This window comes from Pseudomonas weihenstephanensis (assembly GCF_016812185.1).
In the GTDB taxonomy this organism is placed as follows: Bacteria; Pseudomonadota; Gammaproteobacteria; order Pseudomonadales; family Pseudomonadaceae; genus Aquipseudomonas; species Aquipseudomonas weihenstephanensis.
The window spans coordinates 402586-460256 of the sequence record NZ_JAAEBV010000001.1 but is presented as its reverse complement, the minus strand read 5'-3'; the positions used below and the strand labels follow the sequence as shown (position 1 = coordinate 460256).

At 55.1% G+C, this 57671-nt stretch carries 46 protein-coding genes, 1 other RNA gene and 3 pseudogenes (1 of these 50 running past the window's edge); 32 read left to right on the top strand and 18 right to left on the bottom strand.

What is annotated here, in order from left to right:
• From GYN01_RS02005 to GYN01_RS01925, 17 genes are all read left to right on the top strand, one after another.
• On the top strand, window positions 1-251 hold the final stretch of the coding sequence (locus GYN01_RS02005; protein ID WP_203306523.1) for a GNAT family N-acetyltransferase. The gene continues 295 nt to the left of window position 1, outside the view; 251 of the gene's 546 nt are visible here — the last part of the coding sequence; its start codon lies beyond the left edge, outside the window; its stop codon occupies window positions 249-251.
• Entirely contained in the window at window positions 248-1357 is a 1110-nt protein-coding gene (locus GYN01_RS02000) for a DegT/DnrJ/EryC1/StrS family aminotransferase (protein WP_203306522.1), read from the top strand. The genes GYN01_RS02005 and GYN01_RS02000 overlap by 4 nt, the downstream gene beginning before the upstream one ends.
• 4 nt (window positions 1358-1361) lie before the next feature.
• Window positions 1362-2645: an O-antigen translocase gene (locus tag GYN01_RS01995; RefSeq protein ID WP_203306521.1), complete on the top strand. Its 1284-nt coding sequence runs from the start codon at window positions 1362-1364 to the stop codon at window positions 2643-2645.
• Window positions 2642-3553, top strand: coding sequence for a glycosyltransferase (locus GYN01_RS01990; RefSeq protein WP_203306520.1), 912 nt, complete (start codon window positions 2642-2644; stop codon window positions 3551-3553). Before GYN01_RS01995 ends, GYN01_RS01990 begins: the two co-directional genes overlap by 4 nt.
• Window position 3554: 1 nt before the next feature.
• The gene (locus tag GYN01_RS01985) at window positions 3555-4895 is read left to right on the top strand and encodes a hypothetical protein (protein ID WP_203306519.1); all 1341 of its coding nucleotides are present in this window, start codon (window positions 3555-3557) and stop codon (window positions 4893-4895) included.
• Window positions 4892-5794, top strand: a complete 903-nt coding sequence (locus tag GYN01_RS01980; RefSeq protein ID WP_203306518.1) for a glycosyltransferase family 2 protein — start codon at window positions 4892-4894, stop codon at window positions 5792-5794. The genes GYN01_RS01985 and GYN01_RS01980 overlap by 4 nt, the downstream gene beginning before the upstream one ends.
• A gap of 130 nt (window positions 5795-5924) precedes the next feature.
• Window positions 5925-7859, top strand: coding sequence for an asparagine synthase (glutamine-hydrolyzing) (gene asnB / locus GYN01_RS01975; RefSeq protein ID WP_048399102.1), 1935 nt, complete (start codon window positions 5925-5927; stop codon window positions 7857-7859).
• A 52-nt stretch (window positions 7860-7911) separates the two neighbouring features.
• Window positions 7912-8718, top strand: a complete 807-nt coding sequence (locus GYN01_RS01970; RefSeq protein ID WP_053221294.1) for a glycosyltransferase — start codon at window positions 7912-7914, stop codon at window positions 8716-8718.
• 12 nt (window positions 8719-8730) lie between these two features.
• Entirely contained in the window at window positions 8731-9699 is a 969-nt protein-coding gene (locus GYN01_RS01965; protein ID WP_048399105.1) for an SDR family NAD(P)-dependent oxidoreductase, read from the top strand.
• 23 nt (window positions 9700-9722) lie between these two features.
• Window positions 9723-11054, top strand: coding sequence for a UDP-glucose dehydrogenase family protein (locus tag GYN01_RS01960; RefSeq protein WP_048365601.1), 1332 nt, complete (start codon window positions 9723-9725; stop codon window positions 11052-11054).
• Between the two features lie 172 nt (window positions 11055-11226).
• Window positions 11227-12249: an MraY family glycosyltransferase gene (locus GYN01_RS01955; protein WP_048365717.1), complete on the top strand. Its 1023-nt coding sequence runs from the start codon at window positions 11227-11229 to the stop codon at window positions 12247-12249.
• 93 nt (window positions 12250-12342) lie between these two features.
• The gene (locus GYN01_RS01950) at window positions 12343-14337 is read left to right on the top strand and encodes a polysaccharide biosynthesis protein (RefSeq protein WP_048365602.1); all 1995 of its coding nucleotides are present in this window, start codon (window positions 12343-12345) and stop codon (window positions 14335-14337) included.
• Window positions 14338-14372: 35 nt separating this feature from the next.
• Window positions 14373-15338 carry a glycosyltransferase family 2 protein gene (locus tag GYN01_RS01945; protein WP_048365603.1) on the top strand — a complete coding sequence of 322 codons (966 nt, stop codon included), beginning with the start codon at window positions 14373-14375 and terminating at the stop codon, window positions 15336-15338.
• Window positions 15339-15359: 21 nt separating this feature from the next.
• The gene (locus GYN01_RS01940; protein ID WP_048365604.1) at window positions 15360-15728 is read left to right on the top strand and encodes a GtrA family protein; all 369 of its coding nucleotides are present in this window, start codon (window positions 15360-15362) and stop codon (window positions 15726-15728) included.
• A 1-nt stretch (window position 15729) separates the two neighbouring features.
• Window positions 15730-17202 carry a hypothetical protein gene (locus GYN01_RS01935; protein ID WP_125828515.1) on the top strand — a complete coding sequence of 491 codons (1473 nt, stop codon included), beginning with the start codon at window positions 15730-15732 and terminating at the stop codon, window positions 17200-17202.
• A gap of 133 nt (window positions 17203-17335) precedes the next feature.
• Window positions 17336-18457, top strand: coding sequence for an acyltransferase family protein (locus tag GYN01_RS01930; protein WP_048399115.1), 1122 nt, complete (start codon window positions 17336-17338; stop codon window positions 18455-18457).
• 240 nt (window positions 18458-18697) lie between these two features.
• Window positions 18698-19030, top strand: a complete 333-nt coding sequence (locus GYN01_RS01925; RefSeq protein WP_048365607.1) for a ComEA family DNA-binding protein — start codon at window positions 18698-18700, stop codon at window positions 19028-19030.
• Window positions 19031-19088: 58 nt separating this feature from the next.
• Here GYN01_RS01925 and GYN01_RS01920 read toward each other — a convergent pair whose 3' ends face one another.
• A complete protein-coding gene (locus tag GYN01_RS01920; RefSeq protein ID WP_203306517.1) occupies window positions 19089-19652 on the bottom strand; it encodes a TetR/AcrR family transcriptional regulator in 564 nt (187 codons plus the stop codon).
• A gap of 127 nt (window positions 19653-19779) precedes the next feature.
• Window positions 19780-19947 (bottom strand): DUF2897 family protein, encoded by a 168-nt coding sequence (locus GYN01_RS01915; RefSeq protein WP_082149311.1) that lies wholly within the window; start codon window positions 19945-19947, stop codon window positions 19780-19782.
• Between the two features lie 231 nt (window positions 19948-20178).
• Between GYN01_RS01915 and pyrF the strand changes: the two genes are divergently transcribed.
• Window positions 20179-20877 carry an orotidine-5'-phosphate decarboxylase gene (gene pyrF / locus GYN01_RS01910; protein WP_162207811.1) on the top strand — a complete coding sequence of 233 codons (699 nt, stop codon included), beginning with the start codon at window positions 20179-20181 and terminating at the stop codon, window positions 20875-20877.
• A 123-nt stretch (window positions 20878-21000) separates the two neighbouring features.
• Here the strand turns inward: pyrF and GYN01_RS01905 are convergent, their stop codons facing one another.
• The gene (locus GYN01_RS01905) at window positions 21001-22005 is read right to left on the bottom strand and encodes an NADP-dependent oxidoreductase (RefSeq protein WP_203306516.1); all 1005 of its coding nucleotides are present in this window, start codon (window positions 22003-22005) and stop codon (window positions 21001-21003) included.
• A 183-nt stretch (window positions 22006-22188) separates the two neighbouring features.
• On the opposite strand from GYN01_RS01905, the gene GYN01_RS01900 reads away from it, so the two are divergent.
• Window positions 22189-22950, top strand: a complete 762-nt coding sequence (locus GYN01_RS01900; RefSeq protein WP_048365611.1) for an SDR family oxidoreductase — start codon at window positions 22189-22191, stop codon at window positions 22948-22950.
• 46 nt (window positions 22951-22996) lie between these two features.
• On the opposite strand, the gene GYN01_RS01895 is transcribed toward GYN01_RS01900, so the two are convergent.
• The gene (locus GYN01_RS01895) at window positions 22997-24187 is read right to left on the bottom strand and encodes a benzoate/H(+) symporter BenE family transporter (RefSeq protein ID WP_048365612.1); all 1191 of its coding nucleotides are present in this window, start codon (window positions 24185-24187) and stop codon (window positions 22997-22999) included.
• A gap of 230 nt (window positions 24188-24417) precedes the next feature.
• Between GYN01_RS01895 and GYN01_RS01890 the strand changes: the two genes are divergently transcribed.
• Window positions 24418-25185, top strand: a complete 768-nt coding sequence (locus GYN01_RS01890) for a GntR family transcriptional regulator (RefSeq protein WP_048365613.1) — start codon at window positions 24418-24420, stop codon at window positions 25183-25185.
• Window positions 25186-25292: 107 nt separating this feature from the next.
• Here GYN01_RS01890 and guaD read toward each other — a convergent pair whose 3' ends face one another.
• From guaD to xdhA, 4 genes are read right to left on the bottom strand one after another with little or no spacing between them, the layout of a single operon-like run.
• A complete protein-coding gene (gene guaD / locus GYN01_RS01885; RefSeq protein ID WP_048365614.1) occupies window positions 25293-26591 on the bottom strand; it encodes a guanine deaminase in 1299 nt (432 codons plus the stop codon).
• An 8-nt stretch (window positions 26592-26599) separates the two neighbouring features.
• A complete protein-coding gene (xdhC, locus tag GYN01_RS01880) occupies window positions 26600-27442 on the bottom strand; it encodes a xanthine dehydrogenase accessory protein XdhC (RefSeq protein WP_203306515.1) in 843 nt (280 codons plus the stop codon).
• Window positions 27435-29828 carry a xanthine dehydrogenase molybdopterin binding subunit gene (gene xdhB, locus GYN01_RS01875; RefSeq protein WP_203306514.1) on the bottom strand — a complete coding sequence of 798 codons (2394 nt, stop codon included), beginning with the start codon at window positions 29826-29828 and terminating at the stop codon, window positions 27435-27437. The genes xdhC and xdhB overlap by 8 nt, the downstream gene beginning before the upstream one ends.
• Window positions 29821-31275 (bottom strand): xanthine dehydrogenase small subunit, encoded by a 1455-nt coding sequence (gene xdhA, locus GYN01_RS01870; RefSeq protein ID WP_203306513.1) that lies wholly within the window; start codon window positions 31273-31275, stop codon window positions 29821-29823. Before xdhA ends, xdhB begins: the two co-directional genes overlap by 8 nt.
• 234 nt (window positions 31276-31509) lie before the next feature.
• Between xdhA and GYN01_RS01865 the strand changes: the two genes are divergently transcribed.
• From GYN01_RS01865 to GYN01_RS01835, 8 genes and pseudogenes are all read left to right on the top strand, one after another.
• Entirely contained in the window at window positions 31510-32169 is a 660-nt protein-coding gene (locus GYN01_RS01865) for a GntR family transcriptional regulator (protein WP_048365618.1), read from the top strand.
• Between the two features lie 2 nt (window positions 32170-32171).
• The gene (smc, locus tag GYN01_RS01860) at window positions 32172-35660 is read left to right on the top strand and encodes a chromosome segregation protein SMC (RefSeq protein WP_203306512.1); all 3489 of its coding nucleotides are present in this window, start codon (window positions 32172-32174) and stop codon (window positions 35658-35660) included.
• Window positions 35661-35918: 258 nt separating this feature from the next.
• Complete coding sequence (zipA, locus tag GYN01_RS01855; RefSeq protein WP_048365620.1) at window positions 35919-36806, top strand: cell division protein ZipA; 888 nt, start codon at window positions 35919-35921, stop codon at window positions 36804-36806.
• Window positions 36807-36903: 97 nt separating this feature from the next.
• A complete protein-coding gene (gene ligA, locus GYN01_RS01850) occupies window positions 36904-39261 on the top strand; it encodes an NAD-dependent DNA ligase LigA (RefSeq protein WP_203306511.1) in 2358 nt (785 codons plus the stop codon).
• A 194-nt stretch (window positions 39262-39455) separates the two neighbouring features.
• Window positions 39456-39552: signal recognition particle sRNA small type (ffs, locus tag GYN01_RS01845), an RNA gene on the top strand.
• Between the two features lie 715 nt (window positions 39553-40267).
• A pseudogene (locus GYN01_RS22625) lies at window positions 40268-40630 on the top strand (PAS domain-containing protein); the annotation flags it as partial.
• 792 nt (window positions 40631-41422) lie between these two features.
• A pseudogene (locus tag GYN01_RS22620) lies at window positions 41423-41914 on the top strand (methyl-accepting chemotaxis protein); the annotation flags it as partial.
• Between the two features lie 22 nt (window positions 41915-41936).
• Window positions 41937-43634 carry a putative bifunctional diguanylate cyclase/phosphodiesterase gene (locus GYN01_RS01835; RefSeq protein ID WP_203306509.1) on the top strand — a complete coding sequence of 566 codons (1698 nt, stop codon included), beginning with the start codon at window positions 41937-41939 and terminating at the stop codon, window positions 43632-43634.
• Window positions 43635-43638: 4 nt separating this feature from the next.
• Here the strand turns inward: GYN01_RS01835 and GYN01_RS01830 are convergent, their stop codons facing one another.
• Window positions 43639-44382: a substrate-binding periplasmic protein gene (locus GYN01_RS01830; RefSeq protein ID WP_203306508.1), complete on the bottom strand. Its 744-nt coding sequence runs from the start codon at window positions 44380-44382 to the stop codon at window positions 43639-43641.
• A 143-nt stretch (window positions 44383-44525) separates the two neighbouring features.
• Here GYN01_RS01830 and dnaX point away from each other — a divergent pair, with 143 nt between their 5' ends.
• The 3 genes from dnaX (at window position 44526) to recR (ending at window position 47847) form a co-directional block, all read left to right on the top strand.
• Window positions 44526-46577: a DNA polymerase III subunit gamma/tau gene (dnaX, locus tag GYN01_RS01825; protein ID WP_203306507.1), complete on the top strand. Its 2052-nt coding sequence runs from the start codon at window positions 44526-44528 to the stop codon at window positions 46575-46577.
• Between the two features lie 76 nt (window positions 46578-46653).
• On the top strand, window positions 46654-46992 hold the full coding sequence (locus GYN01_RS01820) for a YbaB/EbfC family nucleoid-associated protein (RefSeq protein WP_048365718.1): 339 nt from the start codon (window positions 46654-46656) through the stop codon (window positions 46990-46992).
• A gap of 252 nt (window positions 46993-47244) precedes the next feature.
• A complete protein-coding gene (gene recR / locus GYN01_RS01815; protein ID WP_048365626.1) occupies window positions 47245-47847 on the top strand; it encodes a recombination mediator RecR in 603 nt (200 codons plus the stop codon).
• A 171-nt stretch (window positions 47848-48018) separates the two neighbouring features.
• On the opposite strand, the gene GYN01_RS01810 is transcribed toward recR, so the two are convergent.
• Complete coding sequence (locus GYN01_RS01810; protein WP_048365627.1) at window positions 48019-48564, bottom strand: adenine phosphoribosyltransferase; 546 nt, start codon at window positions 48562-48564, stop codon at window positions 48019-48021.
• 56 nt (window positions 48565-48620) lie between these two features.
• Window positions 48621-49355: a Crp/Fnr family transcriptional regulator FnrA gene (gene fnrA / locus GYN01_RS01805; protein ID WP_048365628.1), complete on the bottom strand. Its 735-nt coding sequence runs from the start codon at window positions 49353-49355 to the stop codon at window positions 48621-48623.
• Window positions 49356-49505: 150 nt separating this feature from the next.
• Here fnrA and GYN01_RS01800 point away from each other — a divergent pair, with 150 nt between their 5' ends.
• Window positions 49506-49985, top strand: coding sequence for a vacuolar protein sorting family 37 protein (locus GYN01_RS01800; protein WP_238936070.1), 480 nt, complete (start codon window positions 49506-49508; stop codon window positions 49983-49985).
• A gap of 5 nt (window positions 49986-49990) precedes the next feature.
• Here the strand turns inward: GYN01_RS01800 and hemN are convergent, their stop codons facing one another.
• From hemN to GYN01_RS22225, 7 genes and pseudogenes are all read right to left on the bottom strand, one after another.
• Window positions 49991-51373: an oxygen-independent coproporphyrinogen III oxidase gene (gene hemN / locus GYN01_RS01795; protein WP_203306506.1), complete on the bottom strand. Its 1383-nt coding sequence runs from the start codon at window positions 51371-51373 to the stop codon at window positions 49991-49993.
• A 217-nt stretch (window positions 51374-51590) separates the two neighbouring features.
• The gene (locus GYN01_RS01790) at window positions 51591-52274 is read right to left on the bottom strand and encodes a sulfite exporter TauE/SafE family protein (protein WP_048365630.1); all 684 of its coding nucleotides are present in this window, start codon (window positions 52272-52274) and stop codon (window positions 51591-51593) included.
• On the bottom strand, window positions 52267-52497 hold the full coding sequence (gene ccoS / locus GYN01_RS01785; protein ID WP_203306505.1) for a cbb3-type cytochrome oxidase assembly protein CcoS: 231 nt from the start codon (window positions 52495-52497) through the stop codon (window positions 52267-52269). Before ccoS ends, GYN01_RS01790 begins: the two co-directional genes overlap by 8 nt.
• A 20-nt stretch (window positions 52498-52517) precedes the next feature.
• Window positions 52518-54968 (bottom strand): heavy metal translocating P-type ATPase, encoded by a 2451-nt coding sequence (locus GYN01_RS01780; RefSeq protein WP_203306504.1) that lies wholly within the window; start codon window positions 54966-54968, stop codon window positions 52518-52520.
• A gap of 105 nt (window positions 54969-55073) precedes the next feature.
• Window positions 55074-55613, bottom strand: a complete 540-nt coding sequence (locus GYN01_RS01775; protein ID WP_048365633.1) for a FixH family protein — start codon at window positions 55611-55613, stop codon at window positions 55074-55076.
• Between the two features lie 12 nt (window positions 55614-55625).
• A complete protein-coding gene (ccoG, locus tag GYN01_RS01770; protein ID WP_048365634.1) occupies window positions 55626-57041 on the bottom strand; it encodes a cytochrome c oxidase accessory protein CcoG in 1416 nt (471 codons plus the stop codon).
• Window positions 57042-57259: 218 nt separating this feature from the next.
• Window positions 57260-57476, bottom strand: a pseudogene (locus GYN01_RS22225) (PIN domain-containing protein); the annotation flags it as partial.
• Window positions 57477-57671 lie beyond the last annotated feature (195 nt).

Below are 57671 nucleotides of genomic sequence, written 5' to 3'. Positions count from 1 at the left end.
AAGACAAAACACCCAAGGCCGCAATTGAAAGTGCAATGCTGGTGTACGCCGTAGGCTTCGAGGAGCTGGGATTCAAATCGTGCCATTTCGAAGTGAGAAAGGAGAATGGCGGCGTTATTAAGTTTCACGAGCGTCTGGGGGCACAGAAAGTCAGTGAAGATGCCGACAATGACTATTTTGTAATGACGCCAGCGGTGTATAAACCGTTTCTCGAAAAAAACAGTCACTTCATCAGCGTGGTAAAAAAATGATCCCGTTCCTGGATTTGAAAAGTATTAATGCTCAGTACGCTGATGAACTGAAAGCGGCCTGTTCCCGTGTAGTAGATTCGGGTTGGTACATTCAGGGCAATGAGTTAAAAGCCTTCGAGTCGGCTTTCGCGCAATACTGTGGCACCGAGTACAGTCTCGGGGTGGCCAATGGTCTGGATGCGCTGACATTAGTGCTGTCCGCCTGGAAAGTACTGGGCAAAATTCAGGATGGGGATGAAGTGATCGTCCCGGCCAATACCTACATTGCTAGTATCTTGGCGATTTCGGCAAATGGCCTCGTTCCAGTGCTCGTTGAGCCGGATCTAGAAACGTATAACCTGGATGTTACGTTGATTGAAAAAGCCATCACGCCAAGAACGCGGGCTATCTTGCCTGTGCATCTATATGGCCGTTTGGTGGACATGCCTGCTCTCATGACGGTTGCCAAGCGTCACGATCTATTGGTGCTAGAAGACTGTGCCCAATCTCATGGCGCTCACATAGACGGCACAAAAGCAGGCAACTGGGGCGATGCTGCAGGTTTTAGTTTCTATCCGGGTAAAAACTTGGGCGCATTGGGCGATGCTGGCGCGATTACCACGAATGATCCGATCTTGGCAGAAACAGTACTGGCACTCAGAAACTACGGCTCTCATGAAAAGTACCGCAATCTTTATCAGGGCGTGAACAGTCGCCTGGATGAGATTCAGGCGGCTGTCTTGAGTGTGAAATTAAACTACCTGGATAAAGAAACTCAGCGCCGGTGCGAGATTGCCGAACGGTACGTAGCTGAAATCAAAAACCCGCTGCTCGTTCTGCCGCAGGTACCGGAGCAGGGTCAGCATGCCTGGCACCTTTTTGTCATCCGCAGTGCGCACCGTTCTGAGTTCCAGCAGTACTTGCAGACGCAAGGTGTGCAGACACTGATTCATTACCCGATCCCACCGCACAAACAGCAAGCTTATAAAGAGCTGAGCGAATTATCGCTTCCTGTCTCAGAGTTGATTCACGATCAAGTCATTAGCCTGCCAATGGGACCGACATTGACCGACGAACAAGTCACGGCTGTGATCAGCGCGTGCAACAGCTTTGCGGTGCGCGATTAGTACTATGAATCTTATTAGAACCGGCTTGTTGAATGGCATCGCAGTACTGATAAAAATGCTGACCCTGCTGGGGATTAATAAAGTCCTGGCGCTGTATGTAGGGCCATCAGGCTATGCAGCGTTAGGGCAGTTTCAAAATGCTGTACAAATGATTACTACCTTTTCCAGTGGGGCGATTAACACTGGGGTCACAAAATACACAGCGCAGTACCATGCAGACGAAGAAAAGCAACGCAGAGTCTGGCAGGCTTCAGGCACAATCGCCTTAGTGGGTAGCGTGTTGACAGCGTTGGTGATTGTTTATTTCAGTCACGAACTGGCAGCGTTCTTTCTTAAGGACAGGGCGCTCAATGGTGTGTTCATCTGGTTTGCTGCGACCTTGGCTTTCTTCACGTTGAACACATTGTTGTTGGCGATTCTGAACGGCAAAAAAGAAATTGTTCTTTATGTGACCGCCAATATCGCCGGGAGTATCTTTGCGCTATTGGTCACCGGAGGCCTCACGATTTACTTTGGTTTGTACGGTGCTCTAGTTGCATTGGCGGTGTACCAGTCGCTGAGCTTCTTTATTACGTTGTATCTGTGCACCACGCGTCCGTGGTTCAAAGTTAGATACTTGTTTGGCCGTGTGGATAAAGAAACGGCCCTGAACTTGAGCAAGTTTACGGCCATGGCTCTCACGTCGGCGGCATGCATGCCGGTCTGCCAAATTCTCATTCGTGATTACTTGGGGGAGACCATCAGCTGGGAGGCGGCTGGCTACTGGGAGGCCATGTGGCGACTCAGTGCCGCCTACCTGATGCTGATGACCACCACGCTGAGTGTTTATTATTTACCGCGTTTATCAGAACTCGTCGGACTGTCTGATATTAAGAAAGAGATCTTGAACGGTTATAAAATAATTGTGCCGTTCACCGTCGTTGCAGCCTTGATTATTTACCTATTGAAAGACTTCATTATTCAAGTGCTATTTTCCAGCGAGTTTGCACCCATGCGCGAGCTTTTTGGCTGGCAGGTAGTGGGCGACATCATGAAGATATGCAGTTGGTTGTTTGCCTATGTGATGCTGGGTAAAGCCATGTTTAAGCTGTTTATGGTGACGGAGATTGTCTTTTCATTGTTGCTATATGTACTAACTATTGTGTTATGCAATAAATTCGGCCTTGAGGGCACGGCAATGGCATATGCCTTAAATTATGCGCTTTACTGGATTACAGTGGCTGTATTTGTCTCTCGCACCCTAAAAAAACAAGGGAAAGAAAGAGTCGCGCTGAAGGAGGTTTTGTGATTACTGTAGTCATACCAACGTACAATCATGAGTCGTATATTGTTTCTTGTCTTGAAGCTGTGGTTCGAATTAATCTCACCGGGAAACGAATTATCGTCATCGACGATGGGTCGCTCGACAACACACTTCAAGAGGTTAATAGTTTTATAGCTAAGTTTCCCGAGCACGCAATTGAAGTGATCTCCAAAGAAAACTCAGGTTTGGTCTCGTCTCTGAATATGGGGTTGGAAAAATCGGAGAGTGAGTTTATTTATATGGTTGCCTCGGATGATATTCCGGTTCCTGCAGGGGTTGAGCATTGTGTGCGCGCTTTGTTGGAAGATAAAAATCTAGCATTTTGTATCGGTGGGGGTAAGAATTTTTTTGAGGGAGAAAGTAAGGCTGATCAGCGAACTCCGATATATAAAAAGGAACATTTCCGTTTCTTTTCATTGACTAGCACCGTTAGGGGTGAAGAAATATTTTATAATTACCCTTCTCCAATTTTGCTTCAGTCTTCGGTGTTTAGGGTTGATGCTCTACGTAAGATAGGGGGTTGGGATCCAACGCTTATATGGGATGACTACCCGACATTTGTAAAGCTGTTGAAACAGTTTCCTCAAAGGGATAAAGATTTTCGATTTGATCCTCATGTGGACGTCGTCCTGTATCGACAACATGAATTGAATAGCTATCGAAATGTTACTAAGCAATTCAATTTGGTAAGTCAAACCTTGAAAGAGCTGTGTCCGTCTAAGTTGTTGAATAGATCTTTAGGTCGTGCGTTGGGATTTTATATGTTGGTTGGCCTTAGGGCTAAAGACGCTGGTGGTGTACTTACATTGTTCAGACAATGTAGTTGGAGTGTTCGCATATTTTCAATGTGGTATGCAGCAAAATTTGTCCTGGCCAAACTGCTGAGATTTTAATATGGGCTCAGGTGATTTTTTTGAAGTGTTTTTTAGTCATCTCGATTTGTTCTTGATCTTGATGTTCGTTTTTTCCAGTACATTGTACTTCTGTGTCAGGGGGGTTGCGCCTGCAGCGTATTTGGATCCGATACATTTTTATTACACTTTTACTTTTGGTACTTCGTACGGAATAATTGTTGGGCTCTATAGTTTGGGCTATATAAGTGGCTACATTTTTTCTGTTGTCATGTCGTATGGCGTTTTATTTGTGATGTTGCTGCGATTGTTCGTGTATTTAAATCGACATAAAAAATTCTCAATTTTCAGGGTTTTTCTTGTACCGCGAGGAGAAGGCTCGTTTCAATTTTTTATTGTGTTGCTTGTCTATGTGTTCTTGCTTGTTTTTTTATGGACTCAGGTAGGGCTCGGTGTTTCAGCTGAGACAAACCGTTTTGAACAAAATAGAGGATTTGGCGCCTTTGTGCGAGTAGCCGATGGCATAAGAATATTCGTGCTTGCCTACTTAACGCTTGTGGTGTATCGGCGGTGGTTGGGAGAGCGGAAAATAAGTCTGAAGTCCATGGGGTTAATATTTTTTATTCTGGTTTTGATTGTTGTAAGCTCCGCAATAAATGGTGCGAAATTTGCAATGCTTGAAGGCTTGTATAGTTGTTTTGTAGCGATGGCAATTTTCTACAAAAAACCAAAATTTAATATAATTTACGCAGCCTGTATTTTTCTTCTGGCCTTAGTGTTTGCAATGTTTGTCTTGTCATCTAACCTTGAAAAGAAAGGCTTAGATGTTGACGCTGCTCCAAGTTATATGCCAGGTGGCGATGTGTTAACTGAAAGGTTAGTGCTCAGGATTTTGTCTAATGCTGATAAGTATTACTTGACGCTGCCGGGGGGTGTGCTTGATAAGCTGCAGACGGATGATTTGTGGGTCAGATTTGTTGCTCCTATGGTGGGTACAACGCGGTTGAGTTCTATGCTTGGCTACAATGTGAATAATTATAATGTAGGGCGGCAAGCACTTCTATATTATGACCCTAACTACGAAATCGCTGGGGGGCCTACGAGTCACTTTGATTTGTTTGTATATAAGTATTTTGGAAATTATTTTGGTTGGATGTGGGTTACCTTTTCGGCATTTATGTTTGCGGTATTTATTGTTTTGAGTCGGCAAGGCTGTGGCGATATTTACTTTTGTGCAATCGTGACAACTTTATGGCTCCGGTCTCTACCCATGCTGCTCGAACCCACTGTAGGGTTTGCTTATGTGCTTGATATATTTATTATTTTTACACTGATCAAATTATTTTGTAGTGTGTTGCCAAGAAAAGCGGATGCGAAAACATGACAGTGCTGGATGCTACTATAAAAGGTCTGACTGCTAAAACAGCACTCATAGTGACAGTGTATAACCCTGATGTTAATGAGCTTGAACGTAATTTGCGTAGTTATATAAATCAGGTTCATCATGTCATCGTCTGTGATAACTCAGATAGTGCTGGAATCAGCCTCGATATACAGTCCTTGCTGGGTTCTTTTCCAAATGCACAATTACTTTGCTTCAATGAAAACCTGGGTATTGCCGAAGCACAAAATAGAGGTATAAGGCTTGCTGCCGCTCAAGGTGCTACTTATTTCATCGAAATGGATCAAGACTCCAGTTTGCCTGGGGATTATGTCGAGCGCATTATCCGGTCTTATCAGTACCTGATAGAAGCAGGCCATTCAGTCGGTGGTGTGGGTCCCGTCGCCGTGAGTGCGAAGGACGGCGCCTATTACCATGGCGTTAAAGAGCCGCAAGGGTTGATGAAGGTCGAAAAGACCTTGAGCTCAGGTTTTTTCTTTTCGCTTGAGGCATTTAAAGCGGTTGGCGACAAAGACAGTGACCTTTTTATTGATTACGTTGACTGGGATTGGTGTTGGAGAAGCAATGTAAAAGGGCTGGGTATTTTTGTAGACACCGAGTTGGCCATGCAGCACATGCTGGGTGAGGGCCATAGAAAAATCCTGTTTTTTTCGGTGGGCATGCCAGCCCCCATACGGCACTACTACCAGTACCGCAACGGGTTGTATATGTTGACAAGACGTCATGTTCCGTTGCGATGGAAGTTTGAGCGTGCTGTCATATTGATATTGAAGTTACCTGTTTATATGTTTTTTTCAGAGCGTGGCAAAGCCCGAAGGGCTTACATAGTTAAAGCGTTTAGAGATGTGATGTCAGGAAAAAAAGGACGGCTTGTCGACTGACCGTAAAGTGTCAGGTTTCATAGATGAAAAATAATTCATAATTGTTGATGGGGTGAAGTGATTTCGCTCAATCAAGACCGTGTATTTTAGCCTGCAGTAAAATCAAATTGAATTATCAGGGGTGTAAGCAGTGTGTGGATTCGCAGGCTTTTTAAAGAAAACTGCTTTATTGAATGATCCGACCAACACCTTACGCAACATGGGTCTGGCGATCGTAAATCGTGGACCAGACTCCCGTGGCGAATGGTTTTGCGCTGAGCAAGGTATTGGGTTGTCCCATCGAAGGCTCGCCATTGTGGATATGACGGCGTCTGGTCATCAGCCAATGGTTTCCAGCAGTGGTCGTTATGTCATGGCTTTCAATGGTGAGATTTATAACCACCTGGAGCTAAGAAAAGTATTGGAGGAGGCCAATCCTTCGCTGACATGGAATGGAACCTCAGACACAGAAACAATGCTGGCCAGTTTTGAGCATTACGGTCTCTCGGCTGCGCTTGATACCTTGGTGGGCATGTTTGCAGCCGCGGTGTGGGACACGCAGGCGCAGGCGCTCTATTTGTGTCGAGACCGGTTAGGTGAAAAGCCTCTTTATTACGGATGGCAAGACGATACATTTTTATTCGGTTCTGAGCTTAAGGCACTCAAGGCGCACCCCGCCTTCAAGGCTGATATCTACCGACCCGGTATATCGCTTCTTCTGCGCTATGGCTATATTCCGGCCCCGTACTCAATTTATGAAAACATTTTCAAACTTGAGGCGGGCGAATATGCGTGTGTATCAAGCCGTCAACCTGAGGTGCAAGTAACAAAGTATTGGGATGTGGCGGACGTTATAAAGTCTTCCGTGAACGATCCTTTCAAGGGTGATGCACCTGAAGCAACCGCGCATTTGGAAGCGTTGTTAGATACCACCATATCCCAGCAAATGCTTGCCGACGTTCCATTGGGTTCTTTTTTATCGGGTGGTATTGACTCTTCTTTGATTGTTTCTCTGATGCAGAAACAATCGAGTCGTCCCGTGAAGACATTTTCTATCGGTTTTGATGATAAGTCTTATGATGAGGCTGGCTACGCCAAGGCTGTAGCGGCTCATCTGAAGACCGAACATCATGAGTTGTATGTGTCTTCAGCTGATGCTTTGGATGTGATCCCTAAGTTACCGCACATCTATGATGAACCCTTCTCTGATTCTTCACAGATTCCGACTTATCTTGTTTCTGCACTCGCACGCGAGCAGGTGACTGTCTCGCTTTCAGGTGATGGCGGAGATGAATTGTTTTGTGGTTACAATCGCTACAAAATGACGGCCAAATTTTGGTCGGCACTCAAGAAAGTGCCACGGCCGATACGGTCGCTGTCCAGTGCCATGTTGACTTCGATCTCTCCAGCTACCCTTGATCTGTTAGCCAGTAAGGTACCCAAGCTATCGGGCTACGGCAGTGTCGGAGATAAAGTTCACAAAGCCGCCCGTGTAATGTCATCTCGCAGTGCACAAGATATCTATGTGGGGCTAGTTTCAAAACACCCCAACCCGCAAACGTTGGTGATAAATGGTGTCGAGCCCGACACATGTTTGATCGGTAACACGCCTGATTTCACTGCGCTCGATGATATTCAGCAGATGATGGCCCTGGATACCCTGTCGTATTTGCCTGAAGGGGTACTGACCAAGCTGGACAGGGCCTCGATGGCTGTGTCACTCGAAGGTCGGGCGCCCTTTTTGGATCACAGAGTCTTTGAATTTGCCTGGCAATTGCCTTTGTCTATGAAAATGCAAGGCAATGACTCGAAGTGGATACTGCGACAGATTTTATATAAATATGTGCCACAAGCGCTGATTGATCGTCCAAAGATGGGGTTCGGCGTACCGCTTAGGGATTGGTTGTGCGGGCCTTTGCGTGAGTGGGCTGAAACACTTCTCGATGAGCAACGGCTTGTTCAGGAAGGGTATTTCAATGTACCGGCGGTGCGTGCCCTATGGGCGCAGCATGCAGGTGGACGTTATGACCGATCTGGAATATTGTGGGCCATTTTGATGTTTCAAGCATGGCTGCAAGAACAATAGATCCGGTCACGTCGAGACAGTGTTATGCGCGAATTCCATTGAGGTCCATATTTTGAACACTACGTTTTCTGTTCTGATGTCCATCTATAAAGATGAGACGCCTTCGAACCTACGCCAATGCTTGGAAAGTCTGGAGGCTCAGACATTAAAAGCGACGGATGTTGTGTTGGTTGAGGACGGTGTGATTGATGCGGTGCTCCTGAGCACGATTGAAGAATTCAGGCACTCACTGAATATCAAGAGCGTCAGACTGGCACAGAATATTGGCTTGGCTGCGGCTCTCAATAAGGGGCTTGAGTCTTGTGACCACGCGTACGTCGCGCGGATGGACACGGATGATGTGTGCTTGCCTTCGCGCTTTGAAAAACAGATTGGTTTTTTAATGACGCACCCTGAAGTTGCGGTCGTAGGGGCGTTGGTCGAGGAATATGACGTCACTATGAGTGTAGCGAGCGGCATCCGTCACACACCCTCGCAACACGCAGACATTATGGCTTTTGCCAAGCGCCGTAGCCCGCTGAGCCACCCGACTGTGGTGTTCAGGAAAGAAGCAGTTTTGGCCGTGGGCGGCTATCCATTGTTCCGAAAAGCTCAAGATTATGCGTTGTGGTCGCTTATGTTACAGCGCGGGTACACGCTGCATAACGTGCCGGAAGTCCTGCTCAATATGCGCGCAGGGGCCGGTATGATGGAGCGCCGTAAAGCCGATCATTTGAAATATGAGCTGGCCATTTTGAAATACCAGAAAAGCATCGGCTTTTTAACCCCGAGTGAGTACCTCTTCAATGTGTGCGCGCGGTCGATCACTCGTCTGTCGCCTTCATTTGTAAGAACATTGATTTATAAATTCGCGCGTTGAGTGACAGACACCATGAAGATTTTAGTAACCGGGGCCGCTGGTTTTATTGGTCATGCATTAGTTAAACGCCTGGCCAATTGCGCGGCCTCCATTGTGGGCATTGATAATCTCAATGACTATTACGATGTTGAGCTTAAGCACAGTCGACTGAAAGAGTTGGAAACGGTCACCAACTTTCAGTTTATTAAGGGCGACATCAGTGATGCGACTCAGCTGAATGAGATTTTTCAATCGCATCGGTTTGATGTGGTTGTCAATCTCGCTGCCCAGGCGGGCGTTCGCTATTCGATTGAGAATCCGTCAGCCTATATTCAGGCTAACGTCGTGGGATTCTTTAATATCTTAGAAGCGTGTCGGCATTTTGCTGTTAAGCATCTTCTGTATGCGTCTTCCAGCTCTGTCTACGGGCTTAACAAAAAGACGCCATTCAGCGTTGACGATTCGGTGGATAACCCAATCAGTTTGTATGCCGCGACGAAAAAGTCGAATGAGCTCATGGCCCATACGTATGCACACCTTTATAAGTTCAAGACCACCGGCCTGCGATTTTTTACCGTCTACGGTCCTTGGGGTCGCCCGGACATGGCGATGTTCAAATTCACCAAGTCCATTTTCGAAGGCAAACCCATTGACATCTACAACAATGGCGATCTTTCACGGGACTTTACGTACATCGATGACATCGTCGAGGCTGTCTCTGCGCTGGTTCAGCGTTCACCGCGTGCTGAAGAACCGCTTTACCACGTCTACAACATTGGCCATGGCAGCCCTGTCAAGTTGATGGACTTCGTGCGAGCCGTGGAAAAAGCAGCCGATAAAAAAGCCATTTACAACTATCTGCCCATGCAGGCTGGCGATGTATCCCAAACCTGGGCTGATACGCAAGCGTTGTACGAGGCTACCGGTTGTCGCCCCACGGTGAAAATTGAAGAGGGCTGCGAACGCTTCGTTTCGTGGTTCAAAAATTATTACAATGTTTAATATTTGAAAATGCAGGTGATACTTTGAAAGTTACTATTTTCGGCACGGGGTATGTAGGTTTGGTCACCGGTACCTGCTTGGCAGATATTGGGCACCATGTGACATGCGTCGATATTGATGAAGTAAAAATCAATAACCTGAAGAAGGGGATTATCCCCATCTATGAGCCTGGTTTGGAGGCGATGGTTGTTCAGAATTACACAGCGGGTCGCCTCAACTTCACGACCGATGCGCGCGAAGCCATTGAATTCGCCGAAATTCAAATTATTGCTGTCGGCACTCCTCCGGACGAAGACGGTTCGGCAGATTTGAAATACGTTCTCGCGGTGGCCAAATCCATTGGTCAGCATATGAACGAACACAAAATCGTTGTTGATAAGTCCACGGTCCCGGTGGGGACCGCTGATAAGGTCAAGGCTGAGATTCTGAATCAGCTGGCTGCGCGTGACCTGTCGTTGACGGTCGATGTCTGTTCCAACCCTGAGTTTCTGAAAGAGGGTGCAGCCATTGAAGACTTTACCAAGGGCGCGCGAATCGTCATTGGTACGGACTCTGACTACGTAAAAACCCGTATGCGCGAATGCTACGCCCCCTACAGTCGTAACCACGACAAGCTGATTTTCATGGATATTCGTTCTGCTGAGCTGACCAAGTACGCAGCCAACGCCATGCTGGCAACTAAGATCAGCTTCATGAACGAAGTGGCTAACCTGGCTGAAAAGCTGGGTGCGGACATCGAAAGCGTTCGTATAGGCATTGGCTCCGACCCGCGCATTGGTTATCAGTTCATCTACCCGGGCTGTGGTTATGGCGGTTCTTGCTTCCCGAAAGATGTGCAAGCCCTTGCGCGAACGGCATTAGAAGTCGGTTATGTGCCGGAGTTGATTCAGTCCGTAGAGAAAGTTAATAACCGTCAGAAAAAAGTACTGTTCCAGAAACTGTCTGATGCTTTTGGCGGTCGTTTGGAAGGTAAAACCATTGCGGTGTGGGGCCTGTCTTTTAAACCTAATACTGACGACATGCGCGATGCGCCAAGCCGTACGCTGATGGAAGCCATCTGGGCGGCTGGCGGTAAGGTTAAGGCGTATGATCCTAAAGCCATGGAAGAATGCCACCGTATCTACAAGGATCAAGCTGGCCTGACGCTGTGTGCGACCAGTGATGAAGCGTTGGCCTCCAGTGATGCGTTGGTTATTTGCACTGAATGGAAAGCTTTCAGAGCCGTAGACCCTGCCTGGCTGGCGTCTAACCTGGCAGAGCGCATTGTGATCGACGGCCGTAATTTGTTTGAACCCGAAGCCATGTCCAAAGCGGGCATTGCTTACTCTTCCATTGGCCGCAATAGCACCGTTTAATGTGCGCGATCTGAGTGCAGCTCTGCAGGCGCTTTGATTTGCGGCCCCTGTGATGGATGGCAACGGTGTGTTGAGTCGCTCTGAGGGCGACTTGACACACAGTTGCAATCTGGACGCTTGGCTGGTTCGCACACCCGCAGGGCTTGAATCGCAGGCCTGTCTAGAGGTTTTGATGGATATTTCTTTATTTTTTATCGCCGTTGTATTGGGTTCTGCATTGATGACGTGGGTGCTGCGTCAATATGCGCTGCGCCGTAACATCATCGATATTCCCAATGCGCGAAGCTCACATGTGATTCCTACCCCGCGAGGGGGAGGTGTTGCCATTGTGGTCATTTATTTATTGGCTATTGTTTTGCTCTATGTCGCCGGTGCTATTGATCAAGCCGCGGCAGTGTCCATTCTTGGGGCCGGAGCGTTAGTCGCAGTGATTGGCTTCATGGACGATCATGGTCATATTGCCGCGCGTTGGCGTCTGCTGGGGCACTTCAGTGCTGCATTGTGGGCGCTCTTTTGGGTCGGGGGGCTGCCTTCTTTAGAGGTGTTTGGCTGGACCATACACTTAAGTTGGGCGGGGTATGTGCTCGGGGCTTTGTATTTAGTCTGGATGCTCAATCTTTATAACTTCATGGACGGTATCGACGGCCTTGCCAGTATTGAGGCCATTTGTGCGTGCTTGGGTGCTGCTCTTATTTACTGGCTGGCAGGGAGTGCGGGTTATCTACTTGTAGCGCCTCTCTTGCTGGCGGCGGCCGTGGCGGGCTTTCTTTTGTGGAACTTCCCCCCTGCGCGCATTTTCATGGGCGATGCAGGCAGTGGTTTCCTCGGTTTGATTCTCGGTGTGTTGTCGCTTCAGGCTGCCTGGGCGCAGTCTCAACTGCTTTGGGTATGGCTCATTTTGCTCGGCGTATTCATTGTTGATGCAACGTTCACGCTCTTCAGGCGCCTGCTGCGTGGAGAGAAAGTCTATGAGGCGCATAGAACGCATGGTTACCAATATGCGTCGCGCTCAGCGGGTCGTCACTTGCCGGTCACCCTTACCGTTGCGGCCATCAATATTGTTTGGCTTTTCCCGATTGCCTTGGGGGTGGGTGTCTATGGTTGGAATGGTGCGCTGTGTCTCGTGGTGGCTTATGTCCCGTTGATCGCTCTGGCTTATAAACTCAAGGCCGGCACTGCTGAACCTGTGGCTTGAAAGCGGTACGTACAAGGAAATTGCGGTATTGACGCAATGAGTTAACAGTTACTCTTATCGCAATCAAGAGTTACAGAGGTGTTAGAAGGCGTTATGGATAGAATCAGATCGTATTTGCTCAACCTCTCACGCTGGCACAAACGCGTTTTGCAGGTATTCACAGATGTTTTATTAGTCTGGCTCGCGCTGTGGCTTGCTTTTGTCGTGCGCCTTGGCGTTGACGAGATGATCAATCCGATCATGATGCACACGTGGCTTTTTGTCTGTGCGCCGGTGATTGCGATACCTCTGTTTGTTCGTTTTGGCATGTACCGCGCGGTAATGCGTTACTTCGGAAATGATGCGTTGATCGCCATTATCAAAGCCGTCAGCCTTTCATCGCTGATTTTGGCCGTGGTCGTGTATTGGTACAGCAACCATCAAAATGTCGTGCCGCGTTCGATCATCTTCAACTACTGGTGGCTGAGCCTGATCATGTTGGGCGGGCTGCGCCTGGGTATGCGTCAATACTTTCTCGGGGACTGGTTCGCAGCGGCACAACATGTGCCTTTTACCAATCGCGATGACGGATTGCCCAGGGTTGTGATTTATGGTGCAGGCGCGGCTGGCAATCAATTGGTTGCGGCATTGCGGATGGGGCGAGTCATGCGCCCTGTGGCTTTTATTGATGATGATGAAAGCATCGCAGACCGAGTGATCTCTGGTTTGCAGGTTTACCGGGCTAAAAACATACAGCAAATGATCGACCGAACGGGGGCTCAGGAGTTGCTGCTGGCCATACCGTCTTCTTCGCGCGGGCGTCGTCGAGAAATCCTGGGGTTGCTGGAAGGCTTTCCTCTGCACGTGAGAAGTGTTCCGGGTTTCATGGACCTGGCCAGTGGCCGGGTCAAAGTAGACGACATCCAGGAGGTCGACATTGCTGACTTGCTGGGTCGTGATGCTGTGCCTGCCCAAGGTGAGCTTCTTGAGCATTGCATCAAGGGGCAAAGTGTTCTGGTGACCGGTGCCGGCGGCTCGATTGGCTCTGAACTGTGTCGCCAGATTCTTGCACTGCGCCCAACCACGTTGCTGTTGTTTGAGCACAGTGAATTCAACCTTTACAGCATTCTTTCGGAACTTGAACAGCGTGTAACCCGCGAGTCCTTGTCGGTGAGGGTCTTGCCTATTTTGGGGTCTGTGCGCAATCCGCAAAAATTGCTGGATGTGATGCAAACCTGGCGAGTTGATACGGTGTATCACGCCGCCGCCTACAAGCATGTACCGATGGTTGAGCACAACATTGCAGAAGGCGTGCTGAATAATGTCATCGGTACGCTCAATACCGCTCAGGCGGCGTTGCAGGCAGGCGTTGCGAACTTCGTGTTGATCTCGACCGACAAGGCTGTACGGCCCACCAATGTTATGGGTAGCACCAAACGTCTGGCAGAAATGACGTTGCAGGCGCTCAGTCGCGAATTGGCCCCTGTACTGTTCGGCGATAAAGCGAATGTGTCTCGGGTTAATAAAACCCGCTTTACCATGGTGCGCTTCGGCAATGTATTAGGGTCTTCGGGCTCAGTTATTCCGCTGTTTCACAAGCAGATCAAAGCGGGCGGCCCCTTAACCGTGACGCATCCGAAAATCACGCGCTACTTCATGACGATCCCGGAAGCGGCGCAACTGGTTATTCAAGCAGGTTCAATGGGCCTGGGTGGTGATGTGTTTGTGTTGGACATGGGGGAGCCGGTGCGCATCGTTGAACTGGCTGAGAAGATGATCCATCTTTCCGGTCTTAGCGTACGTTCCGACAAGAATCTGCACGGTGATATCGAGATTGAATTCACGGGTCTGCGTCCTGGTGAAAAACTCTACGAAGAATTATTGATTGGTGACAACGTTGTGGCCACCCAACATCCGATGATCATGAGTGCCACCGAAGATCTCCTTTCGTGGGACGAGCTTAAGCAGCGTTTGTCGCAGTTACTGCAAGCTGTTGAGCAGGATGATTATTCGCGCGTGAGACAACTGTTGCGCGACACCGTGAGTGGTTATGCACCGGACGGTGAAATTGTGGACTGGATCTATCAGCAGCGCCGTTTAGAACCCTGATCGGTGTGAGCTATGTATGACGCAAGGAATTTGAAGTGCTGACATTGGTAATCCCTGTCTATTGCAACGAAAGCAATTTACCCAGTTTGCTACCTGCCATCTCCTCGATGAGTGAGCAACTCAATGATGCGCTGGAGGTTGTTTTCGTTGTAGATGGCAGCCCTGATCGTTGTTATGAAATATTGCGCGACACGCTTTCTACGCAACGTTTCAGTTCGCAACTGATTTTATTGTCGAAAAACTTCGGATCGTTCATGGCCATCCGAACCGGCTTGCAATACGGCACGGGTAATCGATTTGCAGTGATGGCCGCGGACCTCCAGGAACCACCGGAACTGGTGATAGAAATGAATCGCCTGTTACTCAATGATCAAGCTGACGTGGTGGTGGGGGTGCGCGAAAACAGGAATGATCCGTGGCTGAGCAAGTTATCGTCTTCACTGTTTTGGGGGGCTTACCGACGCTTTGTTGTCCCGGAAATCCCACCCGGCGGGGTTGATATGTTCGCCTGCAACAAAGCGTTTCGTGACACGCTTTTGACGCTGGATGAGCGACACAGTTCATTGATTGCCCAGATTTTTTGGTTGGGGTTTCGCCGAGAACAAGTCACCTACACACGACAGACACGTGAGCATGGCAAGTCAGCATGGACATTACGCAAGAAAGTTAATTATTTGATGGACAGCGTATTCTCGTTCACCGACTTGCCGATTCGTTGGTTGACGAGAGCAGGCGCTGTGGGTGCAGGAGTGGCAGCGCTGTTTGGGCTGTTGACGCTAATTGCCAAACTGCATGGCGCAATTGAAGTGCCCGGCTATGCAATGATCATGATCACGCTGACGTTTTTGGGATGCCTCAACCTGTTGGGGATGGGGATTGTGGGTTCGTACGCCTGGCGAACTTATGAAAATACCAAGAATCGTCCACTTGCAATTCCGATGTGCAGTTCTGTCTACGCCGGTGCAAAAGCGGGTGCAGCCGTTTCGGTAATAGAAACATAAGTGTTTAAGGCGAAGCGTTGAATGTTCAAGCATAGATTTGTCCGTTTCCTGGTGTCGGGCGGCATGGGGACATTGCTCTCATACGGTATTTACCTTGCGTTATTGCAGGCGCTTGATTTCAGGCTGAGTTATACCGTCTCTTATGTATTTGGCATCATTTTCGCCTACGTCATGGGGCGTTTTTTTGTGTTTAAGGCAACCCAAGGGGCAGCATCAATCCTGCTGTTCCCACTGGTGTATGCCGCGCAGTATGTGTTGGGCGTGTGTGTGGTGTGGGGCAGTGTCGACTACCTCGGCATGCCTCAATGGATAGCGCCGTTAATTGCGGTTGCCGTGACTATTCCCTGTACCTATTTTCTGTCGAAGTATTTATTCGTTGGACGGTTTTGACGTGAGTAAAGAAAGCCTTTTTGCACATCGCTACACCACTCAATCTATGATTGTGCTGTGCTCTATTCTGCTGTTTGTTGTGGTGTATTGGGTGTGCGGTACTATTGCAGTCAATGCAGGGACGGGATGGGATGGTTCGATCTATTTGAACTATATTGAGCGGCTTGCACGAGGTGAGGCCATTCATGGCGATCCGTATCGTTTAATGCGGATGCCAGGCTTTGGTCCTTTGATTGGCGGTGCCGCACTCGGGTTGTCGCCAACGTACTTCTTGACCTTTCAAATGTTATTGAATGGGCTCGTTGTTTCCATGGGGCTGGCTTTGTTTTATTCAGCCTTAATGAACATAGGGTGCGAACGAAAGTCGGCGTTAATGTCGACAGGTTTGCTGATGTTGACCTGGCCCGTATTGGTCATGCCGGTGTATTACCCAATTCTCAGTGATCACGCGGCTATTGCGTTGAGTTGTACAGCGCTTTGGCTGTGGTCAAAGTCTCTTCGGGTGTGGCTGTCAGGTCTGTGTGTGCTGAGTGTCTGGGTACTGCCCGGGTTGTTTTTATTGCCTCTTGTATTGCTGTGCTTCCCTTTTAAACAGCACGCCAGCAAGGATGAAGGTTGTCAGTCAGCCAAGGTGTTGTCAGTTCGTATATTTGCCGTCTCCGGGGTCATTGCTGCTGCGTTGCTGTTAAAACATTTACTGCGCTTTTCGGTTGAGAAAATTGCTGTTCATGCCGTAGATAAAAATGGTCAAACAGCGCTGACTGAATGGCTACCACTGACGTATGTCGCCGCTATTTTATGCGTTTTGTATGTCGCCTGGATCTACTCAAGGCTGATCGTCGACCGCTCTGTCTGGTCGGCATTGAACATAAAGTGGTTGTGCGTGAGTCTTGTGGTGCTTGCCAGTACCTTTGTGTGGGTGTACTTAAGTTTTGATTGGTCTGTAGGTTTCGCAGGCCCGCCGTTGACCAAGTTCATGACATTGCAATCACTTGCGGCGCCGTTTAAACCGCTGGTTGCGCACTTTTATGCGTTCGGCCCGGTGATTGTGTTGTCCCTGTGGAGCCTTTATCGCTGGAGTATCAAGCGCGAGCGTAATGTGCCCCGGGCACTGATTGTCGTACTGGCTGCTTATTTACCCTTTCTGTTGTTCGGCTCGGAAAGCAGGCAATGGATAGGGGTGCTGCCAGTCAGTGCAGCTATCTTCGCCATGTCAGGGTTTTCGTTTGGCCTGCGGATATGGAGTGTTATTTATGCGGCTTTGCTCATCACGCCATTAATGTTTCTTCAGTCAAACAATGCTCAGGCTCTTGCACAAGGGCTGAGTTATCAAAGTGGTGAGTGGCAATATTATTTCGGCCGACAAGGGCCCTGGATGTCGGCGAGCCTGTATTTGTCTGTAGCGGCACTGCTTCTAGTATTTGTCCTCGTGGCGATGTTGATCCAACGCTTTAGCAAGCAGGGCGTGAAGTAACGTGTGAAACGCTAAATTAAAATAATGAAATGGCTGGGCAGTAGGGGCAGGGAATGACAGGTGTTTGCATTGAAGATGGGCGAGAGCGAGCGGTTGGCGAGTCCGAAGAAATTAACTGTGTGCGGAATAAAAAGTGATAAATAATATTCAGTTTTTACGGTTTGTGGCAGCGTCGCTGGTAATATTTGCTCACGCACCTCTCAATGCCTTTGGTGTGTCATCACATGCCATTCATTTGGGTGGCTTTGGTGTGGATATATTTTTCATTATCAGTGGATTCATTATTCCTTACATCTTGTTTGGTGCTTCTCATAACGTAAGTCAACTCCCGAAAATGGGAGGTTTCAGTTTCTTTATTCGTCGAATAGTCCGTATCTGGCCCTTGTATTTCGTGGCGACCGTCTTTGTTATTTTGACTGCTCTTATCGTGCGCTATTCAGGGTTGACCCCAAACTTTGAAGTGAACAATGTCTATGGATTGGCCAAGTTGGACTGGACGCTGTTGTTTGAGTCTTTAACCTTCACTCATGCCGTTGTAGCGCCCACGCTGAATGTCGGTTGGACACTGCAACTTGAATTTTTGTTTTACACCGCCGTGGCCATTATGCTCCTGCTCGGTGCTAAAAGCTTTTTTCATGTGGCCATCTCCTATGCACTGTTATTGCTGGGTTCTGCACTGTTGCTTGGCTCTGCGGGGGCCACGTTTGCAAGCTATTTTCCGCCGTTAAAGTTATTGGCTACCCCCATGATGATCGAGTTTTTGTTCGGACTTATCCTTTATGGGTGCTACCTCAATGGCTATTTTTTGAATAAGTGGTTGTCGGCAGCATTGATGCTGTTGATCGTTCCTGTGTTTTACTACACAGAGCTTCATGCGCTGATGTCCAGTGTCGGGGGCGCCTATAACCGGGTGTTGGTCTGGGGTACGTTTGCATTTTTAATCGTTTGGGCAGCGATAAGCTTGGAGCCCTACTACTCAATGCCAAAGGTTTTCAGTGTGCTGGGTGATGCGTCGTACAGCCTCTATTTAACTCATTGGCTAGTCCTTCCCTGGATCACCTTTGTGATTGATCGATACACGTTGTATCCGAAAATTGGCTTGTTAGGCTTGCTGGTTATATGCTTTTTCGTCTGTCAGTTTGTGGCGTTGCTCACTCACTTCTTTGTTGAAAAACCACTCAATGAAAAAGTGCGCAAGGTTGTATTCCCGAAGGGTATAAATCGTACAGCTGTTCAGCCGGACACTGTTGTTTGAATGAGGGATATCATTGTTAACCGCGTGTGAGAACCAGGGTAAACATGAGCCTGTTTCGTGTCTCTAATCGCAGTTTACCGGCATGTTTTGCACCTGCTTTCATCGGTTGCGTAGTGCGCTCGTCAGGCTGAATACACATGCTGCAATTGCTTGATTTTTGACTCTTTCTCGACATCGTCTAGGTTTGGCATACAGCTCAGGAAAGCTGTTTCCATTTAACGATGTCTTGGAGTGTCACTCATGCGTATTGCACTGGTTCCTTTGTTCGTCATGGCCATGTTGTCGGGTATTTCGGGGTTGGCGGGTGCCAATACGCCTGCCACACCGCCCGCCACAGTCGTTACACCCGCTCAAGTGGCACCTGATGTTCAAGTGATGACCATTAATTTGAATACGGCAGACGAAGCGACCTTGCAGCGTGAGCTGTCGGGTGTTGGCGCCGCTAAAGCCAGAGCCATCGTGGCCTACCGGGAAGCACATGGTGATTTTGCTTCTGCGGACGAGTTGCTGGAGGTCAAGGGAATAGGCAAGGCGATCTACGAGAAGAACCGTGACAAGGTTGCGGTTAACTAAGCCCTATCGATGTATGACAGAAGGCCAGCCTGTGACTGGCCTTTTTGCTTTCTGTTGTTTAAGCCGGGTGAACAGGACCCTTCAACGCTTTACGCGTTACATCCAGAATCTTCTCTTTCAAGTCCTCGTTCTCGGCGCCCCGGGAGAGAACCAGCGCACCCACTAATGTGGCAAACAGCACAATGCTTTGATCTTCGGCGTCAGGGCCGGTCAATACATGCTGGATTTGCTTGAGCCGGGCATTGATGACGTAGTCGGTGGTCGCGCTAGGGTTGCCGTTCTGGGCCATTTCAATGGACATGGTTGGCAGCGGGCAGCCCTCGTGGGGGGAGGTGAGGTGCCATTCGGAGAGGTAAGTGTCGATAAAGGTATGCAGCGGGTCCGTGGTGTTGAACAGCTCGTTACAGCGTCCATCCACCTCGGAGGCAGCGTGCTGGAGGGCTTTTTCAACTAACTCGTCTTTGGAGGAGAAGTGCGCATAAAAGCCGCCATGAGTCAGACCCAATGCTTTCATAAGAGGCTGTAACCCCGTTGCGCCGATGCCGTCTCGTCGAAAACGTATAGAGGCTTCTTCGATAATGCGCTGATGGGTGTGGGCCTTATGGTCTTGGGAATACCTCATGGCGTGCGTCCTTGATTTCAATCGGCCATCATATGCCTGTGTTTCCGCAGGTTGTATGGGCGATTTTATGTAAAGACGTGTAGGTATTTGGCTATGAACACGTTCAAAGCTGTCGTTCACTCAGCGTTTAATTGTCTTTTGATTCCTTGGCGTCCATCTCTGCATTGCGCTCGGCAACGCGTTTACGCTGTTCATCAGTGAGTTCGACTTTGTTGGCGGTGTCACGCAGGGTCATCAGCCCGCCTACGATGGCACCAATAGCAACGATCAGAATTAACCAGGCATACCAGGGCATAAATCTCTCCTTGAGTGGGCGCGCTGCCGAGCAAGAGGTTGCTCATTGACTCGCCATTTATAGATGTGAGTGCAGGCAGGCGCCAGTGGTTCAATTGTAGGCCGCTTATCTCGCCATGCTCTTTAATTGTTGGGCGATGACTAAAATCGCGAATTTACGATCATCGGGTGCCGGTAAGCGGCTGGTTCCGCTACAATGCGCGCCGATTTCGACCTGCCTGAGAACCCGCTAATGTCCGACTGCCAGACTCCTATTATCGTCGCCCTGGATTTCCCAACGCGTGACGCCGCATTGAAACTGGCTGATCAGTTGGACCCCAAGCTGTGCCGCGTCAAAGTGGGCAAAGAATTGTTCACCAGTTGTGCCTCTGAAATTGTCGGAACATTGCGCGACAAGGGCTTCGAGGTATTTCTGGACCTCAAATTCCATGACATCCCTAATACCACTGCGATGGCGGTTAAAGCTGCTGCTGAAATGGGCGTGTGGATGGTCAACGTGCATTGCTCGGGTGGCATGCGCATGATGGCCGCTTGCCGTGAGGTGCTGGACAAGCGTTCAGGTCCTCAGCCGTTGCTGATTGGGGTCACAGTGTTGACTAGCATGGAGCGTGAAGACCTCGCGGGCATCGGCCTGGATATCGAGCCGCAAGAGCAAGTGCTGCGTCTGGCAGCTCTGGCACAAAAAGCCGGTATGGACGGTCTGGTGTGCTCGGCGCTCGAAGCGCAAGCGCTGAAGGCGGCTCACCCGTCATTGCAGTTGGTGACGCCAGGTATTCGGCCGGCGGGCAGTGCGCTGGACGACCAGCGCCGCATCTTGACGCCACGTCAGGCGCTGGATGCCGGTTCTGACTATTTGGTGATCGGCCGTCCGATCAGCCAGGCCGCAGATCCGGCCAAGGCATTGGCGGCGGTGGTCGCCGAGTTGGCGTAAACCCGCTTTGGCGCAGCGGTGTAGTCGGGTGTGACAACTATACCGCTGTACTCGGGTTGAGCCGTGCTGAACACTGGATCGCAGCCTCGTACCTCGTCAACTCTCAGAGCACGAGGTTGCGTGTTAGACCTTCAATATGAGCTTGCCGAAGTTTTCGCCGTTAAACAGCTTCATCAGCATTTCAGGGAAGGTTTGCAGTCCCTCGACGATGTCTTCTCTGCTTTTGAGTTGGCCTTTGGCTAACCATCCCGCCATTTCTTGCCCGGCTGCACCATAGCGATCGGCATAGTCCATCACCACAAAGCCCTCCATGCGTGCGCGATTGACCAACAGCGACAAGTAGTTGGAAGGCCCTTTTACGGCTTCCTTGTTGTTGTATTGGCTGATGGCACCACAGATGATGACGCGAGCCTTGAAGCTCAAACGGCTGAGTACGGCATCCAGAATGTCGCCGCCTACGTTGTCGAAATACACATCGACGCCTTTAGGGCATTCACGTTTCAGACCTGCGAGCACGTCTTCGTTTTTGTAGTCGATAATCCCGTCAAACCCCAACTCGTCAATCAAGTAGCTGCATTTCTCTTTGCCGCCAGCGATGCCTACTACACGGCAGCCTTTGAGTTTGGCGATTTGCCCGGCAATGCTGCCCACGGCACCCGCAGCGCCAGAGATCACCACCGTGTCGCCTTCTTTGGGGGTGCCGACTTCCAGCAGTGCAAAGTAGGCGGTCATGCCGGTCATGCCCAGCGCGGACAAATACACGGGCAGTGGCACCAGAGTCGGGTCGATTTTGTAGAAGCCTCGTGGTGCGCCCAGAAAATAATCCTGCACGCCCAGCGCGCCATTGACGTAGTCACCTACGCTGAAATCGGGGTGTGAGGAGGCAATCACCTTGCCCACGCCCAACGCACGCATGACCTCGCCCAAACCGACGGGAGGAATGTACGACTTGCCTTCGTTCATCCAGCCGCGCATGGCGGGGTCAAGGGACAAATACTCGTTTTTGACCAGGATCTGGCCTTCGCCGGGCTGGCCCACGGGGATTTCTTGATAGGTAAACGTGTCGCGAGTGGCTGCACCGACGGGGCGTTTAGCAAGCAGGAATTGGCGATTGGTCAGGTCAGTCATGGCAAGGGGTCTTCATAAAGGCAAAGGTTGTTGATAGACGTTCTTGGCTTTGACCGCAAGTAAATGCGTGATGACGAATGTTTTTTTATCAGTTCGGGTGATGGTGCTGGGCAGGGTTTTATCACTGCGATAAATACTTCTTGGGCTGTCGATGCGCAGCGCACTTCGATAAGGATAAAAATAATGAGCATGACATTTGCGGGCCGCGTTGCGGTCGTGACGGGTGCAGGGGCGGGCATCGGTAAAGCGACAGCCCTGGCGTTTGCCGCTGAAGGATTATGTGTAGTGGCCGCCGATGTAGACGTTCATGGTGGGCAAGAGACGGTCAGGCAGATCCAGGCCGCTGGCGGCATCGCCTTGTTTGTGCGCTGTAATGTGACCCTTGAAGCGGATGTCAAACAGTTGATGGATCAAACCGTTAACACCTACGGGCGTTTGGATTATGCGTTCAATAATGCGGGGATCGAAATTGAGCAGGGCCGTTTGGCTGACGGCACGCAGGACGAGTTCGACGCGATCATGGGGGTTAATGTCAAAGGCGTGTGGCTGTGCATGAAGTACCAGTTGCCCTTGATGGTGGCGCAGGGCGGTGGCGTCATTGTCAACACCGCGTCAGTGGCCGGTTTGGGCGCGGCACCGAAAATGAGTATTTATTCGGCATCCAAACATGCGGTGATAGGCCTGACCAAGTCGGCGGCGATTGAGTACGCGAAAAAAAGCATCCGGGTGAATGCCATCTGCCCTGGGGTGATCGATACCGACATGTTTCGCCGTGCCTGCGAAGCAGATCCGCGCAAGGCGCAGTATGCCGCGGCTGTGCATCCGATGGGGCGCATTGGCACTGCCGAGGAAGTGGCCAGTGCCGTGTTGTATCTGTGCTCTGACGGTGCGGCCTTTACCACGGGCCATGCGTTGGCGGTGGATGGCGGAGCACTGGCGATCTGATAACCCGGTGCAGGCTCAAGCACGCTTGCGCCTGCACGCGTGTGGCTTATCGGGTTTTCCAGCTCAGAATCATCAGCGTCAAAACCCCTGCGACAATCCCCCAAAACGCGGATCCCACCGAGAACAGGGTCATGCCCGAGGCTGTGACCATAAATGTGACCAGTGCGGCTTCACGCTCTTTGGATTCGTTCATGGCGATGGTCAGGCCGTTCATGATTGAACCGAACAATGCCAGAGCGGCAATCGACAGCACCAACTCTTTTGGAAACGCCGCAAACAGCCCGGCCAGCGTTGCGCCGAAAATGCCGGCAATGCCGTAGAAGATTCCGCACCACACGGCGGCGGTATAGCGCTTTTTGGGGTCTTCGTGGGCGTGCGGACCGGTGCAGATGGCGGCGCTGATGGCTGCGAGGTTGATGCCATGTGAGCCGAAGGGCGCCAACAGTAATGAAGCGATACCGGTCGTGGTAATCAGCGGCGACGCGGGCACGGTGTAGCCGTCTGCGCGCAGTACGGCAACGCCGGGCATGTTTTGCGAGGTCATGGCCACAACAAATAGCGGGATGCCGATACTGATCGTCGCAGCCAGTGAAAAGGACGGCGTGGTCCACTCGGGGATCGCCACTTCGAGGGCGAAATCCTTGAAGTCCAACAGCCCCAGTAACCCGCAGATCAACGTGCCCACCAGTAATGCCCCAAGAACGGCATAGCGGGGGGACAGGCGCTTGACGATCAGGTAGGTGATAAACATCCCCAGCACCAGTGCGGTCTGGTGCTGGGCCGCGACGAATATTTCGCTGCAAATTTTAAACAGGATGCCCGCCAGCAGCGCCGAGGCGAGTGATGCAGGAATGCGTTTGACCAGGCGGTCGAAGCTGCCAGTCACGCCACAAATAATCACCAGCACGGCACAGGTCATATAGCCACCGATCGCGTCGGGGTAGCTGACGCCGCCCAAACTGGTAATCAGTAACGCAGCACCTGGCGTCGACCAGGCGATGGTGATCGGGGTGCGATAACGCAGGGACAAACCAATGCTGCAAATGGCCATGCCGATGGATAACGCCCAGATCCAGGACGAGATTTGCCCGCTGGTCAGGCCCGCCGCCTGGCCTGCCTGAAACATCAGCACCAGGGTACTGGTGTAGCCGGTCATCATCGCAATAAAGCCTGCGACCACGGCCGAAGGGGAGCTGTCTGCCAATGGCCGTAAGCGCGTATGAGTGGCATCCGTCATGAAGCTGTATTCCTTGTTCTTTAAATAAGGGTGGTGCAGGGCGCCAGCCTAAACGCAAACGTTACCTGTCATTGCAATACAGCCGTGGCAGCAAAGAGCCGTACAGTCGTACTGGCAATCTGGGTTGTGTACAATGCGCGCTGTTTTTAAGTATTAATTCATTACCAGCGGCGCCCGTTTACGTACTAACGTAAAACCTCATCCGCCGCCGCTATCCCACACGAGACCTCATGAACGAACAGTTGCAGCCCCTCAAGAAACCCACCCGGGCAGGTAAGGCCGGTCGCACCGGAACTCAGGACGATATCGTTTACGCGCATATTTTTGAGGCCATTCTCGAACAGCGATTGGCGCCGGGCACCAAGCTGAGCGAAGAAGCGCTGGGTGAGATTTTTGGAGTGAGCCGCACCATTATTCGTCGCGCGCTGTCGCGTTTGGCCCATGAAGGGGTGGTGTTACTGCGCCCCAATCGCGGTGCGGTGGTGGCCAGCCCGAGCATTGAAGAAGCGCGTCAGGTGTTTTTTGCGCGGCGTCTGGTTGAAAAGGCCATTACCGAATTGGCCGTTGTACATGCCACTGCCGAGGACCTCGCCGATTTGCGCAAAATGGTGCAAGACGAGCGTGACAGTTTCTCGCGGGGTGATCGCGGTGCAGGTATTCGCTTGTCTGGCGAGTTTCACCTCAAGTTGGCAGAAGCGGCGAAGAACACTCCGCTGATCAGCTTTCAGCGCAGCCTGGTGTCGCAAACCTCGTTGATCATTGCCCAGTATGAAAGCGGCAACCGCTCGCATTGTTCTTACGATGAGCACATGCAGTTGATTGATGCCATCGAGGCGCGCAATGCCGAGCTGGCGGTGAGCCTGATGATGCACCACATGGATCACATCGACAGCAAGCTCAACCTTGACGAAGAGAGCGCCTCGGACGACTTGCACGCGGTCTTCTCGCATTTGCTGCAAACCAAGGGCAAGCCCTCACGGCCGTCGGCGAAGCTTTGAGTGGCAGTCGCTGCTTTGGGCAGCGACTGCATTCAAGCATCGAGCACCTAAACCGGCATGAGCTGACGAGTGTCACCCGACTGCGATCTGGTTCGTGCGCGCTTCGATCAGCGCTGGTGCACCAGGTTGCCCGCCGCAAAGGTCTGTTGCACGGTGCGGTCATCGCCCAGCGTCATCAGGACGAACAGCGTTTCAGCGATGTTTTTTGATTGCTTGAGGCGATAACTCAGCAGCGGAGTCGCGTGGTAGTCCAGCACCAAAAAGTCTGCATCAGTGCCCGGTTGCAGGGTGCCAATGCGGTCTTCCAGGCGCAGCGCGCGCGCGCCGCCCAATGTCGCCAAATACAACGACTTGAACGGGTTAAGGCGCAGCCCTTGCAGCTGCATGACTTTGTAGGCTTCGTTCAGGGTGTTGAGCAGCGAGAAACTGGTGCCCGCGCCTACGTCGGTGCCCAGGCCGACGTTAAGTTTGTGTTTTTCGGCCATTGGCAGGTTGAACAGGCCGCTGCCCAAAAACAGGTTTGAGGTGGGGCAAAACGCAACTGCCGAACCGGTTTCGGCCAGCCGCGCGCATTCCTCGTCACACAAATGCACGCCGTGGGCAAACACAGAGCGCTCACCCAGCAGTTGGTAGTGGTCGTACACGTCCAGATAACCTTTACGTTCAGGGAACAGCGATTTAACCCATTCGATTTCCTGAAGGTTCTCGCTGATGTGAGTGTGCAGGTACACGTCCGGGTATTCACCGAGCAGTTTGCCTGCCAAGGTCAGTTGTTGCGGGGTGCTGGTCGGGGCGAAGCGCGGGGTTACGGCGTAATGCAGGCGGCCCTTGCCGTGCCAGCGTTCGATCAGCTCCTTGCTCTGGGCGTAGCCGGTTTCTGCGGTGTCTGTCAGATAGTCCGGCGCATTGCGGTCCATCATCACTTTGCCTGCGATCAGGCGCAGGTCCAGACGCTGCGCGGCTTCAAACAGTGCGTCAACGGATTGCGGGTGCACGCTGCCAAATACCAGTGCGGTGGTGGTGCCATTACGCAACAGTTCTTTGAGGAACACATCGGCCACTTCTTGCGCGTGGGCTTTGTCTGCGAACTGGCTTTCGCACGGAAAGGTGTAGGTGTTGAGCCAGTCGAGCAACTGTTCGCCGTAAGAACCAATCATGCCGGTTTGCGGGAAGTGGATGTGGGTGTCGATAAAACCGGGGGTGATCAGGGCGTCGGTGTATTCAGTGACGGCCACGTCAGCTGGCAAGGTGGCCAATAACTCGCGGGCGTTGCCGACGGCTTTAATCTGGCCGTCGTCAACGATCAGCAAGCCGTCCTCAAAATATTCATAGGACGCTTCGACGCCGACCTCGGCCGGGTCGGCGATGCTGTGCAAGATGGCGGCGCGGTAGGCTTTACAAGTCATCATGTTTCTCAGTTCGTGGCTTGGCTGCGTCGCGAAGACGGCAGCAATTTTTTAATGGGTTCGACGCTGGCACTCGGTTGGCCGAAGTGGGCGTTGTAGGTGGCGATAATTTCGCCGGCGATGGAAATGGCGATTTCAATCGGCAACTTGCCTTTGACTTCGCTCAAGCCCATCGGGCAGCGCATACGCTGCAAATGAGGGGCGCTGATGCCTCTGTCGCGCAGGCGGTGCTCGAACTTCATGCGTTTGGTTTTGGAACCAATCAAGCCGAAGTAGGTAAAGTCATTGCGTTTGAGCAGGGCTGCGCTGAGTTCCAGATCCAGGGCGTGATTATGCGTCATGACGATGCAGTAGCAACCCGCTGGCAGATCATTGACCTCATCCACCGGTTCGTCAGTGACGATTTTTTGCACCCCCACCGGGATGCAGGCGGGGAACTCCTGCTCGCGCGAGTCAATCCAGCGTACCCGGCACGGCAAGCTGGCGAGCAGTGGCACCAGCGCCCGGGCCACATGGCCTGCACCAAACACAGCGATCTGCGCCTGCACCTGGCCCATGGGCTCGAATAACAACACCGCCACGCCGCCGCAACATTGTCCCAGGCTGGCGCCGAGGCTGAAGCGTTGCAGGTGCGTGTCGGGCTGGCCGTTGTTCAGCCGCTCGCGGGCAATTTGCATCGCCTTGTATTCCAGATGGCCACCGCCGATGGTGTCGAAGGTTTGCGTGGCGCTGATGACCATTTTCGAACCGGCATTGCGCGGGGTCGATCCTTGTTCTTCGATGATAGTGACGAGCATGCACGGTTCGCCGCGCAGCTGTAAGTCGGCCAGGGCACTGATCCAGTTATGCATGCTGTTCATCCTGCGCCGCGGGGGCTTGTTGGGCGTGCTTGCGCATTTGCTCGCAGCCCCATAGCACACGCTCCGGCGTGGCCGGTGCGTCGATGTCGGGTTGCACGCGGTAGTTGGCCAGGCTGGCCACTGCGTCCTTGATGGCGCACCAGGCGGCAATACCGAGCATGAACGGTGGCTCGCCCACGGCTTTGGAGTGGAACACCGTGTCTTCCGGGTTTTTGCGGTTCTCGACCAGTGTCACGCGCAAGTCCAAGGGCATGTCCGCTACGGCTGGGATCTTGTAGCTGGCGGGGCCGTTGGTCATCAACTTGCCTTTGGCATTCCACACCAGCTCTTCCATGGTCAACCAGCCCGCGCCCTGAATGTAGCCGCCTTCGACCTGACCGATGTCGATGGCCGGGTTCAATGAGGCGCCAACGTCATGCAGGATGTCGGTGCGCAACATTTTGTATTCGCCGGTCAGCGTGTCGACGATCACTTCTGCACAGGCCGCGCCAAACGCGAAGTAATAAAACGGGCGCCCACGTGCCTGGCTGCGGTCGTAAAAGATTTTTGGAGTTTTGTAGTAGCCGGTGCTCGACAGCGACACCTGGCCGAAATAGGCCTGTTGGATCAGCGTCTCAAAACTCAGCAGCAGTTCGCCGACACGCACCTGGCCGTTATGGAAAATCACCTCATGCTCACTGACCGCGTACGTGGCGGCAGCGAAGGCGATTAAACGCTGCTTGATGATTTCAGCCGCATTCTGCGCGGCTTTGCCATTCAGATCAGTGCCGCTGGAGGCTGCGGTGGGCGAGGTGTTGGGTACTTTGTCCGTGTTGGTCGCGGTGATCTGTACGCGGCTGATGTCCACTTGAAACACTTCGGCAACCACTTGCGCGACCTTGGTGTTGAGGCCTTGGCCCATTTCGGTGCCGCCGTGATTCAAGTGAATGCTGCCGTCGGTGTAGACATGGATCAACGCACCCGCCTGATTGAGAAAGCTGGCGGTGAACGAAATGCCGAATTTGACCGGTGTCAGCGCCAGACCCTTTTTCAGGTACGGGCTGCTGGCATTGAACGCCTTGATCGCTTCACGCCGTTGCGCGTACTGACTGCTGGCTTCCAGGTCGGCGGTCATTTCATCCAGCAGGTTGTGCTCAACAGTCTGGTAGTAGTGGGTTTCGTTGCGTTCGGTCTTGCCGTAGTAGTTGATTTTGCGCACGGCCAGCGGATCAAGCCCAAGATGGCGGGCGATATGGTCCATGACCTGCTCGATGGCCACCATGCCTTGCGGGCCGCCAAAGCCGCGATACGCGGTGTTGGAGGCGGTGTTGGTCTTGCAGCGATGGCCATTGATCGTGGCGTCGCCCAGGTAATAGGCGTTGTCGGCGTGGAACATTGCGCGGTCGACAATGGAGGCGGATAAATCGGGTGAATAGCCGCAATTGCCTGCCAGCTCCAATTGAATGCCTTGCAAGCGTCCGCGTGCGTCAAAGCCGACATCGTATTCGACGTAAAAAGGGTGGCGCTTGCCGGTCATCTGCATGTCTTCGACGCGGGGCAGGCGCATTTTCGTCGGTTGGCCGGTGATGCGCGCGACCACGGCGCACAGGCACGCAGGGCTGGCGGCTTGCGTCTCTTTGCCGCCGAAACCACCGCCCATGCGGCGCATGTCGACGACGATTTTGTTCATCGACACGTCGAGGACTTCAGCGACCAGCTTCTGGATTTCGGTGGGGTTTTGCGTGGAGCAATACACGATCATGCCGCCGTCTTCGGTGGGCATGACCGATGAAATCTGGGTTTCGAGGTAGAAGTGTTCTTGCCCGCCAATGTGCAGGGTGCCTTGCAGGCGGTGCTCGGCATGCGCCAGTGCGTTCGCCGAGTCGCCTCGCCGGTGGGTGTGGCTGTCGAGCACAAAGTGTTTTTTGCGCAAGGCCTCGACCACGTCCAATACGGGCTCCAGGTCTTCGTATTCGATGATGGCGGCCATAGCGGCGGTGCGGGCGGTGTCGAGATCACACGCCGCTACGGCCAGTATCGGTTGCCCGACGAACTCCACCGTGTCGATGGCTAAAAGCGGGTCGCCGGGCAGTAGCGGGCCGATGTCTTTAAGGCCGGGGATGTCGTGGTGGGTGATCACCAGGCGCACGCCGTCGATGGCGTAGCACGGCGAGGTGTCGACACGGATGATTTTGGCGTGGGCGCGGTCTGAAAGACGGGCATACACATGCAGTTGATTGGGGAATTCCAGACGGTCATCAATGTACTGCGCTTCGCCGCACACATGCTTTTGGGCACTGTCGTGCTTGACGCTGCGTCCGACACCGGTTTGCAGGTCTTGCTCGAACAGGGACAGCAATTGGGCTTGGGACGGCTCGATCTTGTGATGGTTAGACATAAGCCGTCACCCGCGTTTGAAGGTCTGGGGTTTGCAGTTCGATGAAGTATTTGCGCAGCAGGTTTTGCGCGCTCAGCAGCCGGTATTCCTTGCTGGCGCGAAAGTCCGACAGCGGGGCGAAGTCTTCGGCCAATGCGAGGCAAGCGCGCTCAAGGTTGTCGTTGTTCCAGTGAGCGCCATTGAGCACGGCTTCACAGGCCGTGGCGCGCTTTGGCGTCGCGGCCATGCCGCCGAAGGCGATCCGCGCTTCGCTGACCACGCCCTGACGGATGCGCAGGTTGAACGCGGCACAGACGGCGCTGATGTCGTCATCCAGTCGCTTGGAGACTTTATAGGCGCGAAAGGTGGCATCGACGGAAGCGCGTGGAATGATGATTTTTTCGATGAATTCGCCTTCTTGGCGCGCCGTCACGCGGTAATCAATGAAGTAGTCCTCAAGCGCCAGGGTGCGGCTTGCTTCGCCTTTGCGCAGGACCAGGCGGGCGCCCAGTGCAATCAGCAGCGGAGGGGTGTCGCCAATCGGGGACGCGTTGCCAATGTTGCCGCCCAAGGTGCCCTGATTGCGGATCTGCAGCGAGGCGAAGCGTTGCAGCAATTGGCCAAAGTCCGGGTATTCACTGTTGAGCGTGGTGTAGGCGTCGGTCAGTGAAACGGCGGCGCCGATTTCGATTCGGTCTTCGATGTACTCAATGCGCTTCATTTCGGCCACGTTGCCGACGTAAATCATCACCGCCAGTGGACGGTGGAACTGGGTGACTTCCAGGGCCAGGTCTGTGCCGCCTGCCAACAAGCGCGCTTGCGGGCAAGCGTCATACAGGTCGGCCAGGTCGTTGAGCGTCAAGGGCAGCAGGCAGCGTTTGTCGCCGCTGTTGAGTTCGTCTGTGCGGCTGGGGGTGATGGCTTTGAGGGCGGCGATGGTATCGCGCTCGCGTGCATCAAATTGGTCGCTGCTGCGCACCGAACAGGCGCGTTCGGCGGCGGCCAGAATCGGCCGATAACCGGTGCAGCGGCACAGGTTGCCAGCCAGCGCTTCGTGGGCTTGATGAGTGTCGGGTTCGGTGCTGTTTTTTTGCAGCGCGAACAGCGACATCACAAATCCTGGCGTGCAAAACCCGCATTGCGAGCCGTGGCACTCAACCATGGCACGTTGCACGCTGTGCAGTTCGCCTTGATGCTTGAGGTCTTCGACGCTGATCAGTTGCTTGCCATGCAGGGTCGACACGAACGTCAGGCAAGCGTTGATGCTGCGATAACGCAAGCGCTCAGTGCCGTGTGGATCGGTGTGCAATTGGCCGATTACCACGGTGCAGGCACCGCAGTCGCCGCTGGCGCAGCCTTCCTTGGTTCCGGGTTTATGCAGGTGCTCACGCAGGTAATTGAGCACGGTCAGGTTGGGGTCCAGCGCGTGCTCGGTACGCAGCGTCTGGTTAATCAGGAACTGGATCACGGAAGGCCTCGCAAAATCATTATTGTTATCGAGCGGGATGGGCTGAATTTAGTCATAACTGACTCGCGGGTCAAGAAAATGAGTGCGGGACACCAAAACGATAGTTTTGGGAGGGTAATGACCCCGTTATTTGCTTAAATCGTGCCAAATTCTGCGTCCCGGGCACTCCGCTAGTACGTAGCAAGTGCGCTACACTGCGCCGCTTGCACTGATCAAAGATTTTGAAGGTAAAACATGACGTTCAAGGCGCCGGATAGCCTCGCCGAGCAAATCGCTCATCACCTCGCCGAACGGATCATTCGTGGCGAGTTAAAGCCTGGGGAACGCATTCAGGAACAGAAGGTGACGCTGGCGCTCAATGTCAGCCGCGGTTCTGTGCGTGAGGCGTTGTTGATCCTGGAGCGTCGGCACTTGATCGCCATCCTGCCGCGACGCGGGGCGCATGTCACCGAACTGACTGCGCACAAGGTGCAGAGCCTGTGCACGTTGATGAGTGAGTTGTACATCCTGCTGGGTAATGCAGTGGCGCAGCGTTGGGCCGTTCAGGCTGACTTGGGCCCGTTCCTGCAAATTCAGCAGCGCTTGAGCGCCAGCCTTGAGCGCCAGGACATCAGCGCGTTTGTCGAAGACAGCTTCAATGTGATGCGCGCGGCGTATCCCTTCGCCAACAATCCGTACTTGCAGGAAACCGTAGAAAATCTGCACCCGGCCATGAGCCGTGCCTATTACCTGGCACTGGAGCAGCGCAAGGCCGCGATGAATGAATTCCTCACCTTGTTCGCCCAGTTGCTCGACGCGGTGGTCGCTCGTGACCTGCCGCGCATTCGTGTGGTGCTGAGCAGTTATGCCCAGCGCAGTTGTGATCTGGTGTTGTCTGCCTTGACGGTTGCCTGAGCGTGCGTCTCAAGTGCATCAAACTGGCGGGTTTCAAGTCTTTCGTCGATCCGACCACCGTTAACTTCCCCAGCAATATGGCGGCGGTGGTGGGGCCTAACGGTTGCGGCAAGTCCAACATCATCGACGCCGTACGCTGGGTAATGGGCGAAAGCTCAGCCAAAAACCTGCGTGGCGAGTCGATGACCGACGTCATCTTCAATGGCTCAACGACCCGCAAGCCCGTGAGTCAGGCCAGCATCGAGCTGGTGTTTGATAACTCGGACGGCACCTTGCTGGGCGAATACGCGGCTTACGCCGAGATTTCCATTCGCCGCAAAGTGACCCGCGACAGCCAGACCACCTACTACCTCAATGGCACCAAGTGCCGGCGTCGCGACATCACCGATATCTTCCTCGGCACGGGCCTTGGGCCGCGCAGCTACTCGATCATCGAGCAAGGCATGATCTCGAAACTGATCGAGTCCAAGCCCGAAGACCTGCGTAATTTCATCGAAGAGGCGGCAGGCATCTCCAAGTACAAGGAGCGCCGACGCGAGACCGAAAACCGTATTCGTCGCACCCATGAAAACCTCGCGCGTCTCACCGATCTGCGGGATGAGCTGGGGCGTCAGCTTGAGCGCTTGCATCGCCAGGCCCAGTCCGCCGAGAAGTATCAGGAATATAAAGCCGAAGAGCGTCAGCTCAAGGCGCAACTGTCAGCCCTGCGCTGGCAGGCATTGAACGAGCAAGTTGGCCAGCGCGAAGCGATTATCGGCAATCAGGAAGTCAGCTTCGAAGCCCTGGTGGCTGAGCAGCGCAACGCGGACGCCAGTATCGAGCGCCTGCGTGACGGGCACCATGATCTGTCAGAGCGCTTCAACTTGGTGCAGGGGCGCTTCTATTCTGTGGGCGGTGACATTGCCCGGGTTGAGCAAAGCATTCAACACGGCCAGCAGCGTTTGCGCCAGTTGCAGGACGACTTGCGTGAGGCTGAGCGTTCGCGGCTCGAAACCGAATCGCATTTGGGTCACGACCGCACGCTGCTGGCCACGCTGGGTGAAGAGCTGGCGATGCTTGAGCCCGAGCAGGAACTGACCAGCGCTGCCGCCGAAGAGGCCGGTGCTGCGCTCGAAGAGTCCGAAGTCACCATGCAAGCCTGGCAAGAGCAGTGGGATGCTTTCAACCTGCGCAGTGCCGAGCCGCAGCGCCAGTCCCAAGTGCTGCAAGCGCGCATTGCGCAACTGGAAACCAGCATGGAGCGGGTGGCTGAACGTCAGCGTCGTTTGGGGGAAGAGCGCGCCTTGCTCGCGGCTGACCCGGAAGACGCTGCCATTCTGGAGCTGAGCGAGTGTCTGGCCACCAGCGAATTGACTCACGAAACGTTGCAGGCCACTGAGGATCAGGTGGTTGAGCGTCTGGAACAGGTGCGTCACGACCTGCAACAAGCCACACACAATCAGCAACAGGCTCAGGGCGAATTGCAGCGGCTCAATGGCCGTTTGGCATCGCTTGAGGCCTTGCAGCAAGCCGCACTGGACCCGGGCACGGGCACCGCACAATGGCTGCGCGAGCACCAGCTCAGTCAGCAGCCGCGTCTGGCAGAAGGCTTGAGCGTTGAGGCGGGCTGGGAGCTGGCTGTCGAAACCGTGCTGGGTGCTGATCTGCAAGCGGTGTTGGTCGATGACTTTGCGCGGTTCGATCTGGCAGGGTTCGCACAAGGCGACTTGCGTTTGTTCAGTGCAGGCACACCCTCACAGGGCATGGCGGGCAGTTTGCTCGACAAGGTTGAGTCAACGTTCGACCTCACGCCTTGGCTGGGGCAGGTCAAGCCGGTCGAGACCCTTGAGCAGGCGCTGGCACTGCGCACCCAACTGGCAGACGGGCAAAGCCTGATCAGCCGAGACGGCTATTGGGTGGGGCGCAATTTTCTGCGTGTTCGCCGCGCCAGCGAAGCTGAGAGCGGCGTGCTGGCCCGTGGCCAGGAAATCCAGCGCCTTGAGCTTGAGCGCGATGAGCGCGAAGCCACGTTGGCAACCCTCGAAGCGCACTTGCAGCAGTTGCGTGAGCAACAGCTGACGCAGGAAGAGGCGCGTGAGCAGGTGCGCCGTCGCTTGCAGGACGAGGCGCGGCAGCAGGGTGAGATCAAAGCCAAACTCTCAGCCAGCAAAGCCAAGGTCGAGCAACTGACCCTGCGCCGTCGGCGTCTGGATGAAGAGCTGACTGAACTGGGTGAGCAGCGCACCGTTGAGCATGAGCAGGTCGGTGAGGCGCGTCTGCACTTGCAGGATGCGCTGAATGCTATGGCGACAGACACTGAACAGCGCGAGCTGTTGCTGGCGCAACGTGACAGCCTGCGCGAGCGTCTTGACCGTGTGCGTCAGGATGCACGCCAGCACAAGGATCACGCGCATCAATTGGCGGTGCGCTTGGGGTCGCTCAAGGCTCAGTACGATTCCACGCGCCAGGCCCTTGAGCGCCTGGAGTTGCAGTCCGAACGCCTGAACGAAAAACGTGAACAACTGAACCTCAATCTGGAAGAGGGCGAAGCGCCGCTTGAAGAGCTGCGTCTCAAGCTCGAAGAACTGCTCGACAAGCGTTTGAGTGTGGATGAAGAGCTCAAAGTCGCCCAAACCGCGCTTGAAGATGCCGATCGTGAGTTGCGCGATGCCGAGAAGCGCCGCAATCAGGCCGAGCAACAGTCGCAACTGATCCGCGGCCAGCTTGAGCAACAACGCATGGAATGGCAGGCACTGACGGTGCGGCGTACCGCGTTGCAAGATCAGTTGCTGGCTGACGGTTATGACTTGCACGGCGTGTTAGCCACGTTAAGCAACGAGCTCAATGAGCAGCAGGCGCAAGAAGAGTTGGAGCGCATTGCGGCGCGAATCCAGCGCTTGGGTGCGATCAACCTTGCAGCCATCGACGAGTACCAGCAGCAGTCCGAGCGAAAGCGTTATCTGGATGCTCAGGATGCGGACTTGGTCGAAGCGCTTGAAACCCTGGAAAACGTCATTCGCAAGATCGACAAAGAAACCCGCAGCCGCTTCAAAGACACCTTTGATCAGATAAATGGCGGATTGCAGGCCCTTTTCCCAAAAGTTTTCGGCGGAGGCAGCGCTTATTTGGAACTGACGGGCGAAGATTTACTCGATACAGGGGTGACGATCATGGCGCGCCCGCCAGGCAAAAAGAACAGCACCATCCATTTGCTGTCGGGTGGCGAGAAGGCATTGACCGCGCTGGCGCTGGTTTTTGCCATCTTTAAATTGAATCCGGCCCCGTTTTGCATGCTCGATGAAGTGGATGCACCGCTGGATGATGCGAACGTCGGGCGCTATGCCCGTCTGGTGAAAGAGATGTCCCAGACGGTGCAATTCATCTACATCACCCACAACAAAATCGCCATGGAAATGGCCGATCAGTTGATGGGCGTGACGATGCATGAGCCTGGCTGTTCACGTCTGGTCGCGGTTGATGTCGAGGAGGCAATGGCAATGGTCGAAGCTTGAGCTATAAGCAAGTAGGGTCAAAAATTTCTGCTGGTAGGAATTTTCCTTTGCGCTTGAGTGATTTGTCTCGTGCGCATGTGGCTTTGTTGGCATAGCTCAATGCGACAGACGGTGTAAAGTTATCTTTGGTCGTGCTAATTTAGCGTCTAATTTTTTTGTACGTGGGTAAAACGCCATTCAGAACATAGAGTTGGCGCCACGTTTTAAAGGGCTTTAGGCTCTTCTTCATAGAATCATTTTTTAGGGGCAAGGGATTACATGGAAATCGGTCTGCGCGAGTGGCTGATCGTCATCGGCATAGTGGTCATCGCCGGTATTCTTTTTGATGGCTGGCGCCGGATGCGCGGCGGCAAGGGCAAGCTTAAGTTTCGCCTTGACCGCAGCTTTTCCAATGTGCCGGACGAGGAGGAGACCAGCGCCGAGTTGCTGGGCCCTTCACGTGTTCTGGACACCCCGAACCATAAAGAGCCGCAACTCGATGAGCATGACCTGCCGTCCGTGAGCATGCCGGCGCGTGAGAAGGGTGCTAAGCGCGGCAAGCGGGGTGGCGAGCCAAGCCAGGGTGACTTGAACCTGAACCTCGATCTTGAGGATGACGGCCCGAGCCTGAGTGCCCGTGATGACTTCGCGCCTGAAGCCAAGCCTGCCCGTGGTCGTGCAACTTCCAGCCCCTCCATGTCGGCGGTGGTTGAAGACAAAGAGCCGCAACCCGCAGCCGAAGAAGTGCTGGTCATCAGCGTCATCAGTCGTGATCCGGCGGGCTTCAAAGGCCCGGCGCTGTTGCAGAACATTCTTGAAAGCGGTCTGCGTTTTGGTGAGATGGATATTTTCCACCGCCACGAAAGCATGGCCGGTAACGGCGAAGTGCTGTTCTCGATGGCTAACGCCGTCAAGCCGGGCGTGTTTGATCTGGACGACATTGATCTGTTCAGTACCCCGGCCGTCAGTTTCTTCCTCGGCTTGCCAGGCCCGCGTCATCCCAAGCAGGCGTTTGATGTGATGGTCGCTGCTGCACGCAAACTGTCGCAGGAGCTTAATGGCGAGCTTAAAGATGATCAGCGCAGCGTGTTGACCGCGCAGACCATCGAACACTACCGTCAGCGCATCGTTGAGTTTGAGCGTCGCGCACTGACCCAAAAGCGCTAAACCTTGTGGGAGTCAGCTTCTTTGCTCCCGCTCAAACGCGAATGAATCAACTCAAGAGCAGCCACGGCTGCTCTTTTGCATTGTGAGAGAACACCCCATGACTGCCGCCCATACTCGAATCCTGGCGCTGCGCGCTGAACTGGACCAGCACAACTATCGCTATCACGTCCTCGACGAGCCAAGCATCCCGGACGCTGAATACGATCGCCTGTTTCGCGAGCTCAAGGCGCTGGAAGCTGAGCATCCGCAGTGGATCACCCCTGATTCACCGACCCAGCGGGTCGGCAGTGCGGCGTTGTCGGCCTTTACGCAAGTGCGACATGAAGTGCCGATGTTGAGTTTGGGTAACGCCTTCGATGAATCGGACATGCGCGAGTTTGACCGGCGCGTGCAAGAAGGGCTGGATTTGCCAGCAGCTGATTTGCTGGGTGGCGGCGCCGAGGTTGAATACAGCTGTGAGCCCAAACTGGACGGCCTGGCGGTGAGCCTGCTTTACCAGGGCGGGCATCTGGTACGCGGTGCCACGCGCGGTGATGGCACCACGGGCGAAGACATCAGCGTCAATGTGCGCACCGTGCGCAATATCCCGCTCAAGCTGCACGGCAGCGGCTGGCCCGCAGTGCTGGAAGTGCGTGGCGAAGTGTTCATGTCCAAGGCCGGGTTCGACCGTTTGAATGAAGCCCAACTGCAAGTGGGTGGCAAGACGTTCGCCAACCCGCGTAATGCGGCGGCGGGCAGCTTGCGTCAACTGGACTCCAGGATCACCGCCAGCCGCCCACTTGAATTCTGCTGTTATGGGTTGGGGCAAGTCTCGCAAGAGTTTGCAGATACCCACATCGGTAACCTTAAACAACTACAGCAATGGGGCATGCCCATTAGCCATGAGCTGAAACTGGCCAAGGGCATTGGCGAGTGTCTGGATTACTACCGCGACATTGGCGAACGTCGTGCGGCGCTGCCTTACGAGATCGACGGGGTGGTGTTCAAAGTCAACAGTTTGGCCTCGCAGCGCGAATTGGGTTTTCGGGCGCGTGAGCCGCGGTGGGCGATTGCGCACAAATTCCCGGCAATGGAAGAGCTGACCCAATTGCTGGATGTGGAGTTTCAGGTGGGCCGTACCGGTGCAGTGACGCCCGTCGCTCGCCTCAAGCCCGTCAAGGTGGCTGGCGTGACGGTATCCAATGCGACATTGCACAACATGGATGAAGTGGCGCGTTTGGGGCTGATGATTGGCGATACCGTGATCATTCGTCGTGCAGGGGATGTGATTCCGCAGGTGGTGCAAGTGGTGCTCGAACGCCGTCCAGACGACGCGCGCCCTGTGCACATCCCGCAAAGCTGCCCGGTCTGCGGTTCCCATGTTGAGCGCACACAACTGGTCAAGCGCAGCAAGGGTCGCGAAACCGTCAGCGAAGGGGCGGTGTACCGGTGTGTGGGGCGTCTGGCCTGCGGTGCGCAACTCAAACAGGCGATTATTCACTTTGTCTCGCGCAGAGCGATGGACATCGAAGGTCTGGGTGAGAAAAGCGTTGAGCAGCTGGTGGATGAGGGGTTGGTGCGCTCGCCAGCGGACTTGTACACCCTGAATTTCGAACAGATCGTCGATCTTGAAGGTTTTGCCGAGTTATCGAGCAAGAATCTGTTGGCTGCGATTGCCGACAGCAAGCGTCCCGCCTTGGCTCGCTTTATCTATGCATTGGGTATTCCAGATGTAGGAGAAGAGACGGCCAAGGTGCTGGCGCGTTCTCTGGCCTCGCTTGAGCGCGTACAGCGTGCGTTGCCGCAAGTGCTCACGTATTTGCCGGATGTCGGTCTTGAGGTGGCGCACGAGATCCACAGCTTCTTCAGTGATGAGCATAACCGGCAGGTCATCAGCCAATTGCTGGAGCGCGGGCTTGAGTTGCAGGATCAAGGCGATCTGGGCGCCGAATTTGCGGCCAGCACCACGTTGGGTGGTTTGATCGACAAACTGCACATTCCGTTTGTTGGGCCGGGCGGTGCGCAAAAACTCGCCGACAAGTTCGGCTCGCTCCAGGGCGTGATTGATGCCGACTGGCTGGATATGCGCCAAGCCTTGCCGGAAAAACAGGCCAAGGCGGTGCGTGAGTTTTTTGACAGCCCTGAAAATGCCCGAGTGGCACTGGCGATCGAGGCGCAACTGCGTGATTTCGGCATGCATTGGCAAAGTGAGAAAAAAACCGTCGCCGGGTTGCCCTTAGCGGGTCAGACGTGGGTGTTGACGGGTTCGCTGGAGTTGATGAGTCGCGACGTCGCCAAGGACAAGCTCGAAAGCCTGGGCGCTAAAGTCTCGGGTTCGGTGTCTGGCAAGACGCACTGCGTGGTGGCGGGGCCGGGTGCTGGCTCCAAGCTGACCAAAGCCAATGATTTGGGCCTCAAGGTGCTGGATGAGGAGGCGTTTGTCGCGTTTTTGAGCGCGCAGGGCATCGCGGTATGACGTAGCGCTGGCGAAGGTAGCGTGCGACAGCGCAGGAATCGGACGCGATCTGAGCGAGCGGCTACGGGTGAGGATGAAAAATCCAAGTGCTTGAGCCTGTTCATTTTTTTATTCTTGAATAGGCGGTTGTAAGTTTTCCTCAGACAGGTACAATGGCGCCGTTCGCTGCTAGGCGAACGTTGTTATGGTGACCCTATCGGTCCCTCCGCAACGATTACCCGTGAACCTGGTCAGATCCGGAAGGAAGCAGCCACAGCGGGAACATTGTGTGCCGGGGTGTGGCTGGTGGGGTTGCCTCCATTTCAAAATCTCCTTTTTTCCTTCGTAAGAACACGACCGAACTATCGGACTTTTCGTGATTTTTTGCTGTGGGTGGCTGTCTGCTCTTTGAAACAAAATGGGTGGGTCTGGCCTGATTTTATATATCGAATATGTCTTTCGAATGCATTTATATCGTCTACATTTCTAACCAGCAGGCTGTTTATTCGCTCAGGGTATAGAGGGGGCAAGTCCTCGACGTGCAGGTTATTGTGTTGGATACTTTGCTGCGCTATTTAAATGTATTACTTGACCTGTTTGATCGGTTATTAATTTTTAATAAGATCGTATTTTTTATTAAATGGAACGATGGTGCCGATCTTTTTATGAAGTTGTCTTTAGGACGATTCCTAAAGTTCAGGGGCTGTGCGATATGCATGCTTGAGCCTCTCAAGCCCCTTGGTTTAAACCGCTGCAAGCCTTGGTGGGCAGGGATGAGACGTAGTCGTCTATTACTATTAGGCTTCCATTTAGTGTGTTTCGTTTTTTATGCTTAAAAATAGCCGCGTGATCAAGTAAGGGTGCTGTCTTACGGGGTGTGCGTTGTTTTGGTGCGCGGCTTACTGACTTGCAAAATTGAAATTAGTTTGTAGAATTGCGCTACTTTTTGATCTTCTTCAAGCCCGTGCCTGTTCAAGGATGTTGGGTGTTGTTGTGCGTCTGCTTAATGCTTTCTGGAGCCTATTAAGTGTGTTTGCGCCGAGCCTTGGGGTTGTTCTTTTCTTATATCGGCGCGTGCGAGCGTGCTGTCCACAGGTGGAGTTTTACCGTGCGCATTAACCTTCCCGTGAGCGGTGTTGAACAAACTTTTCCGGACCATCAACGGCTGATATCCGCCACTGATGTTCATAGCCATATCACCTACTGCAACGCCGAATTTGCAGCCATGAGTGGCTTTGCACAGGATGAGTTGATTGGCAGCACGCACAATCTGGTGCGACACCCGGACATGCCCGCGTCCGTGTTCGAGTTGATGTGGCGCTACCTCAAGGCCGGTAAAAGCTGGATGGGCGTGGTCAAAAACCGCTGTAAAAATGGCAACTACTATTGGGTCAGCGCTTATGTGACGCCGATTCTTGAAGATGGCCGTGTGGTGGGCTATGAGTCGGTGCGGGTCAAACCTACCCGTGAGCAAGTGGCACGGGCCGAAGCCTTGTATGCGCGCTTGCGTGAGGGCAAGCCGGCCGTGTCCGGGTTCCATCGTGCGACTCAAAGTGCCAGCGTCCTGCTACTGCCGGTGACCGCCGCGATTGTTTCGATTGCCAGTGCATACGTCCTCCCGGCTTTGACCGCTCAGAGCCTCACTGCCGCCCTGTTTGTGGGGGTGGGTATCTGGGGCCATTCACGCCTCGGCCAGCAATTCAATCACATCGTGAATGCTTCGCCCGATGCGTTTTCAGACCCGGTCAGTGCGATGGTTTACAGCGACTCGCAGGGTGGCGTTGCGCAACTGCACATGATTTTGATCAGCGAAGAAGCGCGTTTAAAAACCGCGTTGACCCGCTTGCTGGATCTGGCCAATCAAATGGCTGAAGCGGCCGCTGACTCCAGCCAGTTGTCGAGTGATACCGAAAGTGCCTTGTTGCAACAGCGGGCTGAAACAGACATGACGGCCGCCGCCATGACTGAAATGGCCGCGTCCATATCCGAGGTGGCTGTGCATGTGCAGCACACGGCGGCTGAAGCGAGCACCGCCAACCAGTTGGCAGAAGAAGGCAGTCACGTGGCCGGTACCACGCGTGATGCCATCCAGCTGCTGGCCAATACGGTGAACCAGATCAACGCTGCGGTGGGTAATCTGGCGGGGCAGACCCAGGAAATCATGGCGGCCGCTGGCATGATTCGGGCGATTGCCGACCAGACCAACCTGCTGGCACTCAATGCCGCCATCGAAGCCGCGCGTGCAGGTGAGCAAGGGCGCGGGTTTGCGGTGGTCGCCGATGAAGTGCGCGCGCTGGCGGGCAAGACCCGAGAGTCGACCGAGCAGATTCAGGGCATCATCGAAAACCTGCAAGTGGGTGCTGATAAGGCGGTAAATATTGCCAGCCTGGGTATTCAAGAGGCCGAGCAGGGGGTGCGTCAGGTGTTGCAAGCGCAGGAGGCGTTGCAAGGCATCCGTCAGGCGGTAGAGCGCATCACGGACATGAGCCAACAAATGGCGGCAGCTTCGCAAGAACAGTCCTGCGTGGCCGAGGATGTGTCACGCCAAATCAACAATGTGGCGCAAACCGTGCAAAATACCGCGCAAAACGCCAATGCGGCAGTGGTTCGCGGCGGTGAACTCAAGCGGATTTCTTCGGGGCTGCGGGCCTTGGTGGATCGTTTCAACCGGTAATGTGCAAGGCAGTGAATGAATCATGGACGATATGTACCGCAAGGCAGTGGATGCTGCTGCGATTTTTTCCGAGACCGACCTGAACGGCCGGATCACCTACGTCAACGAGCAGTTTTGTGAGGTGTCAGGTTATCCGCGCGAAGAGTTACTGGGCGCCAATCACCGGATTCTGAACTCGGGCTTTCACCCGCCCGAGTTCTTCATCGGCATGTGGCGCACGATTGCCCAGGGGCAGGTGTGGAAAGGTGAAATTTGTAACCGGGGCAAGGATGGCACCGTTTACTGGGTGGACAGCACCATGGTGCCGCTGGTGGATGAGTCCACCGGCGAGGTGCGCAAATATTTGTCGATCCGTTTTGATGTCAGTGAAAAGCGCCAATTACTGCACACCCTGCAATGGCGGGTGGGGCACGACGTGCTCACCGGGTTGCCGAACCGGACGTATCTGTCGGAGCTGTTGAACCGCGCGCTGGAGTTCTCTCGGGCCGAGGCCATCCCGTTGGCGGTGTGTATGCTCGACCTGGATGGCTTCAAGGCGGTCAATGATGGCTACGGCCATGCCAGTGGCGATTTGTTGTTGATCGAAGTGGCCAAGCGGTTGAAAGGCATCATGCGGGGCGAGGACGTTGTAGCGCGGCTGGCAGGCGACGAATTCGTGCTGATTATGCGCCATGTACGCGATGCCGATGAGCTGCGCGGCGCCATGCAGCGCGTGCTGGCCGCCATCTCGCAGCCTTACACGGTGTGCGGCAAAACCCTCAGTGTTTGCGCAAGTATCGGCGTCACCCTCTATCCCCCTGACAATGAAGATGCGGGCACTTTGCTGCGCCACGCGGATCAAGCCATGTACGTGGCCAAACAAAGTGGCCGTAACCGCTTCCATTTGTTTGATGTACTCAAAGGGCGCGAGATCAAGGCGACGCATCAGCAAGTCGAGCGTGTGCGTCAGGCACTGGCGGCGGGGGAGTTGTGTTTGCACTATCAGCCCAAGGTCAATATGCGCACCGGTGAAGTGGTGGGTTTTGAAGGGTTGTTGCGCTGGCAGCACCCGAAAAAGGGCTTGGTGCAACCGGCAGATTTTTTACCGGTGATCGAGCAGACCGATTTGATCATCGACATCGGTGAGTGGGTGATTGCCCAAGCCATTGAGCAAATGCACGCATGGCAGGGCCAGGGCGCGCACTGGCCGATCAGCGTCAATATTGCGGCCCGGCATTTCCAGCGTGCGGATTTTGTCGAGCGGCTTAAAGTGTTGCTGGCCCGGCATGCGGATGTCGCGCCCGAAAAGCTTGACCTGGAAATCATTGAATCGACGGCCATCGAAAACATGCAGCATGTCAGTCAGTGCCTCAAAGCGTGTCAGGCCTTGGGCGTGCGTTTTTCGCTGGATGATTTTGGTACCGGCTATTCGTCACTGAGTTACCTCAAGCGTTTGCCGACCCAAACCATCAAAATCGACAAGTCTTTTGTGCGCGATATTTTGCATGACAAGGACGATCTGGCGCTGACCATTGCAGTGGTTGGACTGGCGCGGGCCTTTGGGCGAAAAGTCATCGCCGAAGGGCTTGAAAGCGAAGCGCAGGGCAGTTTGTTGATGCATCTGGGGTGCGAAGTGGCCCAGGGCTATTTCATCGCACGGCCGATGCCGATTCGCGACGTGGCCAGTTGGGTGGCCAGTTTCAAGCCGCCCACCGCCTGGTTGCACCAGGCCTGCGCTTAAGTCCTCAAGGCGCGGAGGGCGTGGTATAGCGGGCGATGATGCGCTCAATCTCGCCCGAATCGCGCATGTTCACCAAGGTGTCGAGGATCCGCCCGGTTGCCAGGTGCGGATCGTTACGCACCATGCAGCTCAGCCGTTGTTCCTGGATCAGCGCCACGCTGTGCAGTTGATCCGTCTGTTCGCGGCTTTTATTGACCCAATCCAGCGCCCATTGATTGCTCACGGCGTAGTCAAAGCGCCTGGCAATCAGCATTTGCAAGACTTGCTCCTGGCTGCGGGCGTCATCGCGGTGCAGCTTTTCCGCATCAAACAAAGGCTGCAATGAGGGGTAGGTGTAGCTCAGCACCGTGCCGATCGATTGCTGGGGCAGCGTTTGCACGTTGACCGGGTTGAGGTGTTTGTGCGTGCTGACCAATACATCGCGCTGCTCCAGAAGCGGTTCGCTCCACAGGTAGTTGCGGGCACTGTGGCCCACCCAGGCGGGTGCGACAAAGCAGCGAATATCCACTTCGCCATGCTCCATTGCGCTCTGCACCCGTGCTCGGGCCAGGACATGGAACTGCGCGGGCTGTCCGAGGTGGCGTGCCAGGCTGAGTATCAGGTCATAGAGGATGCCTGAGGTGGGTTGGCCGTCTGTGACCTCGATCATCGGCATGGCCCAGCTATCGGCTACCGCCACGCGCAAGGCAGCCGAGTGAGCGTGACCGGTTATCACCGCGAGCAGCAAAGCACACAGGATCAAGCGCATTACAGTCTCCGCCAGGTGGCCTGAGAGAGCTAAATAGCCCGCTAGAGAGCAGCATAGTCAGAATAGGCGGCCACACCAGATGCAATTTTGGCCTTGCTCCGCTAGCATTAGCGCCTTCTGCTTTTCAGACGCGACGGTTATCAATGAGTTATCAGGTTCTTGCACGTAAATGGCGTCCGCGCTCGTTCCGCGAAATGGTCGGCCAGACCCATGTGCTCAAGGCTCTGATCAATGCCCTGGACAGTCAGCGCTTGCATCACGCCTACCTGTTTACCGGTACCCGTGGCGTGGGCAAGACCACCATTGCGCGGATCATCGCCAAATGCCTGAACTGTGAAACAGGTATCACCTCGACCCCGTGCGGCGAATGCTCGGTGTGCCGCGAAATCGACGAAGGCCGGTTTGTTGACCTGATCGAGATCGACGCCGCCAGCCGCACCAAGGTCGAAGACACCCGTGAGCTGCTCGATAACGTGCAGTACGCGCCGAGCCGTGGGCGCTTCAAGGTCTACCTGATCGACGAAGTGCACATGCTCTCCAGTCACTCGTTCAATGCGTTGCTCAAAACCCTCGAAGAGCCGCCGCCCTACGTCAAGTTCATCCTGGCGACCACCGATCCGCAAAAGCTGCCAGCGACCATTTTGTCCCGTTGCTTGCAGTTCTCGCTCAAGAACATGACCCCTGAGCGTGTGGTTGAGCATTTGAGCCACGTGCTCAGTGTCGAAAACATCCCTTTTGAAGATGACGCGTTGTGGTTGTTGGGCCGTGCGGCCGACGGCTCGATGCGCGATGCCATGAGCCTGACCGATCAGGCGATTGCGTTTGGCGAAGGCAAAGTGCTGGCGGGCGATGTGCGCGCCATGCTCGGCACGCTGGATCACGGCCAGGTGTTTGACCTGTTGCACGCCTTGATCGAAGGCGATGCGCGCGCGCTGCTTGAAGCCGTGCGTCACTTGGCCGAGCAGGGGCCTGACTGGAACGGCGTGCTCTCAGAAATCCTCAACGTGTTCCATCGCGTGGCCATTGCCCAGGCATTGCCTGAAGGCCTGGACAACGGCCACGGCGACCGCGACCGGGTGTTGGCGCTGGCCAGCGCGCTGCCCGCCGAAGACGTGCAATTTTATTACCAGATGGGCCTGATTGGTCGACGTGACTTGCCACTCGCGCCCGACCCGCGGGGTGGCTTTGAGATGGTGCTGCTGCGCATGCTGGCTTTCCGCCCCGCAGGCACCGCGGATGCGCCCAGTCAGCCGCTAAAGCCAGTGGGGATCAGCCAGGCCACAGTTGATTCCACCTCACCTGTGGCGGCGACTGCGGCAGTCGCTGCGCCAGCACCTGCACCTGTCGCAGCGCCTGCCCCCGAGGCAGCTGCGCAACCTGCACCGACGCCAGCCCCTGTGGTGGAGACAACGGCGCCTGTGGTGGCCGAAATCGACTTGCCCTGGAACGAACCATCTGCGCCAGTGATTGAGCAGGAGGCGCCCCCTGAGCCGGTGCTGGACACCCTCAGCGAGCAGCCCGAGTTGCCGCCGATGCCGTTGCCGACTCCGGACAGCGTGGTGCCGGACGCTCCCGAGTGGAGCGCGGCGCCCATGCCGCAGCCAACACCTGAGCAGGTCGACGCCGCGTTGTCGGGCATGGACCGCGATGACGAGCCGCCACTGGACGAAGATTACATTGAGCCGGACATGGATTCGGCGGCTTACAGCTACCTCGACGAGTTGGCCAGTGAGCATGCGGCGCAACCTGAGCCAGAGCCTGAGCCGCTGCCTGCTTCCATGCCGGCGACGGGCCTGGCCCTTGAATGGCTGAACCTGTTCCCCCAATTACCGGTATCGGGGATGACGGCGAGTATCGGTGCCAACTGCACGCTGATCGCGGTCGAGGGCGATGACTGGCTGCTGCACCTTGACCCGGCACACAGCGCACTGTTTAACGCGACTCAGCAGCGTCGGCTCAATGACGCGCTGAACCAGCACTTGCAGCGCACCCTCAAGGTCACCATCGAGCTGATCAAGCCTGAGCAAGAAACCCCGGCGCAAGCCGCTTCACGTTTGCGTGCCGAACGTCAGCGTTTGGCCGAAGAATCGATTTATGCGGACCCGCTGGTCCAGCAAATGATTAAACAGTTCGACGCCTCGGTGCGTGACGATACGATTCAACCTGTCGACGTCATCGAGGCTCAGGCCTCTTGACGCAGGGTCAACCCTTACAGCTCGTGGCCGTTAGGGCCATGAGTACATTGTGCAAATACAGATTGAGGTGATTCCCATGATGAAAGGTGGCATGGCCGGCCTGATGAAGCAGGCGCAGCAGATGCAAGAAAAAATGGCCAAGATGCAGGAAGAGTTGGCCAACGCAGAAGTCACCGGCAAGGCCGGTGGCGACATGGTGAGCGTGGTGATGACCGGTCGTCACGACATCAAGCGTGTGAGCATTGACCCAAGCCTGCTCGAAGGGGTGAGCGACGATGATCGCGAAGTGCTGGAAGACTTGTTCGCGGCAGCGGTAAACGACGCCGTTCGCAAGATCGAAGCCAACAGCCAGGACAAAATGAGCGGCGTGACCTCTGGCATGCAATTGCCACCGGGCATGAAACTGCCGTTCTAAAGCCCTTTGAAAAAGCCAGGCCGATCGCGCCTGGCTTTTTTTTGCCCGCCTACCCGCTGCCGCAGGCGGCGTCTGATTGCGAAGCGATCATAAACCTGAGCCCGCACACTTGCCGAACCGCACCCATCGCAGCCTCGCACTGCTCGTCAGAGGGCACAGCTTGGCTGCCCACGTCAGCGTGTCTACAAGATTTGACGCTGTTCCATGCGGCGGGTATAAACCGCCTCTCGTTGTTTTGTCGGACTTTTCCTTATGAGCTTTAGCCCCCTGATTCGCCAACTGATCGATGCCTTGCGCACTTTGCCGGGGGTCGGTCAAAAGACCGCGCAGCGCATGGCCTTGCAGTTGCTGGAGCGTGATCGCAGTGGCGGCTCGCGTTTGGCGCTGGCACTGAGCCAGGCGATGGAGGGTGTTGGGCACTGCCGACTGTGCCGGACGCTGACCGAAGACGACTTATGTCCGCAATGCGCCGACGTGCGTCGTGACGACACGCTGCTGTGTGTGGTGGAAGGGCCGATGGACGTGTATGCCGTTGAACAAACCGGTTATCGAGGGCGTTATTTCGTACTCAAGGGGCACTTGTCGCCGCTTGACGGGCTGGGGCCTGAGGCGATTGGCATCCCGCAACTGATGGCACGCATTGACGGGCAGGGCAGTTTTACCGAAGTGATTCTGGCCACCAACCCGACCGTCGAAGGTGAAGCCACCGCGCACTACATTGCCCAGCTTTTGAGCAGTAAAGGCCTGATCGCATCGCGCATCGCACACGGTGTGCCGCTGGGAGGCGAGTTGGAACTGGTGGATGGCGGGACGCTGGCGCATTCATTCGCCGGGCGTAAACCCATCGCCCTGTAACGTCTGGCGTGCAGCGCGAGGCGATCGTAAACGTTGGTCTGCTGCACCACGTTGAGTGGTTTTACGACGACGTTGTCGCCTATCGCAGCCTCGTGTTACTCGTCAGCGCCTACAGGTTTATGCGTGCGATACCGACAACGGTGCAAGTTATCACGCGCTTGCTTCAGGGCGTTATTCGGTCAGTGAAAACGCGGTCAGGCTGAAGGTCGGTACGCCGATGTCGTTCAGGCGCTCAGAGCCGCCCAGTTCCGGGAGGTCGATAATGGCCGCCGCTTCGAACACCGTCGCGCCCATGCGTCGCGCCAGATTGGCCGCCGCGATCAACGTTCCGCCCGTGGCAATCAGGTCATCGACGATCAGCAGCGAATCCCCTTCGCACAAACTGTCGGCATGCACTTCCAGAAACGCTTCGCCATATTCCGTTTGATAGCCTTCGGCTAGCACGTTGGCTGGCAGCTTGCCTTGCTTGCGAAACAGAATCAGAGGCTTGTTAAGCTGATGGGCCAGCACCGAGCCAATCAAAAAGCCACGCGCATCCATCGCCCCGATGTGGCTGAAATCAGCTTCGACATAGCGTTCGATAAAGGTGTCGGCGATCACGCGCATGGCGCGGGGCGATTGGTAAAGCGGGGTAATGTCACGAAAAATCACGCCCGGCTTGGGGAAGTCAATGACCGGGCGAATCAGGGATTTTAGGCAAAAGTCGTTGAAGGCCATTAGGCAGATGTCCTGGCATGCGTTAAGCGCGCCAGTATAGTCGCTATTGGCCTGTTTTAGACTTCCATGGCGCCGCCAGCGAGGGCGCACAGTTGAATCGGATCAAGGATGTGGATTTCTTTGCCTTCGGCGGCCAGCAGTTCATTTTGCTGGAAGCGGGTAAAGACGCGCGAGACGGTTTCTACCGCCAAGCCCAGGTAATTGCCGATTTCGTTACGTGACATGCTCAAGCGGAACTGATTGGCTGAGAAGCCGCGTGCACGGAAGCGCGCCGACAAATTCACCAAAAAGGTGGCAATGCGCTCATCAGCGGTTTTTTTCGACAGCAACAGCATCATTTGCTGATCGTCACGGATTTCACGGCTCATCACACGCATCAATTGGCGGCGTAGCTGAGGCAGTTGCAGCGCCAGTTCGTCCAGGCGCTCGAAAGGGATCTCGCACACCGAGGTGGTTTCCAGTGCCTGCGCCGACACCGGATACGTTTCAGTGTCCATGCCCGACAAGCCGACCAGCTCACTCGGCAAATGGAAACCGGTGATCTGCTCTTCGCCACTGTCGCTCAAGCTGAAGGTTTTAAGTGCGCCCGAACGTACTGCGTATACCGAGCCAAACGTGTCGCCCTGGCGAAACAGGAACTCGCCTTTTTTCAGCGGGCGGCCTCGTTTAACGATCTCATCCAACGCATCCATGTCTTCCAGATTCAACGAAAGTGGCAAACAAAGAGGGGCTAGGCTGCAATCCTTGCAGTGAGCCTGGGTATGAGCGCGCAGTTTTACTGGCTCGGACATTTCTTAAATCCTTGTGGGAAAACACACATAAGATGCAAGGGTACCCCAGCTAAGGAGTCGAGGCCAGCGCGCCATTTCAGAGCGCTGGCCTCAAGATATGCAGGATTTGGCCGACACAATTGTTATCACTTAACCACGGGAGCAGGGAAGATGTCGTCGATGGGTGGAATTACCGTTAGCCAGAGTGGCATGTTGCCAGTCTACGAGCGGACCAAGATTAGCGAAGTGGCGCCTGCTGCTGACAAAGCGCCCAAGCTGGATGCGGACACCGGTGCGCCTGTTGAAGGGGTCAAAGTGACGATCTCGGGGGCCGCCATGAAGACCGCGAGCGCTCAGAAAAGCCAGGACAATGACATTGCAGAGAGTGGCTTGTCTGATCAGGTGCAGAAAATTCTGAAGATGATTCGCGAGATCAAAAAGCAGATCGCCGAAAAACAGGCACAACTGCAACAGCTGATGGCGAACAAAAGCCTGAGCCCGGAGCTGGCCACCATTCAGGCGGCAGCGTTGCAATCGGCTATCTCGGCGTTGAATACCTCGCTGATGGCTGCCATCTCCGGTTTGAACGAAGCCATGAAAGGCTCAAGCAGTGAAGATGCAGCCATAGCCTCTGCATTGGTGGCTAAGTAAGCGCCTCAGATCACCCGCGAATAACGTTGGCGGTTCTGTTGGTCAAGGTAGGCATCAAACACCATGCACACCGAGCGCACCAACAACCGCCCAGCGGGCAGTACCGTCAATTGGTCACTGTCCAGGGCAATCAGGCCGTCGGCTGCCATTTTCTCCAAGGCCGGCCACTGGGCCGCAAAATACCCTCTGAAGTCGATATTGAATACCTGCTCAATGCGCGCAAACGGCAAGTGCAGGTTGCAAATGATTTGCTGAATGACTTCGCGTCGGAGTCGGTCATCCTGGTTACAGATCAAGCCACGACTGGTGGCGAGCTGAGCGCTGGCCAAACTGTTTTGATAGTGCGTGATGTCGCTGTTGTTCTGGCAGTACAGGTCGCCGATCTGGCTGATGGCCGAGACGCCCAGCCCAACCAGATCGCAATGCCCGTGGGTGGTGTAGCCCTGGAAGTTGCGCTGCAAGGTGGCTTCTTCCTGAGCGATGGCCAGTTCGTCATCGGGCAGGGCAAAGTGATCCATGCCGATGTAGCGATAACCCGCTTTGAGCAATTGCCCAATGGTGTTTTCCAGCATCTGCAACTTGGCAGCGGGAGTGGGCAGGTCGCTGACATCGATCCGCCGTTGGGGCATGAAACGCTCGGGTAAGTGCGCGTAGTTGAACACCGACAAACGGTCTGGTTGCAGGGTGATGACTTCATCCACGGTGCGGGCAAAGGCTTCAGGTGTTTGCTTGGGCAGGCCGTAGATCAGGTCGATATTGATCGAGCGAAACTGCAGCGTGCGCGCGGCATCAATCACGGCGCGGGTTTCTTCCAGGCTTTGTAAGCGGTTAACGGCCCGTTGTACCTGCGGGTCGAGGTCTTGCAGGCCGATGCTCACGCGGTTGAAGCCCAGCTCACGCAACAGGCCCATGGTCGACCAGTCGGCTTCGCGCGGGTCAATTTCGATGCCGTAATCACCCGAATCATCGTCGTGCAAATTGAAATGCTGACGTAGCTTGGCCATCAATTGGCGCAGTTCGTCATGGCTGAGAAACGTCGGTGTGCCGCCGCCAAAGTGCAACTGTTCGACCTTTTGCTTGGGGTCGAGGTGGCAGGCAATGAGTTGTATTTCTTGCTCCAGACGTTGCAAATAAGGTTGTGCGCGGCCTCTGTCCTTGGTAACGACTTTGTTGCAGGCGCAGTAATAGCAAATGTTCGCGCAGAACGGCACGTGGACGTACAAAGACACAGGGCGCAACGCTTTGCGGCTTTCGCGCAACGCGTGCAGCAGATCAAACGGGCTGACCTGGCTGTTGAACTGCATCGCTGTGGGGTACGAGGTATAGCGCGGTCCGGCCATGTCGTAACGGCGAATTAAATCTGAGTCCCAACGAATGGCGTCGAGCATGCGGGTATTCCCCCGGGATGGCTGGCAATGAACGCGAGTCTAGGGGGTGGGTCACTGTTGCATCTTGATTTGCATCAAGAGCTGTGCTTGGCGGGCAGGTTCTCGCGGGTGCCTAAACCCTGTAGCCGCTGACGAGCAACGCGAGGCTGCGTCCGGCTGCGCAGCCGTCGTAAAACCATTTGTCGAGGTGAACCAGGCCTGCGTCACGCGCGCAGGTTTAATGGCCCATCAGCCAATGCTGGTGCGGGCCGGGCAGGGTCCAAATACCAAACAGGATCACCAGCAACCCGCCAGCCATGCGCACGCTGCGCTTGCGCAGCAGCGCCGTGACACGTTCAGCCGCCAGCCCGGTGGCAAGCAACACCGGCCAGGTGCCCAGGCCAAACGCAAGCATCAGCAGCGCACTGTCGGTCGCACTGCCCTGGCTGGCCGACCAGATCAGGGTGCTATAAACCAGGCCGCACGGTAGCCAGCCCCACAGCGCGCCCAGCAATAAGGCGCGCGGCACACTCGACACCGGCAGCAGGCGTGTCGCGAGTGGCTGGATATGTCGCCACAGCCCGCGCCCCAGGCTTTCGATGCGCGTCAGGCCGCTCCACCAGCCTGCCAGGTACAAGCCCATGCAAATCAGCAATGCCCCGGCAAGGATGCGCATAAACAGCGCTGCCGGGCTGTTGGCAACGGCCCATCCCGCTAAACCGAGCAGTAAACCTGCCGCGGCATAGCTGAGGATTCGGCCCACGTTGTAGGCCAATAGCAGCCTGAAGCGTCGGCTGCGTTGCTCTTTAGGGATGGCCAGCGTCAGTGCGCCCATCAGTCCGCCGCACATGCCCAGGCAATGGCCGCCACCGAGCAGGCCCAAAATGAGCGCAGAAGCCAGAAGCGGTGCCAGCTCAAGCATGGGGAGGGGTCTTGTGGTCGGCTTCTTTGAGTGAAGCGGTGGTCTGACCTTTGGCTTCTTCCACGGCGGCAGTGTGTTGTGGGTCCTGGTCATCAAACAGGATGCTGTGCGCCGGGCTGTCGAGGTCATCGTACTGGCCGCTGTCCACGGCCCAGAAGAAGATGTAGATGGCAATCGCGACAATCAGCAAGGCCGCAGGAATCATGACGTAAAGCGCTGGCATATGAGCTCCAGACGACCGGTTCAGGCCGGCAGCGGATGAGTGTCGAGGGTGGTCTGGGGGCTGACCGGCTTCGGCATGCGGGTCAGGCGCAAGGCATTGAGCACCACGGTCAGTGAGCTGATGGACATGCCGACGGCCGCCCATACCGGTGTGATCCAGCCCAGTGCCGCAAACGGCAGCATAAGCCCGTTATACAGGCCCGCCCACAACAGGTTTTCGATAATAACCCGACGTGTGCGCCGCGCGAGGGTGAATGCTTGCACCAATGCCTCCAGGCGGTTTGACAGCAACACCGCGTCCGCGCTGGTTTTGGCCAGGTCGGTGGCGGACCCCATCGCCACGCTGATGTCTGCGGCCGCCAGTACGGGGACGTCGTTCACCCCGTCGCCGAGCATCAATACTTTACGGCCCTGAGCATGCAGCTGTTGCAGCACGTGCAATTTGTCATCCGGGCGCAAGCCGCCCCTGGCTTCATCGATGCCCAGTTCAGCGGCCACGCTGGCGACCATGGGCGAGGTGTCGCCCGACAGCAGCAGCGTGCGCCAACCGCGTGCCTTGCAGGCCGCCAACAAGGCCGGTGCATCGGCGCGCAAGCGGTCATCCAGCACGAACCAGGCCAGCGGGCCGTGCGCATCGCCCAGCAGCAGCCATTGGCCGGGTTCTTGCGGCATATCAGGCACTGGGCTTTGGCTGATCTCGCACACGAAGCCCGCTTGTCCGATGCGCAAGCGCTGCTCGCCCACCCGCCCCTCAAGGCCAAGGCCGGCGGTACTGAGCACCTCTGAGGCGGCCAACGGTGCCCGGCCAAACGCACGAGCAATCGGGTGCTCGGAGCGGTTCTCCAGTGCGGCGGCCAGGCTCAGGCAGTGATCGCTGTCCAGGTCGCGCAAGGGGCGAATGGCGCGCAAGGCCAGACGGCCTTCGGTCAAGGTACCGGTTTTGTCGAAAATCACCGTATCGATTTGATTCAGCCCTTCAATCACATGCCCGCGAGTCAACAGTAAGCCCAGTTTGTGCAGGGTGCCTGTGGCGGCCGTGAGTGCGGTCGGGGTGGCCAGTGACAGTGCGCAGGGGCAGGTTGCCACCAGCATAGCCAGCACGATCCAGAAGGCGCGAGACGGGTCCAACTGCCACCACAGCAGACCAATCGCCGCCGCAGCGATCAGCGAAAACAGCAGGAACCATTGCGCGGCCTTGTCGGCGACTTCTGCCAGGCGCGGCTTTTCGCTTTGCGCGCGGTCCAGCAGGCGCACGATGGCTGACAGGCGTGTGTCTTGGCCCAAGGCCAGTACTTCAATCGTCAGAGCACCGTCGACATTCAGCGTGCCCGCCGTCACGGCATCGCCGACGCTACGCGGCTGTGGCAAGTATTCGCCAGTCAGCAGCGACTCGTCGATGCTTGACTGGCCGTCCAGAATCTTGCCATCGGCTGGCAGAATGGCGCCGGGGTGAGCCAGTACATGATCGCCGACCTTGAGTTCGGTCAGCAGGATGCGTTCGCTTTGGCCGTCGTCGCTTAAACGCAGGCAAGAGGCGGGCAGCAGATTGACCAATTGCGCGGTGGCGGCGGCAGTGCGCTCGCGGGCGCGGCGTTCCAGGTAGCGACCGGCCAGCAGGAACAGGGCAAACATGCCCACGGCATCGAAATACAGTTCGCCCATGCCGGTAATCGCGGTCCAGATGCCAGCGATGTAAGCGCCGCCGATGGCCAGCGACACCGACACATCCATGGTCAGATGCCGGGTGCGCAGGTCGCGCATGGCGCCTTTGAAGAACGGCGCGCAACTGTAAAACACAATCGGCGTGGTCAGAAACAGGGCGACCCAGCGCAAGATGGTGTGCATCTCGGGGCTGAGGTCGATATTGAATTCGGGCCAAGTGGCCATCGTTGCCATCATGGCTTGAAACCACAACAGCCCGGCGACACCCAGTTGGCGCAAGGCCAGGCGATTTTCACTGGCCAGTTGCTCGGTAGCACGGTCGGCTTGATACGGGTGCGCGGCGTAACCGATGTGCCGCAGTTCGCTGAGCAGCTCACTGAGGGGCAATTGGCTGTCTGCCCAGCGCACATGCAGGCGGTGATTGGACAGATTGAGCCGCGCCTCGCTGACGGCAGGCAAAAGACGCAGGTGTTTTTCGATCAGCCAGCCACACGCCGCGCAGCTGATGCCTTCTATCAACAGTGTGGTTTCGGCCTGCTCGCCGTCGTGCCTTACAAACGGTTTTTGCACGTCGGCGCGGTCGTACAGCGCCAGTTCTTCGAGCAGTTGCACAGGCAGCGCGTCGGGGTTGGCTGAAGCTTCGCTGCGGTGCTGGTAGTAGCTTTCAAGACCGCCCGCGACGATAGCGTGGGCCACGGCCTGGCAGCCTGGACAACAGAACTCGCGGGTTTCACCGAGCACAATTGCAGTGAATCGACTGCCGGACGGGACGGGCAGGGCGCAGTGATAGCAGGGAACAGGAGTGGTCATGGCGGTCTGTCGCGAGGTTGTGCGCTTGAAAGTACGTCATTGCGGGCACGCTCGCCCTCGCAGGGTTCGCGTATCCCTGCAAGGGCGAGCGTGGCCGCAACGGGTTTACTTCTTGTGGTCTTCAGCGCCTTGAAGCGGCTCGTCACCCAATAGCAGGTCTTTGTCGTGGCCGACTTCTTCCTCTTCAAACAGACGCCAGGTCTTGCCGTCTTCAACGCCCAGCAATTCAACGAAGCGACGTCCTTCAACCTTGTCATCCAGTTGGCCGATGTAGCGGCCCGGTTCCGACTCGCTTTGGGTCATTGCAATCTTGCGGTCTTTTTCTGGCTGAGTAGGTGAGATCAGGCTCAAATCAAGGGTTTTGGGCTGGCTGTTGCCTTCAAGCACGAGCACCACTTCGCCAGTCATGCCGTCCAGGTGCAGCTTGGCTTTGAGGTTCAGGTTCTGGCCCAGCAGCTCGCGGTCCAATGAGCGATTGATGCCTTTGCCCGCTTCGTAATAGTTGTCGTTGACCAGGTGGTCGGGGTTGTTCACCGCAATGGTCACCATCGACAGGGTCAGCGTTACCGAGCACGCCAGAATGGCAATGATGATCCACGGCCACAGGTGTTTGTACCAAGGGCTGTAGGGTTTTGGTGCTGGCATGGCAAGGCTCTCTTATCTGATTTGTGGGCCGATGAAGCGGCTCTTGGCTTTAACGTTAATGTCGCTGTTGTCTGCATCTTTGAGGATGAAGAACACTTCGTTGGTGCTGGACGGTAGCGCTTCGGGTGCAATCGACAGTTCAACCGGCAAGCTGACGATATCGCCCGCGGCGACCTTGATCTCGCGTTTGCCTTGCAGCTTGAGGTCAGGCAGACCGGCGGCCTCCAGCACATACGTGTGGTCGTGTTGGTCCTTGTTCATGATTTTCAGGCTGTAAACGTTTTCGATCCGTCCTTCAGCGTTCTCGCGGTACAGCACGCGGTCTTTGCTGACATCGAAGCCCACCAGGCTGCGAGTGAAGAACGCGGCTGCCAACAGGCCCATCATGGTCAGCAGCACCAGTGCATAGCCAATCAGTCGTGGCCGCAATTTATGGGTCTTCTGGCCGGAGAGGTTGTGCTCGGTGGTGTAGCTGATGAGGCCACGCGGGTAGTTCATCTTGTCCATGATGCTGTCGCAGGCATCGATACAGGCGGCGCAGCCGATGCATTCGATCTGCAAGCCGTCACGGATGTCGATACCGGTCGGGCAGACCTGCACGCACATGGTGCAATCGATGCAGTCGCCCAGCCCCATGGCTTTATAGTCCGCATCCTTTTTGCGCGGGCCACGCACTTCGCCGCGACGCGGGTCGTATGAAACGATAAGCGTGTCTTTGTCGAACATCACGCTCTGGAAGCGCGCATACGGGCACATGTAAATACACACTTGCTCGCGCAGCCAACCCGCGTTGCCGTAGGTGGCGAGGGTGAAAAAGCCGACCCAGAAATAGGCCCAGCCATCGGCCTGGCCAGTGAAGAAGTCGATCACCAGTTCGCGGATGGGTGAGAAGTAGCCGACAAAGGTCATGCCGGTCACAAAACCGATGAGCAACCACAGGCTGTGCTTGCTGAATTTACGCAAAAATTTGTTGGCGCTCATCGGCGCCTTGTCGAGCTTGATGCGCTGGTTGCGGTCGCCCTCGGTGACTTTTTCGCACCACATGTACACCCAGGTCCAGACGCTTTGCGGGCAGGTGTAGCCGCACCACACGCGTCCTGCGTACACGGTAATGAAGAACAGGCCAAAGGCGGCGACGATCAGCAAGCCCGACAGCAGGATGAAATCCTGTGGCCAGAAGGTCGCGCCAAAAATAAAGAATTTACGCTCTGGCAGGTTCCACCAGACGGCCTGATGGCCGCCCCAGTTGAGCCAGACGGTGCCGAAATACAACAGAAAAAGCCCGGCGCCGCCCACCATTCGCAGGTTGCGAAACAGACCGGTGAATGCGCGGGTGTAGATTTTTTCCCGTGCTGCGTAGAGGTTGACGCTTTCAGGTGCCTTCTTGGCAGGTGGCGTAACGTCGTGTACAGGAATCTGATTGCTCATTAGTGCGTCCCACGGCAGTGGAAAAATGCCACGACCAGTACGTGCCGGCCGCAGTCAGAAGGTGTTGCAGTGGCGTAATGATACGCCTGTGACTCTAGCTCAAGGGTGCGACCTTTGGTCGCGTTCCGAAAAACAGCAAGTTGGTATAGCAGTTGTAACAAGTCGTGACACAGATCAATTGACTTCAGTGCTGGGCTGGGATGCGCCAGTGCTCTGAATCAAGCTTCCCAAGGGTTCAAAACCGGGGCACCACTGAAGGTATAGTCTTTGGCGTTGCGGGTTACGACGGTCATGCCGTGTACCCGTGCAGTGGTCGGGCCCATGCAAGCGGGCGCAGCGCTTGGCAACACTGGCGTCAATGGACAGCACGTGGCCGGCGAAGGCTGGGACTACATGGGTGTCAAATAGAAACATTAAAGGTCCACAGGGCGCGGGGTGATGGCTGCGCGTTCAGGTTCACATTCAACCGCTGTTGCATCAGGCATTACAAGCAGATCGACAGTGCGGGTGATAGTCATGGGGCAAACTGGCAACAAACGAATGCAGAAACGTTGCTACAGCGATTTGTGCCCGGCAATCTTAAACACGCAATTGAAACAAAACAGCCCCGCCAACTATCGCTGGCGGGGC

Coding starts and splice junctions, on each gene's coding strand:
- GYN01_RS02000 (WP_203306522.1), top strand. CDS start 248: ATGATCCCGTTCCTGGATTTGAAAAGTATTAATGCTCAGTACGCTGAT.
- GYN01_RS01995 (WP_203306521.1), top strand. CDS start 1,362: ATGAATCTTATTAGAACCGGCTTGTTGAATGGCATCGCAGTACTGATA.
- GYN01_RS01985 (WP_203306519.1), top strand. CDS start 3,555: ATGGGCTCAGGTGATTTTTTTGAAGTGTTTTTTAGTCATCTCGATTTG.
- GYN01_RS01980 (WP_203306518.1), top strand. CDS start 4,892: ATGACAGTGCTGGATGCTACTATAAAAGGTCTGACTGCTAAAACAGCA.
- GYN01_RS01965 (WP_048399105.1), top strand. CDS start 8,731: ATGAAGATTTTAGTAACCGGGGCCGCTGGTTTTATTGGTCATGCATTA.
- GYN01_RS01955 (WP_048365717.1), top strand. CDS start 11,227: ATGGATATTTCTTTATTTTTTATCGCCGTTGTATTGGGTTCTGCATTG.
- GYN01_RS01950 (WP_048365602.1), top strand. CDS start 12,343: ATGGATAGAATCAGATCGTATTTGCTCAACCTCTCACGCTGGCACAAA.
- GYN01_RS01940 (WP_048365604.1), top strand. CDS start 15,360: ATGTTCAAGCATAGATTTGTCCGTTTCCTGGTGTCGGGCGGCATGGGG.
- GYN01_RS01925 (WP_048365607.1), top strand. CDS start 18,698: ATGCGTATTGCACTGGTTCCTTTGTTCGTCATGGCCATGTTGTCGGGT.
- GYN01_RS01920 (WP_203306517.1), bottom strand. CDS start 19,652: ATGAGGTATTCCCAAGACCATAAGGCCCACACCCATCAGCGCATTATC.
- GYN01_RS01915 (WP_082149311.1), bottom strand. CDS start 19,947: ATGCCCTGGTATGCCTGGTTAATTCTGATCGTTGCTATTGGTGCCATC.
- pyrF (WP_162207811.1), top strand. CDS start 20,179: ATGTCCGACTGCCAGACTCCTATTATCGTCGCCCTGGATTTCCCAACG.
- GYN01_RS01905 (WP_203306516.1), bottom strand. CDS start 22,005: ATGACTGACCTGACCAATCGCCAATTCCTGCTTGCTAAACGCCCCGTC.
- GYN01_RS01900 (WP_048365611.1), top strand. CDS start 22,189: ATGAGCATGACATTTGCGGGCCGCGTTGCGGTCGTGACGGGTGCAGGG.
- GYN01_RS01895 (WP_048365612.1), bottom strand. CDS start 24,187: ATGACGGATGCCACTCATACGCGCTTACGGCCATTGGCAGACAGCTCC.
- GYN01_RS01890 (WP_048365613.1), top strand. CDS start 24,418: ATGAACGAACAGTTGCAGCCCCTCAAGAAACCCACCCGGGCAGGTAAG.
- guaD (WP_048365614.1), bottom strand. CDS start 26,591: ATGACTTGTAAAGCCTACCGCGCCGCCATCTTGCACAGCATCGCCGAC.
- xdhC (WP_203306515.1), bottom strand. CDS start 27,442: ATGCATAACTGGATCAGTGCCCTGGCCGACTTACAGCTGCGCGGCGAA.
- xdhB (WP_203306514.1), bottom strand. CDS start 29,828: ATGTCTAACCATCACAAGATCGAGCCGTCCCAAGCCCAATTGCTGTCC.
- GYN01_RS01865 (WP_048365618.1), top strand. CDS start 31,510: ATGACGTTCAAGGCGCCGGATAGCCTCGCCGAGCAAATCGCTCATCAC.
- zipA (WP_048365620.1), top strand. CDS start 35,919: ATGGAAATCGGTCTGCGCGAGTGGCTGATCGTCATCGGCATAGTGGTC.
- ligA (WP_203306511.1), top strand. CDS start 36,904: ATGACTGCCGCCCATACTCGAATCCTGGCGCTGCGCGCTGAACTGGAC.
- GYN01_RS01835 (WP_203306509.1), top strand. CDS start 41,937: ATGGACGATATGTACCGCAAGGCAGTGGATGCTGCTGCGATTTTTTCC.
- GYN01_RS01830 (WP_203306508.1), bottom strand. CDS start 44,382: ATGCGCTTGATCCTGTGTGCTTTGCTGCTCGCGGTGATAACCGGTCAC.
- dnaX (WP_203306507.1), top strand. CDS start 44,526: ATGAGTTATCAGGTTCTTGCACGTAAATGGCGTCCGCGCTCGTTCCGC.
- GYN01_RS01820 (WP_048365718.1), top strand. CDS start 46,654: ATGATGAAAGGTGGCATGGCCGGCCTGATGAAGCAGGCGCAGCAGATG.
- recR (WP_048365626.1), top strand. CDS start 47,245: ATGAGCTTTAGCCCCCTGATTCGCCAACTGATCGATGCCTTGCGCACT.
- GYN01_RS01810 (WP_048365627.1), bottom strand. CDS start 48,564: ATGGCCTTCAACGACTTTTGCCTAAAATCCCTGATTCGCCCGGTCATT.
- fnrA (WP_048365628.1), bottom strand. CDS start 49,355: ATGTCCGAGCCAGTAAAACTGCGCGCTCATACCCAGGCTCACTGCAAG.
- GYN01_RS01800 (WP_238936070.1), top strand. CDS start 49,506: ATGTCGTCGATGGGTGGAATTACCGTTAGCCAGAGTGGCATGTTGCCA.
- hemN (WP_203306506.1), bottom strand. CDS start 51,373: ATGCTCGACGCCATTCGTTGGGACTCAGATTTAATTCGCCGTTACGAC.
- GYN01_RS01790 (WP_048365630.1), bottom strand. CDS start 52,274: ATGCTTGAGCTGGCACCGCTTCTGGCTTCTGCGCTCATTTTGGGCCTG.
- ccoS (WP_203306505.1), bottom strand. CDS start 52,497: ATGCCAGCGCTTTACGTCATGATTCCTGCGGCCTTGCTGATTGTCGCG.
- GYN01_RS01780 (WP_203306504.1), bottom strand. CDS start 54,968: ATGACCACTCCTGTTCCCTGCTATCACTGCGCCCTGCCCGTCCCGTCC.
- GYN01_RS01775 (WP_048365633.1), bottom strand. CDS start 55,613: ATGCCAGCACCAAAACCCTACAGCCCTTGGTACAAACACCTGTGGCCG.
- ccoG (WP_048365634.1), bottom strand. CDS start 57,041: ATGAGCAATCAGATTCCTGTACACGACGTTACGCCACCTGCCAAGAAG.